Genomic DNA, 46,451 nt, shown 5'->3' with positions numbered 1-46,451 from the left:
CGGAGGCAGGAGTTCGGGCGGAGGCAGGAGTTCGGGCGGAGGCAGGAGTTCGGGCCGAGGTACAAGTCCGGGCGGAGGCAGGAGTTCGGGCGGAGGCAGGAGTTCGGGCGGAGGCAGGAGTTCGGGCGGAGGCAGGAGTTCGGGCCGAGGTACAAGTCCGGGCGGAGGCAGGAGTTCGGGCGGAGGCAGGAGTTCGGGCGGAGGCAGGAGTTCGGGCAGAGGCAGGAGTCGGCTGCGGTAGGAGTTGGCCGCGATGAGAGGCGGCCGAGGGAGAAGCCGGTCGCGGTAGGAGCGGTCGCGAGGGGGGCGGGCGGTCGCGAGGGGAGGCGACCAGGGGAGGAGGCGGCTGCGATGGGCGGCAGAGTCGGCTGAGGTAGTTCGCCCGCAGACCGCCGACCGCCGACCGCCGACCGACATGCGATGCCCGACACGCGGCCCTCAACGGCCGACACGCGACACGCGATGTACGACGCCCGGCGTGACGCCCGGCGTGACGCCCGGCACGTGACGCCCGACACCGGCGATCGACTCCGCCGCCCGATGCGCCACCTAAAGCTCCGGCCCGTTAGGGCCGGTTATTCACCATGTCCCAAGGAGAACGAAATGACCGTTTCGACGACCCTGCGTAACGTCATCGGCTTGGACGGCGTCCTGCCGTCCCTGTCCACCAGCACCCTGATCCTGATCGACTTCCAGAACACCTACCGCACCGGCGTCATGGCCCTGCCCGACGCCGAGCGCGCCCTGACCGCCGCCGCCGACCTCCTGGCGCGCGCTCGCAGCGCCGGGACGCCGGTGATCCACGTCATCAACGACGGCGGCGAGGGCACTCCGTACGACATCCGCGCCGAGATCGGCCAGATCGCACCCCACGTCGCCCCCCAGGACGGCGAGCCGGTTGTGGTGAAGGGCTTTCCGAACTCCTTCCATGAGACCGGCCTCCTGGAGACGCTGCGCGGTCTGGAGGCCGGCCCTGACCTGGTGCTGGCGGGGTTCATGACCCACATGTGCGTCCAGTTCACCGCCCAGGGGGCGTTCAATCTCGGTTACCGTCCCACGGTGGTGGCGGAGGCGTGCGCGACTCGTCCGCTGGCGGGCCCGGACGGGGCGCCGATCCCAGCGGATCTCCTGCACGCTGCCGCGCTGACCACGATCGGTGATTTGTTCGGTACGGTGGCCGCCCGGGTGGCAGATCTCCCTGCCTGACGCAGCCCAAGAGCGGTTCAGGGGGAGAAGGCCGCTCCAGGACGAAGCCAGCTACTCCAGAAGGCCTGTTACTCCAGGAGGAAGCTGGCGCTGGCGCGGAAGGGGCTGGAACCGTCGTCCCGTTCCACCCACACCTGCCCCGCCCGATGCCGCACGTAATACCCGGGAAAGTTCACCGACTCGAACGACACGGTCCCGCTCCCCGCGAGCCCTGCGCGCCGCACGAAGCTGGCGTCGGCGGCGAACAGGGCGGAGCCGTCGCGCTGCTCCACCCAGGCCTCGTGGTTGCGGTGGCGCAGGTAGTACCCGGGGAAGTTGGCCGACTCCAGTGACACGGTTCCGCTGCCCGAGAGCCCGGTGGTGAGCCGGAACTGGGAGTCGGCCAGCGGGGTGACGTTGGCTTCGAGCCGCGCCCGGTAGTTCCAGTGCCGCACCGCCGAGCCGGGCGTGTCGTACGACATGAGCCGCACCGGCGTGACCCCGTCGGCGACCGGGATGCCGAAGTCGGGTGTGCCGTCCGCGCGCCAGTAGACCTTCTGGACGCGCGTGCGGCGGTTCGGGTCGTTGAGGGGGTCGCCGGAGATGTCCCGGTAGCTGCGGTCGTGGTAGACGAGCAGGTCGCTCTGCCCGTCCTCGGAGGTGGTGAAGGAGTTGTGGCCGGGGCCGTACTGGCTGGTGGCGGCGTTGGTGGCGAAGACCGGGCTCTGGCTCTTGGTCCAGGACGCGGCCTGGAGGGGGTCGGCGGAGGCGGAGGCGGTCAGCAGGCCGACGCAGTAGTTGGCGTCCGTGGCGCTGGCCGAGTACGTCAGGAAGAGGCGGCCGTTGCGTTGCAGCACGGCGGGGCCTTCGGCGACCTTGTAGCCGCGCGTCTCCCAGGCCAGCGTGGGGATGGTGAGGCGGGTGGTGGCGCCGGTGATCGTCCACGGGTTGGCGCCCATGCGGGCGAGGTAGAGGTTGGAGTTGGTGGCGATGCCGGGCTCCTGCTGGGCCCACAGCAGGTAGCGGACGCCGCCGGTGACGAACGTGGTGGCGTCGAGGGAGAAGGTGTCCCAGGGGGTGGTGATGCGGCCGCGTTCGGTCCAGGCGCCGGTCAGGGGGTTGGCGGCGGCGTTCTCCAGGACGTACATGCGGATGCGCCAGACGTCGTCGGCGCGGCCGGCGGCGAAGTAGACGTACCACTTGCCGTTGATGAAGTGGATCTCGGGCGCCCAGATGTGGGCGCCCATCTCGCCGGTGGTGTGGCGGCGCCAGATGACGCTTTCCGGCGCGGTGGCCAGCCCCTGGACGGTGGTGGCGCGGCGCAGCACGATGCGGTCGTACTCGGGGGCGGTGGCGGTGAAGTAGTAGTAGCCGTCCGTGTGGCGGAAGATGTGCGGGTCGGCGCGCTGGGCGGCCAGCGGGTTGGTGTACTGCACCGCCGGCGAGGCGTGCGCGGCGCCGGGCGTCAGGAGGTTGGCGGTCACGGTGAGCAGCGTAGCCAGGACGAGGAGCACGGCCTTCGCGCGAGTGGGGCGCATGGGGGGTGTCCTTTACGAGAGGGGAGAGGTGACCGTGTACGAGGCGTCGCCGGCGAATGTCGTGCCGGACGCCCACAGGTCCAGCCGCAGCTCGTAGTTGTAGTGCCGCAGGTAGCGGCCGGGCAGGTTGTACGACTCGAACGACGTGGTGCCCCCGCCCGCGAGCCCGGCGCGCCCGCAGAAGGTGGCGTCGCCCTTGAAGATGGCGGTGCCGTCGTCGCGTTGCAGGGCGAGCCGCATGTTGTAGTGCCGCAGGTAGTAGCCGGGCTGGGTGGCCGACTGGAAGGAGTAACAGCCGGACTGGGCCAGGCCCGCGGCGACGGTGAACGTGGCGGACTGCCGGTCGGCCGGCGCGCTGGCGGAGGTCAGCGGGTCGAGGTAGGCCAGGCCGCCGCGGTGGCGTACGTACCGGTCGGGGAAGTTGGCGGAGCGCAGCGAGCGGTTGCCGGTGGGGACGGCGGTGGTGTCGCCGGAGTCCTCGCGCAGCACGGTGAAGTGCCTGGCCGTCCCGGACAGGCCCGGCAGCTCCACCTTGGCGCCGAACGAGGAGAGGTTGGAGCTGTCGGCGTAGTAGTAGCGCCCGCCGGTGTAGTTGTCGAAGTAGATCCGCCACCTGCCGTCCGGCAGCCGGGTCAGCGCGGGTCCTTCCAGGCCGGAGCCCCAGCCGGCCCAGTTGCCTGTGCCGGTGAACGTCCACGGGCCGGTGAGTGAGGTGGCGGTGGCGTGCTCGATGTACTTGGTCGTCTCGTTCTTCAGGAAGTTGTGGTACGTCGAGCCGGACTTGACCACGAAGCTGTCGATGTAGTTGGCCGGGATGCCCAGCGCGACGGGGGCGCTCCAGGTGGACAGCGCGCTGTTGGTGGCGGTGATCCGGTACGGCCTGAACTGCCCGGCGGTGCCCGTCGTGGACGCGGAGAAGATCACGTGCACGCTGCCGTCGGAGTCCTTGAACCATTCGGGCGCCCAGGTGCTGCCGGTGGCGCCGTTCAGCCCGACGGTGAGGTTGCGCAGGAAGGTCCAGGTCACGGTGTCGGCGCTGCGGGCGAAGCCGATGGTGTCGCCGGTCCAGTTCGTGGTGTGGACGAGGTAGTAGTAGCCGTCGGTGTGCCGCATCACGCTGGGGTCGCGGATCAGGCCGGACGGCGGCGTGTAGGCGTTGGCTCTGACGAGGTTGAAGGTGCCGGCGTTGGAGGAGTCGTAGACGTACATGTTGGACTGGCTGACGTTGGTGAAGGCCGTCATCAGGTAGTGCGGCGCTGGTCCGGCGGCGTGTGCGGCCGTGGCGGGCGTCAGGACACCTATCAGCAGCAGCACCAGGCATAACCAGGGCAAACGCGTACGCATCGAGCGGCCCTCCAGGATGTTAGCGTTAACATCTCACCACGCCAGGCTGGGTCGTGGTGAGATGCATTCGTATCCCGGCAGGCGAGCGCCGTCAATATCAGCGCGCCCGGTACAGCTCGTGCGCCGCCGTGATCGCCTGGTCCGCGAAGCCCAGCACGTCCCGCCTGCGCTCGAACGGCGAGCCGTACAGCGACCGCCGCGGCGTCCCGAAGTGATCGCCGAGCCCCGCGACGACGCTCGCCACGGACGGCAGCGCGCTGTCCTCCTCCCGCAGCCGCAGCGCCTCGTCCACCACCCGGTGCCAGCACTCGGGGAAGACCTCGCGCGCGTGCCGCCCCGCTCCGGTCTTGGAGGTGATGTCGCCGGTGGCCAGCGTGTAGTGCAGCCGGGCGACGCCGGTGACGACCCACACGGCGCCGTACCCGCCGAGGCAGGTCAGCCCCCACGGGGTGAACGGGCGGGAGGCGCGGATCACCAGGCGACGCCAGTAGAGGTCGAGGTTGCGATCGGTCCAGGCGGCCAGGGCCGCGGGATCGTTCCAGATCTTGAGATCGTGCGACTCGGGGCCCCGGCAGGTCAGCCCGTGGCGGGCCAGCGTGTGCCAGGTGACGGGGTTGACCGAGCCGCGCCGGCTGAACCGGCCTGCCTGCGAGCGGGGCCGCTCCCCCAGCTCGGCGGGGTCGCGGCCGAGGTCGTCCCAGGTGAGGTAGACGCCGTCGAAGGGGTGGGCGCCGAGTTTGGTGTGGATGCGTTCCAGCACTCCGGGGGGCGGTGGTTCTGACGTCACCGCGATGAAGTCGACGTCGCTCGCGCCTGGCCGGTAGTCGCCGAGCGCCGCGGAGCCCTCCAGATACAGCCCCTCCACCAGCCCGGGAGCCTCCGCGTCGGCCAAGGTCAGGTACGTCTCGACGATCGCGTCGATCTTCGGGTGGGGCGTCATGGCCGCCCAGCCTGCCATACTCCGCGCCACCGCCTCATCACATTCAAGAATCCTAGAATGGCCGAGTGAATGACGCATATACCCCTTTAAACCTTAAATCCACTCATGATGGGCTCAAGTGGGCGGCGGTGGAGCCGGGGGTGATCCCCGCCTGGGTGGCCGACATGGACCTGCCCACCGCGCCGGCGGTCGCCGACGTGCTGCGCCGCCGGGCCGACGGCGACCTGGGCTACCCGACCTGGCTGCTCGACCAGAACGCCGGCCCGCTGGCCGAGGCGTTCGCCGAGCGCATGGCGGGCAGGTTCGGCTGGCAGGCCGACCCGGGGCTGGTGCGTCCGTTCAACGACCTCAACCAGGCGCTCCAGGTTCTCCTGCAGATCTGGACGAAGCCGGGCGACGGAGTGGCCGTGCACGTCCCGGCGTACCACCCGTTCCTGGACACGCTCAGCGTCATGCAGCGCCCGCTGTGCCCCATCCGGATGGAGCCGGACGGCGACACGTGGCGCTTCGAGGTGCCCGACCTGTCGGGCTGCCGGGTGCTCCTGCTGGTCAACCCGCACAACCCGACCGGCCGCGCGTTCACCGAACGGGAGCTGCACGAGCTGGCCGAGCACGCCGAGCGGCACGACCTGCTGGTGATCGCCGACGAGATCCACGCCGACCTGGTGTACGAGCCGCACCGGCACATCCCGTTCGCCACGATCCTGCCGGGGCGCACGGTCACGCTGACGTCGGCCACGAAGGCGTTCAACCTGGGCGGCATCCGCTGCTCGGTCGCCCACTTCGGCCACGAGGGCGCCCGCGAGGCGCTGGAGGCGCAGCCCCCGTTCGTGTACGGCTCCCCCAGCGTCTTCGGCGTCGAGGCGACCGTCGCGGCCTGGCGGCACGGGGACGACTGGCTGGCGCGGACCGTGGCGCTGCTCGACCGCAACCGGCGCACGATCGCCTCCCGCCTGCCCGCCGCGTTCCGCTACCGGGTTCCGGAGGCGACCTACCTGGCCTGGCTGGACGTGGGCAGGCCGGGCATGGCGGAGGTGTTCGAGCGGGAGGCGAGGGTGCGGCTGAACGACGGCGCGGCCTTCGGCCCCGGTGGTGAGAACTTCGTCCGGCTCAACTTCGCCACCACCGAGGCCATCCTCGCCGAGATCCTCAGTCGCCTGGCTGGTTGAGCGGGGGCAGGTCGGGGGGCGTGGCGGCGGGATGCTCGTCGAGGGCGGCCAGCGCCAGCTCGATCGCCTTGTCGAGCTGCGGGTCGCGCCCCGCCACCCGGTCCTGCGGGGTGATCACCACCTCGATGTCGGGATCGACGCCGTGGTTCTCCACGCCCCATCCGGGCCCGTCGAGCCAGAAGGAGTACCGGGGCTGGGTGACGCGGGTGCCGTCCACGAGGTGGTAGCGCGAGTCGATCCCGATCACCCCGCCCCACGTCCGCGTGCCGACCAGCGGCCCGATGCCGCGCGCCTTGATGCCCGCGCTCACGATGTCGCCGTCGGAGCCCGCGAACTCGTCCGTGACCGTCACCACCGGCCCGCGCGGCGAGTCGTCGGGGTAGCGCCTCGGCTGGTACCAGCGGGCCCGCGCCCAGCCGGTCACCTTGCGCGACAGCTTCTCCAGCACCAGCTCCGACAGGTGGCCGCCGCCGTTCTCCCGCACGTCCACGACCAGCCCCTCGTGGGCCATCTCGGTACGCAGGTCGCGGTGGAACTGCGCCCACCCGGAGGCCACCATGTCGGGCACGTGCAGGTAGCCCAGCCTGCCTCCCGACGCCTGCCTGACGTAGTCGCGGCGGTCCTCCACCCAGTCGTGGTAGCGCAGTTGCGTCTCGTCGGCGATCGGGCTGACCACGACCCTGCGCACGTCGCCGCCGGAGCCGTGCCGGACGGTCAGCTCGATGGGCTGGTTCGCGGTGCCGGCCAGCAGCGGGAACGGCCCGCGTACCGGATCGACGGGCCGGCCGCCCACGGCGAGGATGGCGTCGCCGGCGCGGACCGCGACGCCGGGCGCGAGCAGCGGCGAGCGGGCGGCGTGGTCGGACGACTCGCCGGGCAGGATGCGCTCCACCCGCCAGACGCCGTCGCCGTCCCTGGCCAGGTCGGCGCCGAGCAGGCCCTGGCGGCGCCTGGGGTCGACGCCGGAGCCGTTCGGCACGGCGTAGGCGTGGGAGGTGCCCAGCTCGCCCTGCGTCTCCCAGAGCAGGTCGATCAGCTCGGAGTGGGACCCGATCCGGTCGACCAGCGGCTCGTAGCGGTCGAGCACGCCCTGCCAGTCGACGCCGTTCATGTCCTCGCGCCAGAAGTGGTCGCGCATGAGGCGGCCGGCCTCGCGGAAGCCCTGCCGCCACTCGGCGACCGGGTCGAGCTGGACGGTGATCCGGTCGAGCTCGATGGTGACGACGTCGTCGCCCTCGCTCGCGGCGCGGGTCTGCAGGCCGTTCTTGCCGTTGGTGACGAGCCTGGAGCCGTCGCCGCTGACCTCGAACGCGCGGATCTCCTTGCCCAGCTCGGCCTTGGCGCGCTTCTTGAGGTCGTAGCGCTCCAGCACGGTCTCGGTGCTCTGCTCGCTGCCGTCGCCGAGCACCCCGCTGAGCGGGTAGCGCAGCCAGAGCAGCGCGTCCTTCGCCGTACGCAGGTTGCCGTAGCTTCCGGCGGGCACCGGGACGGGCACCACGCGGGAGGCCAGCCCGTCGGGGTCGACGTCGGTGCGCGGCGGCATGTCGTCCTTCTTGTCGTCCTTGGACGGCTTGTCGTCCTCGCCGTTGAAGCCGCGTCCCTGCAGCGAGGGGTCGAACGGCGACGGCGTGGCGGCCTTCAGCGGCACGATGTACGGCTTGCACCCGTTGGGGAAGGACAGGTCGAAGACGTGCGCGTCGTAGACGGGGTCGAAGGTGCGTACCGACAGGAAGGCCAGGTGCTTGCCGTCCCTGGTGAACGCCGGGTCGTAGTCCACGAACCGGGGCGGCGTCACCTCGATCACGGACGTGCCGTCCAGCCGCCCCATCTTGATCTGCGTCAGCCGCCGGTGGTGCGGGTGCTCCCACGCCAGCCAGGTGGAGTCGGGCGAGAACGTCAGCCCGCTCACGTCGCCCTGGTCGGTGCGGTCCAGCTCGCGTACGCTCTCGCTCTCCAGGTCGATGACCAGCAGCCGCCCGTCGTGCGTGGCCACGCCCACGTGCTTGCCGTCGGGCGCGGCGGCCAGCTCCAGCACCCGGCCGAGCTGCCCGGAGGCCAGTGTCCTGACCTCGCCGCCGGGGGTGCCGATCTCCAGCCCGTCCTCGCCGCTCGTGTCGGAGACCCACACGGCCTTGCCGTCGGCGTCGAGCACCTGCGGCAGGCGGACGCGCACGCCCGGCTCGGCCCGCAGCACGCCGGCGGGCCCGTCGCGGTGCGTCACCCAGTGCGCGGTGCCGCGGATCTCGACCGCGCTGGCCCGCCCGGTGGCGTCGGGCGAGAACGCGCCCGCCCTCAGGGGTGCGGGCCGCCTGGCCCGCCCCGGCCGTGGCCCGCCGAGCCGCACGTCCAGCTTGTACGGCTCCGCGTCCAGGCTCTCCAGCAGCCACAGGTCCCCGGCATGGCTGTAGATCACCCGCTCCCCGTCGCTCGTGGCGTGGCGGGCGTAGAACTCCTCGTGCGTGCTGTGCCTGCGCAGGTCGGAGCCGTCGGGCAGGGCGGAGTAGAGGTTCCCGGCGCCGTCGGTGTCGGACAGGAACACGATCCGGTCGCCGACCCAGCTCACCGACCAGTACTGCGCGGCGCTGTCGGCGAACAGCCTGGCGAACTCGCCGTTCCCCTCGGCGTCCACCCAGATCTTGGCCGCCGTGCCGCCCCGGTAGCGCTTCCACTGTGACGGCTCGCGCCACACCACCGACACGGTGGCGACCTTCCCGTCGCTGACGGCCGCCTCGCCGACCCAGCCGTACGGCAGGCGCGTGGCCGGCCCGCCGTCGAGCGGCACCGCGTACGCCCAGCGCCGGTTGTCGGAGCCCTGCCCCGCGGAGGTGACCGCGAGGACGTCGCCGCCGGGGGTCCAGCCGCGGACGGAGGTGGAGTATTCACCCCAGTGGGTCAGCCGTTCACCTTCGGCGCCGTCGAGCTCGGCCGTGAACGCCTCGGGAGCGCCCTCCTTCGTGCTGGTCCACGCGATCCGGCCGCCGTCGGGCGAGAAGCGCGGGTGCGCCACGGGGACGCGGTCGGCGGTGAACCGCCAGGCTCTTCCGCCGCTGAGCGGAGCGATCCAGACGTCGTCGTCGGCGACGAAGGTGACCAGGTCACCGTGCAGGTGCGGGTATCTCAGGTATGCGCCATATGCCACCCCTGCACACTAAACCGAGGCCTCAAGAGCGGCTCAAGAATTCCTCTACCAGTGGACAGTCCGATTTGTGGGGGAAGGGGACTTAAGGCCCGTTTCGAGACTTGCGAGGAAGCATGAAGATCTTCGTCCGCGCGCATCAGCTCCCGCCCCGCCTGGCCGCCGCCTCCGTCATCCTGAACTCGGGCGTGGACATGGTCGACGCCGACGAGCAGCGCGCCGCGGCCACGCACGCCATGGCGGCGGACGCCTACCCCTTCCTGCGCCGCATGGACCCGGGCCTGTTCACCCGGCTGCTGGCGCGCAGCGAGGTCGCCCTCGGCGCGGCCCTGCTGGCGCCGTTCGTGCCGTCGCTGCTGGCCGGGGCGGCGCTGACGGGCTTCGCCGCAGGGCTGATCGGCCTGTACCTGCGCACGCCCGCCATGCACCACGAGGGCAGCGTGCGGCCGACGCAGCAGGGCATCGGCGTCGTCAAGGACGTCTGGCTGCTGGGCATCGGGCTCGGCCTGGTGGTCGAGGAGCTGCGCGCCCGCCGCCAACATTGATCTCCGGTCCTTGGCCGCTAATGTGGGCAAAGTCGGGTAGCCGGGGCGCATGGTACAAATCGGCTACACCTTGATGTCCGAACAGACTCCGGCCCGCGAGCTGGTCGACTACGCCGCCGCGGCCGAACGGATCGGCTTCGACTACGCCGTCATCTCCGACCACTACTTCCCCTGGGTCGAGGAGATGGGGCACTCGCCCTACTGCTGGTCGGTGCTCGGCGCCGCGGCCCAGGTGACCGAGCGGCTGCCGCTGATGACGTACGTGACCTGCCCCATCATGCGCTACCACCCGGCGGTCGTGGCGCAGAAGGCGGCCACCATGGGCGTGCTGAGCCAGGGCAGGTTCACCCTCGGCCTGGGCAGCGGCGAGAACCTCAACGAGCACGTCATCGGCGAGGGCTGGCCCCCCGTGGACACCAGGCACCGGATGTTCGCCGAGGCCGTCCAGATCATCAGGAAGCTGTTCAGCGGCGAGTACGTCACCCACCAGGGCGAGTTCTTCGACGTGGACTCGGCCAAGCTGTACGACCTGCCGGAGCGGCCCGTCCCCATCGGCATCGCCGCCTCGGGCGGCCAGTCGGCTGAGCTGGCCGCGGAGTACGGCGACGTGCTGGTCATCAACGACCCGATGCCCGAGGTGGTGCAGCAGTTCAACGCCGCGGGCGGCGACGGCAAGCCGGTCTACGGCCAGCTCGCCCTGGCCTACGACACCGACGCCGAGGCCGCCAAGCAGCGCGCCCACGAGCTGTGGCGCTGGTCCAGCGTCGGCGGCTGGAAGGTGATGGCCGAGCTGCCGGGGCCGGTGAACTTCGCCGCCGCGGCCGGCACGGTGCGCCCCGACGACGTGGCGCAGAGCGTGCCGTGCGGCAACGACGTGGACGCCGTCGTGCAGAGCGTCAAGAAGTTCGCCGACGCCGGGTACACGCACGTGGCGCTCGTGCAGATCGGGCACGACCAGCAGCAGCCGTTCTTCGACTGGGCGGAGAAGGAGCTGCTGCCGGCCCTGCGCAACCTGTGACTACGGGACGATGTTGACCAGCTTCGGCGCCCGGACGATCACCTTGCGGGGCATGCCCTGCACGTAGGGGGCGATCTTCTCGGAGGCCAGCGCCAGCGCGCGCAGCTCGTCCTCGCTGATGTCGGGCGAGACCTCCAGGCGGTCGCGCACCTTGCCCGCCACCTGCACCACGCACGTGACCGACTCCTGCACCAGCAGCGCGGGGTCGGCCACCGGCCACCCGGCGAACGAGACGGACCCGGTGCGGCCCAGCCGCTCCCAGCCCTCCTCCGCGGTGTAGGGGGCCACCAGCGACAGCAGCACGGCCAGCGTCTCGGCGGCCTCGCGCACCGCCGGATCGGCGGCGCCCGCGCCCGAGTCGATGGTCTTGCGGGCGGCGGAGGTCAGCTCCATCATGCGCGCCACCGCCACGTTGAAGCGCTGCGACTCGACCAGCTTGGTGGCCTCGTCGATCGTGTGGTGCGTCACCTTGCGCAGCCCGGCGTCGCCGCCCTCGAACGGCACGCCCGGCTCGCTGGTCACCTCGGACATCACGCGCAGCGCGCGGGCCAGGAACTTCTGCGAGGCGGCCGGCGAGACGTCGGCCCAGTCGATGTCGTCTTCGGGCGGGCCGGCGAACACCATGGTCAGGCGGACGGCGTCGACGCCGAAGTCGTCGATCTGCCGGCCCAGGTCCACGCCGTTGCCCAGAGACTTCGACATGGCCTTGCCGCCGTTGATCACCTGCCCCTGGTTCAGCATGCGCATGAACGGCTCGGTGAAGTCGACCATGCCCATGTCGTGCAGGACCTTGGTGAAGAAGCGGGAGTACAGCAGATGCAGGACCGCGTGCTCGATGCCGCCGACGTACTGGTCGATCGGGCCCCACTTGCGCACCTGCTCGGGGTCGAACGGGCCGTCGGTGTAGCCCGGCGAGCAGTAACGCAGGAAGTACCACGACGAGTCGACGAACGTGTCCATCGTGTCGGTGTCGCGCTGCGCGGGGCCGCCGCACTTCGGGCACTCGACGTTGACCCAGTCGGTGGCGCTGGCCAGCGGTGAGACGCCCTTGGGCGCCAGCGCCTCGCCGCGCAGGTCGGGCAGCGTGACCGGCAGCTGGTCGTCGGGGACGGGCACCTCGCCGCAGTCGGCGCAGTGGATGATCGGGATCGGCGTGCCCCAGTAGCGCTGGCGGGACAGCAGCCAGTCGCGCAGCCGGAAGTTGACCGCCCCGGTGCCCCTGCCCTGCGTCTCCAGGATCTCGATGATCTTGGCGATGGCCTCGACCTTGGTCAGGCCGTCCAGCGGGCCCGAGTTGACCAGGGTGCCCTCGCCGGGCGTGGCCTCGCCGGTCTCGCCCGGGTCGGCCAGGCCGGTGTGCACGACGACCTTCACCGGCAGGTCGAACTTGCGGGCGAAGTCCAGGTCGCGCTGGTCGTGGGCGGGCACGGCCATGATGGCGCCGTGGCCGTAGTCGGACAGCACGTAGTCGGCCGCCCAGACCGGGATGCGCTCGCCGTTGACCGGGTTGATCGCGTGACGGCCCAGGAAGACGCCGGTCTTCTCCTTGTCGGTGGCCAGCCGCTCGATGTCGCTCAGCTTGGCGACCTCGGCGCGGTAGGCCTCGAAGGCCGGGCGCTGCTCCTCGGTGACGATCTCCTCGGCCAGCGCGGCGTCGGCGGCGACGACGAAGAACGTGGCACCGTACAGCGTGTCGGGGCGCGTGGTGTAGACGTGGACCGGCTCGTCGCGGCCCTCGATCTCGAACAGCACGTCGGCGCCCTCGGAGCGGCCGATCCAGTTGCGCTGCATGGTCAGCAGCCGCTCGGGCCAGCCAGTGAGCTGCTCCATGTCGTCCAGCAGGCGCTGCGCGTAGTCAGTGATCTTGAAGTACCACTGCGTCAGCTCGCGGCGGACGACGTCGGCGCCACAGCGCTCGCACTTGCCGGCCACGACCTGCTCGTTGGCCAGCACCGTCTGGTCGTTGGGGCACCAGTTGACCAGGCCGCCCTTCCGGTAGGCCAGGCCGCGCTCGAAGAAGCGGTTGAACAGCCACTGGTTCCAGCGGAAGTAGTCGGGGTCGCTGGTGTGCAGGCGGCGCGACCAGTCGAAGGAGATGCCGTAGCGGCGGAACGAGTTGGCCTGCGTCTCGATGTTGGCGTACGTCCACTCCGCCGGGTGGGCGTTGCGCTTGATCGCGGCGTTCTCGGCGGGCAGGCCGAAGGAGTCCCAGCCGATCGGGTGCAGGACGTTGTAACCCTTCTGCATCCAGTAGCGCGCGACGACGTCGCCCAGGGCGAACACCTCGCCGTGGCCCATGTGCAGGTCGCCGGAAGGGTAGGGGAACATGTCGAGCATGTAGCGGCGCTCGCGTGGGTCTGCCGGGTCTTCGCTCGCCCGGTAGGTCTCTTGCTCCTCCCATCGCTGCTGCCACTTGGCCTGCAGCGCCTGCGGATCGTACTCACTCACGGCTACTGTCCTTCTGGCTTGATTCGGACCCATAAGAAAACCCCTCGTGCACACAACGAGGGGTGGAGCCGCGACGGCGGAGATCTCTTAGGGCCGTCGCGGCCCGCTAAGAAGCAGGGTCGCGGAACGCATGTGTCAAGCCTAGCGCACCTCTTCGGCTGAATGCAGGCACTGGATCGAGGTCCGCGGGCACAATGGAGGCTTCGGGTCCGGCGAGACCTGATGGTGATGTATCCGTTGTGACCTCATTCGTCCCAGAAGAATAGCCTTGTCGCCGTGGTATACCCAGCTGAGCCCGAAAGACCGGAGGGGGACCTGCCTCTGCAGGATCCGCCCACCGATCCGCATGGCTTCCCTCGTTTCGCTGCGGAACCACCTGCGTCTCCTGGAAAATCCCATGAGATCATGCGTCAGACGTCAAATCCGGATATAACGGGACATCCGGACACAACCTCGGGAGGGCCGGCAGCAATGGCAACGGAGAATTCCGGACCTCACCTGCCATCCTCCTGGCCGGACCCGCCCCGCCGCGACGCGTCCTCGCCCTCCGGGGAGGTCCCCACGTCCTGGCCCAGCGCGGCCGCCGCCGAGGTGCCCACGTCCTGGCCGGAGAGCCCGCGTCCCGGCCATCCCGAGCCGTCCTGGCCTGAGCCGCCGCGCAAGGACCCGTCGTGGCCGGAACCGCCCGGCGCGCCCCGGCCCGGCGCCGCCCGCCAGGACCCGTCCGGCGGCTGGCCGGACAACGCCTCCTCGCCCGACGTCCGCAACCCGTGGCCGGACAACGCCTCGTCACCCAACGTGCGCGCCGCCTGGCCGGAGAACGCCTCCTCGCCCGACGTGCGCGCGGCCTGGCCCGAGAACGCCTCTTCGCCCGACGTCCGGGCAGCCTGGCCTGAGCACGCGTCTTCGCCCGACGTCCGGGCAGCGTGGCCCGAGAACGCCTCCTCCCCCGATGTGCGGGCCGCCTGGCAGGACAGCGCCTCCTCACCTGACGTGCGGGCCGCCTGGCAGGACGCGCCGCCGCCGCAGAGCACCGCGGGTCCCGCCGCGTGGCCGGACGTGTCCTCCAAGGGCGCCCCGCCCCCTTCTCCGCAGGGCCCGCGCCCCGGACAGCCCGCCGACCCGGTCCCCGCCTGGTCGCAGCCGCCCACGCCGTCCCCCGGCGCCTGGTCCAACCTGTCCAGCCCGGCCCCCTGGCCGCCGGCCGACCGCGCGGCGCCCGCCGAGTCCGGAGCCGAGCGCACCACGATCTACAACAACGCGGGCGGCCCGCCGCCCGCCCCCCATCCGGCCGACGAACGCACGGTCACCTACAACCAGCACACCCAGAACCTCCTCAACGAACGCGCGGTCCCCTCATCCCCCATGGACGCTGCCCAGCCCCACACCGACACGCCTCCCGGCCCCCCTCCGGGCGCGCCCCACCCCGACGACCACCCCGGCCGCCCCGGCTCCAACCTGAGCCGCGACCCCTCCGACCCGGAGAACCGTTTCGTCACGGCCGGCCAGATCAGCGGCTCCCGCACCCCGCCGCCCGAGCGCCAGCAGGAGCTCTGGAACACCGTCTTCGGCGACGACTACCAGGCCATGGGCGACCAGGACGGCCTGGAGGACGAGGAGCAGGGCAAGCCCATCTGGATCTACGCGCTCGGCGGCTCCGTGGCGATCGCGCTGGTGGCCGCGCTGCTGTGGGCGTTCCTGTGGGGCCCGCTGGCGGGCGAGGAGCCGTCGTCCGGCGCCAGCCTCGCCGCAGAGGAGTCGGCCGCGGCCACGCCCAAGGCGAGCGCCACCAAGTCGTCCACCTCGATCGGGCCGCTGCGCAAGTACACCGGCAAGGCCTCGCCCGTCATCGGCCGGGTGCCCGACGCCGCCGCCGGCATCTCCATGCCGCGCCTGGGCGGCACCTGGCAGCTCGACCAGCGGGCCACGGTGAAGGGCACCTACGGCTTCGACACCCGCCAGTACGTGCAGGTGGCGCCCGAGAAGTACGCCACGGTCATGTCGGGGCCGCTGTCGCAGCGGCTGTCGTCGTACTACGAGCCGGACAACCTGGAGCCGGTGATCAAGCAGGTCGTGCTGAGCGCGCGCCGCAGCTTCTTCCCGCAGGGCAACAAGGTCCGCAAGATCGCCCAGCAGCCGATCAAGGTGGGCGACCAGACGGGGCGGCTGATCGCGTACGAGCTGACCTCCGACACCGAGAACGCCACGATCGCCACCATGGCCATCAACACCGGCGGCCAGGTCCCGGCGATCGTCTACATCTCGATCCCGGCGGAGAGCAAGGAGCTCCTGCCCGACATCCGTACGGTGATGAACCAGATCCGCCTCGCCGGCCAGTCCTGACCCGGAAGGCCCGCCGGCCGATCAGAAGGTGCACTCCATGTGCTTGATCCCGTTGATGAAGCTGGAGTGCAGCCGGTCCGGCTTGCCCACCTCGACGTTCGGGACGCGGCGCAGCAGCTCGCGGAACATCACCGTGATCTCCCTGCGCGCCAGGTGAGCGCCCAGGCAGAAGTGCGGGCCAGGACCGCCGTAGCCGACGTGCGGGTTGGGGTGGCGGGTGATGTCGAAGCGGCGCGGGTCGTCGAACACGGCCGCGTCCCTGTTGGCGGCCCAGTAGAACAGCACGACCTTCTGCCCCGCGCGGTACAGGTGGCCGTTCATCTCGAAGTCCCTGGTGGCCTTGCGGCGCATGAAGTTCACCGGTGAGGCCAGCCGGACGATCTCCTCGACCGCGCCGGGGGCGCGGCCGTCGATGTCCTCCAGCCAGAGCGCGCGCTGGTCGGGGTTCTTGGTGAGCAGGCGCATGCCGTACGAGATGGCGTTGCGGGTGGTCTCGTTGCCGGCCACCACCAGCAGGATGAAGAACGAGCCCAGCTCCTGCATGGTCAGCCGCTCGCCGTCGATGTTGGCGTTGACCAGGGACGAGGTGAGGTCGCCCGTCGGGTTGTCGGCCCGGTGCGCGGCCAGGTCCTGGACGAGCTGCTGCAGCTCCATGCCGGCGTTGAGCAGCCGTTCGGCGAGCTGGTTGAGGTCGTCGCCGGTGTACTCGGGGTCGAAGCCGCCCAGGATGATGTTCGAGCGGTCGAAGACGAACTGGTAGTCGCGCTCAGGGATGCCCATCATGTCGCAGATGATCTTCAGGGGCAGCCGCGCGGCCACCTCGGTCACGAAGTCGCAGCCGGACCCCTTGGCGAGGAGGTCGTCCACGATGCCGACCGCCGCCGCCTCCACGTCCGACTCGAACTGTTTGATCATCTTGGGGGTGAAGGCCCGCGAGACGATCCTGCGCAGCCGGGCGTGGCGCGGGTCGTCCATATTGATCATCGAGCCGAAGTACTCGGCGAACTCCGCCGGCATGTCGGGGATGTTCGTCGCGCCTCCGTCGCCCGAGCAGAAGACCTCAGGGTTGCGGCTGGCCTCCAGGATGTCGGCATGCTTGACCAGCGCGTAGTAGCCCGGCCCCTTGGGCATGTAGGTCATCTCCGATTCCTCGAAGAAGGCCGGGGTGTCGAGCGAACGCAGCCGCTCGAACGCCTCCTCGCGCTCGCTCATGGGCTTGGCCCAGAAGTCGCGGTCCGACAGGTCGAAGTCCAGGACGCTCATGAGGCCATCATTCGGAAAGCGGCCACTTACGTCAATGGGTCTGACGTACACCGTACGTACGTCGGCGGAAAACCTGTGGCCCCCCGCGCGGCGCCCGCCTAAGGTGACCCCCGTGTACTTCTTCCGACGTTAGCGATCCGCCGGCGGGTCGCGGACGACCCACCGCCGGTGATGCGGGACGGCTCGACGAGCGCCGCCCCGGGTCGCTACGTGGGAGAAACACAGTTGCATACCTTTGCCGTGGCCAGGGCCGTGCGTGGCATCGAGCCCCTGGTGGCCAATGAGATCCGGCATTCCAGGACAGGCGTGGTGCGCGGGGTGCGCCACCGCGAGGTCTGGTTCGAAGCCCGGCCCGACGCCGACCTGCTCGCGCTCCGCACGGCCGACGACGTCCTGCTCGCTGCGGCCGTCGTCGACGGCGTCGGCCCCGGCCGCTCCGCCCTGCTCCGGCTGGCGCGGGCGGCGCGCGAGATCGACGCCCGGCTCCTGGGCTCTCCCGGGAGCGGGGTGGAGGTGTCGGCGTCGTTCGTGGGGCGGCGCAACTACACCCGGTTCGAGATCGAGGACGCGGTGGGGGCCGAGCTGGCGCGGCCGTTGCGCGTGCCCTACCACTCGCGCCGGGACGGGCGGCGGCCGCCGGGCGGGGCGATGGCCTGGCGGGTCACCATCGAAGGGGAGCAGGCGGTCATCGCGGTGCGGGTGGCGGGGCGGCCGTTGCATCGGCGGGCCTACAAGACTGTCTCCGTCCGGGGCACGTTGCATCCGCCGGTGGCCGCCGCGATGGCTCGGCTGGCGCGGCTCGACGACGGTCTTACGGTGGTCGATCCGTGCTGTGGTGCGGGCACGACGCTGATCGAGGCGGCCGCTTCGGGCTGGGCTGGGGCGGGGCTGCGGCTGCTGGGCTTCGACCACGACCCCGCCGCCGTCACTGCCGCCACCGCCAACGCCCGCGCCGCCGCCGCCGCGTCCAACGCGCCAGGGCCGCGCGACGCGTCCAGCGCCGCACGCGCAGACAGCACCGCACACACAGGCAGCGCAGCAGGCCCGCCCAGCGTCACACAAGCGGGCAGCGCCCCACGAGCGGGCAGCGCCGCACGCGCAGGCAGCGCCGCACGCGCAGGCAGCGCCGCACGCGCGGGCGGTGCGGCGGGTGGGGTGCCCCAAGACCAGCCTTTGCGCCTGGCGTGGGCGATCGCCGACGGTGGGCGGATCCCGCTGGGGGACGGTGCCGCGGACCGGGTGCTGGTGAACCCGCCCTGGGGCCGCCAGGTCCCCCCGGCGGGCCTGCTCTCCCAGGACCCGGCCACCCTGTGGCGCGAGGTCAGGCGGGTGATGGCCCCGGACGGCCTGGCGGTGGCGCTGGTGCACGACGGCGTCCCGCGGGGTTTCGCGGTGGAGGAGGTCCTGGAGGTGAGCCTGTCAGGCCAGCACCCCCTGATCACGGTCCTCAGCCGGAGGCGGGCCCGAGCCAGTCGAGGATGAGCCGGTTGACCTCGGCGGGCCGTTCCAGGTGGAGGAAGTGCCCCGCGCCCGCCACCTGCTCGGCCCGCGACCCTCCCGGCAGGTGGTCGAGCGCCCCCTTGACGAGGTCGGGGCCCAGGCATCCGTCCTGCGCCCCGTGCAGGTAGAGGACGGGCCCGGTGACGGGGCGTTCGACGGCCGGGTAGCGGCCGGAGTGCGGGGTGGTGCCGAGCATGGCGCGGTAGTAGCCGATGGCGGCGGCGAGGTTGGCGGGGTCGCGCAGGCTGCGGTGCACGAACTCGAGGTCTTCGCTCGCGTCGTAGCCGGGCGACCAGTCGCGCCAGAGGTTGTCGATGAAGCCGGGCGTGGCGGCGGCGGTCTCGGCGAGCGCGGTCTGGAAGAGGAAGATGTAGAAGGAGCGCTTGAGCTGCTCGTAGTCGAGGAAGAGGCCGGCGAGGGAGCCGGGCGGCGGCACGGCGAGCGTGACGGCGCGGCGGAAGCGGCCGGCGGTGGCGTAGGCGGGGAAGGCGCCCCAGTCGTGCCCGATGACGACGGCGTCGTCGCCGCCGCCGAGTTCCTCGTGCAGCGCGCGTACGTCCGCGACGAGCGCCGCGTCCTCGTACGCGCCGTCGGCCGGGACCTCTGTGGGCGCGTAGCCGCGCATGAAGGGCGCTACCGCGCGGTAGCCGCGCTCGGCCAGCGCGGGCATCAGGTGCCGCCAGGTGTGCGCGGTGTCGGGGAAGCCGTGCAGGAGCAGCGCCAGCGGCCCCTCTCCCAACGATAGATACGCGAACTCCACCCCATTGGCGTGGATAGTCCTGATCTCCATGACTGCGAAACCTAGCACGCCGGATCTTCCATCACCGGACATCTCAGAACGCCCACCTCAGATGCTTGACGCCGTTGATGAAGTTGGACAGGAGGAAGTCGGGCTCCCCCACCGCCCTGATGTCCGGCAGCCGGGTGAACAGCTCGCGGAACATCACGGTCATCTCCCTGCGCGCCAGGTGCGCGCCCAGGCAGTAGTGCGGGCCAGGACCGCCGAAGCCGACGTGCGGGTTGGGGTCGCGGGTGATGTCGAACGCGTCGGGGTCGCGGAAGACCGACTCGTCGCGGTTGGCCGAGTTGTAGAAGAGCAGCACCTTGTCGCCCTTCCGGTACGTCATGCCGTTCATCTCGTGATCCCGCGTCAGCGTGCGGCGGAACTGGATGACCGGCGTGGCGTAGCGGACGATCTCGTCGCAGGCGCCCACGACGCGCTCGTCGAAGTCGGCCAGCAGCAGCTCGCGCTGCTCCGGGTGGTCGGTGAAGAGCTTGAGCCCGTACGCGATGGCGTTGCGCGTGGTCTCGCTGCCCGCCACCACCAGCAGGATGAAGAACGAGCCGAGCTGCTGCGAGGTGAGCCGTTCCTCCCCGTTGACCAGCAGGCTGACGAGGTCGCCCGTGGGCCGCTTGCGCCGCTCGTCGCCGAGGCGGGCGGCCAGCCGGTTGAGCGAGTAGCCGGCGTGCAGCAGCTTGACCAGGCCGCGGGCGACGTTGGCGCGGCTGAAGTCGGGTGAGATGCCGGTGTACTCGGTGTCGGCGTTGCCGAGGATGACGTTCGTCCGCCGCAACACCATGTCATGAAATTTCGCGGGGACGCCCATCATGTCGCAGATGACGCGTACGGGAAGCCTGGCGGCCACCTGGGTGACGAAGTCGCCCGGCCCCTCCTCGATCGCCTGATCGACGATCTCGGCGGCGGCCCGCGCCAGGTCCTCCTCCATCTTCGACAGGATGCGCGGCGTGAACGCCCGCGACACGATGCGTCTCAGCCGCGCGTGCCGGGGATCGTCCATGTTGATCATGGAGCCGAAGTAGACGCTCAGCCAGCGCGGCATGTCGGGGATGCTGTTGGAGCACGGCTCGCTGCTGAACACGGCCGCGTTCCTGCTGGCCTCGGTCACGTCGGCGTGGCGCACCAGCGCGTGGTAGCCGGGGCCGTGACCGATGAACGGCACGGCCTGTTCCGGCACGAACACCGGGCGTTCCAGCTCGCGCAGCTTGCGGAACGCCGCCATGCGCTCGTCCTGCGACCGTCCCCAGAACGGGATCTGCGACAGGTCGAGGTCCGCGGACAGGGTCATATCGACGAGACTACGCAAGTGACCACTTACGTCAAGCCTTGCTCGCCCTGATCAGGTCGGCCCCCTTCTCGCCGATCATGATGGCGGGGGCGTGCGTGTGGCCGCGGTTGAGCGTCGGCATGACCGACACGTCCACGACCCTGAGCCCCTCGACGCCGCGCACGCGCAGCTCCGGATCCACGACCGACGCCTCGTCGGCGCCCATGCGGCAGCTCCCGACGGGGTGGTAGAGGGTCTCGCCGCGCTCGCGTACCCACTGGGCCAGCTCCTCGTCGCTCTCCGGCCCCCAGTACGGCGCCATCGGCCCGCCCGCGTAGGCCTTCATCGCGGTCGTGGCGAACACGTGCTTGGCCGCCTTCAGCCCCTCGACCAGGCGTTTGACGTCGGCCTCCGCCGTGAGGTAGCCGGGGTCGATCACCACGTCCCTGCCGTTGAGGGCGATCCTGCCGCGGCTCTCCGGCTGCAGCAGCACGACGCCGACGGTGAGCCCGTGGCCGGTGGGCGGGGTGAAGCCGTGGTCCACGAACGGCACCGGCGCGAAGATCAGCTCGATGTCGGGCGCGGGCTCCTCGGGCGAGGTCTTGATGAACGCGACGGCCTCGCCGACGTTCGTGGTGAGCATGCCGGAGCGCAGCACGATGTAACGCAGCAGGTTCACGATCGACTCGGCCTTGGTCAGCGTCACCGGCTGCCTGCACTCGACGAACACGCCGCTCGACAGGTGGTCCTGGAGGTTCTTGCCGACCTCGGGCAGCTCGTGCACGATCGGCACGCCCGCGTCGCGCAGCTCGTCGGCCGCGCCCACGCCGGAGCGCATGAGCAGGTACGGCGAGCCGATCGCGCCGCCCGCCAGGACGACCTCCAGCCTGGCCTTGATCGGGGCGCCGCCGCTGTGCTCGATGCCCGTCGCGCGCCTGCCGTCGAACGTGACCCGGTCGACGGTGGTGTTCGTGATCACGTGCAGGTTGGGCCGGGAGAGCGCCGGGCGCAGGTACGCGTCGGCGGAGCTCCACCGCCTGCCGCGGTTCTGGGTGACGGGGGTGGGGCAGTAGCCCTCGTTGCTGCGGCCGTTCAGCTCGGTCAGCCGGGTGTAGCCGAGCTCCTCGCACGCCTTCAGGAAGACGCCGGTGGTGACGTTGGGGCTGCGCAGCTCGGAGATGTAGAGCGGGCCGTCGGTGCCGTAGACGCCGCCGTGGTTGCTGCCGACGCGGCGCTCGGCCTTGGTGAAGTAGGGCAGGACGTCGTCGTACGCCCAGCCGGGGATCCCCCACTGGTCGTAGTCCTGCTGGCAGCCGCGTACCCACATCTGGGCGTTGAGCGAGGAGGAGCCGCCCAGCACCCGCCCGCGCGGCCAGTACAGCTCGCGCCCGGACATCTCGCTCTGTTTGGCCGTCAGGTAGGCCCAGTCGTACTCGGTCTTGAACAGTTTGGCGAAGCCGGCCGGCATGCGGATCTCGAGCCTGTCGTCCTTGCCGCCCGCCTCGACCAACGCCACCGTTACGCCGGGATCCTCCGTCAACCTGCTGGCCAGCACGCATCCGGCCGAGCCTGCCCCGACGATCACGTAGTCGTACTCCATGACACCCCTCCAAGGGGTAAGTAACTTCCTACTTGCTTACTTCACGCGGGGCCGACGCGTCCATATGCACTTGTGACCTGAGTTACCTACCAGTCGGTATGCCGGTACTGCGAAGATGGCGCCGAAGCCGTTCTAGAGGGAGGAAGGCGTCATGCTCAACCTGTCGATCGTCCTGGAGGACAGCGCCAGGAACACCCCGGATGGCACCGCGATCGTCTTCGGCGACATGCGGCTGCCGTTCTCCATGATCGACACCGTAGCGAACCAGGTCGCGAACCTGTTGGTGACACGCGGCATCGGCAAGGGTGACAAGGTCGCGCTGGCCTGCCCCAATCTGCCGTACTTCCCGTTCGTCTATTACGGCATTCTGAAGGCCGGGGCGACGGTGGTGCCGCTCAACGTCCTCCTGCAGTCGCGTGAGATCGCCTACCACCTCGACGACAGCGACGCCAAGGCGCTGTTCTGCTTCGAAGGCTCGCCTGAGCTGCCGCTCGGCGAGCGCGGCAAGGCCGGCTTCGAGGCCGCGGAAGGCTGCGAGCACTTCTTCGTGCTGCCCGCCACGCCGCTGGCGACCGAGTCGGAGTACGGCGAGTCGTTCTGGGCGGCGCTCGGCGGGATGGCCGGCGAGTTCGAGACCGTGCAGACCGCGCCCGACGACACCGCGGTGATCCTCTACACCTCGGGCACCACCGGCCAGCCCAAGGGCGCCGAGCTGACCCACCAGAACATGCTGATGAACGCCATCATCAGCGACCGCATGTTCCCCCGCACCGAGGGCGGCGACACCTACCTGGCGGTCCTGCCGCTGTTCCACTCCTTCGGCCAGACCACCGTCATGAACACCGGCTTCCTGCGCGGCTCCACGGTCGTGCTGATGCCGCGCTTCGAGCCCGGCGAGGCGCTCGCGCTCATGGCGAAGGAGGGCGTCACGTACTTCGCGGGCGTGCCCACCATGTACTGGGCCATGCTCACCAAGATCCACGCCGAGGGCGCGGAGGTGCCGCGCTCGCTGAAGGTGGCCGTCGCGGGCGGCGCGTCCTCGCCGGTCGAGGTGCTCAAGGACTTCGAGCAGACGTTCGGCGTCGGCATCCTGGAGGGGTACGGGCTGTCCGAGACCTCCCCTGTGGCCTGCTTCAACCAGATCGGCCGGCCCGCCAAGCCCGGCACCATCGGCACCCCCATCTGGGGCGTGGAGATGAAGCTGGTCGACGGCGACTGGAAGACCATCGAGGGCGAGGGCCCCGGCGAGATCGCCATCCGCGGCCACAACGTCATGAAGGGCTACTACGGCCGGGCCGAGGCCACGGCCGAGGTGATGAAGGACGGCTGGTTCCGCACCGGCGACATCGCCACCCGGGACGCCGACGGCTACTACGCCATCATCGACCGGGCCAAGGACATGGTCATCCGGGGCGGGTTCAACGTCTACCCGCGCGAGGTCGAAGAGGTCCTCATGACCCACGAGGCCGTGTCGCTGGCCGCCGTCGTCGGCGTCCCGCACGACTCGCACGGCGAGGAGGTCAAGGCGTACGTCATCCGCACGCCCGGCGCGACGATCAGCGAGTCGGAGCTGATCGCGTGGGCCAAGGAGAACCTGGCGGGCTACAAGTACCCGAGGATCGTCGAGTTCCGCGACGCCCTGCCGATGACGGCCACGGGCAAGATCCTCAAGCGCGAGCTGCGCTGACCCGGTCGTCGCCGAAGGCGCGGGCACCCCACCCGCGCCTTCGCCGTCCCCCGGGACGTCTTGCGCTCGCCCGCGCTCCCGCCCCGCTCCCGGAGGCCCGCTGTAAGCCCCGCGCGTCCGCCCCGCCCGCGGAGGTCCGGCGTAAGCCCCGCGCGTCCGTCCTGGGTCGTGACCAACGTCGTCGCGGCCCTGGATTTCCTCGCCGACCTGCGGTGACCCCCGCGAGACGATTTCGAGCTGCACGCTTGCCCGCCCTCGGGGTAGCTTGCCGATCATGCGAGATCGACCGGACGACTTCGACGAAGAGCTCCTGCGCCCCGCCCTGCGCGCCTGGGGCATCGAGGCCACGGGCCTGGACTACGCGCCGGTCGGTTTCGGCGACTTCCACTGGACGGCGACCGGCGAGGGCGGGCGGCGCTGGTTCGTGACGGTGGCGGACGTGCGGCGGCAGACGTACGAGGGGCTGCGGCTGGCCATGGAGACGGCGGCGGCGCTGCGCGAGGAGGCGGGCCTGGCCTTCGTGCTGGCCCCGCTGCGCGCCACCGACGGCACCACGCTGCGCCGCCTCGACGGCCACCGGTACGCCATGAGCGTGTTCCCGTACGAGGAGGCCACGGGCGGCGACTTCGGCGACGAGCTGTCGCCCGCCGAGCGCGGCCACGTCATCGACCTGCTGGCGGAGTTGCACGCCACCCCGCCGCCGCTGTCCACGCCGGGCCGTCCGGTGGCGCTGACCGGCCGGGCGGGGCTGGAGCAGGCGCTCGGCGACACGACGCTGCCCTGGCTGGGCGGCCCCTACTCGGAGGCCGCCCAGGACCTGATCGTGCAGTACGCCGGGGCGTTGCGGCGCAGGCTGGCGGAGTTCGACCGGCTGGCGGGCAAGCCGGGCGAGCCGGTGCTGACGCACGGCGAGCCGCACCCGGGCAACCTCCTGCGCGACGGGGAGCGCCGGCTGCTGATCGACTGGGACACGGTCGGGATGGCCGTGCCGGAGCGGGACCTGTGGCTGGTGGTCAGGGACGAGGAGGACCTGGCCCGCTACGCGAAGGCGACGGGACGGGCGGTGGACCAGGACCTGCTGGCGCTGTACCGGCTGCGGTGGGCGCTGGACGACGTGGCGCAGTACGTGGAGTGGTTCCGCTCGCCGCACGGGCGCACGGCCGACGCCGAGCTGTCGTGGGACTCGCTCACCGGCACGCTGGAGGAGCTGGCGGTCTGATCCGAAACTTTCATCGACGCGAGTCCTTCCTTCTCGCCTCTGAGCAGCTCAACGCCCTCCGCCATATCCGCACGCACCTGCCATATTGCGATGCCGAAATTTTCTGTAGACACTCGCAATATTTCGGCTGGAGAGCGAGAGGAACTCGATGAAGCTGAAAGCTCGCATGGCAAGCGCCATCATCGCCGCCGCGGCCCTCGTGACAGTCGGCCTGATCACCGCGCCGCCGGCCGCGTCCGCCCAGCTCACCGAGGTGACCGGGTTCGGCACGAACCCGACGAACCTGCGCATGCACCTGTACGTCCCCGACGGCGTCGCCGCCAGGCCCGCCCTGCTCGTGGCCGTGCACTACTGCACCGGCTCGGGCCCGGCGTTCTACTCGGGCACCGAGTTCGCCTCGCTGGCCGACCGGCACAAGTTCATCGTCGTCTACCCGTCGGCGACCAGGAGCGGCTCCTGCTTCGACGTCTCCTCGCCGCAGTCGCTCACGCACAACGGCGGCAGCGACCCGGTGGGCATCGTCTCCATGGTCAGGTACGTGCAGCAGCGCTACAACGCCGACCCCGAGCGCACGTACGTGACCGGCGCCTCCTCCGGCGGCATGATGACGAACGTGCTGATCGGCGCGTACCCGGACGTGTTCAAGGCGGGCGCGTCGTTCATGGGCGTGCCGTTCGGCTGCTTCGCCACCACCGACGGGTCGAGCTGGAACAGCACCTGCGCCAACGGCCAGCTCATCAAGACCGCTCAGCAGTGGGGCGACCAGGTACGCGCGGCGTACCCGGGCTACAGCGGGGCGCGCCCGCGCATGCAGATCTGGCACGGCACCGAGGACGCCACGCTGCGCTACCCGAACTTCCAGGAGCAGATCAAGCAGTGGACCAACGTCCACGGCCTGAGCCAGACGCCCAGCCTCACCGACCAGCCGCGCTCCGGCTGGACCAGGACCCGCTACGGCGGCACGGGCACGAAGGCGCCGGTGGAGGCGATCAGTCTGCAGGGCGTGGGCCACAGCCTGCCTCAGGGTGGGATGGCGGCCATGGTGATCGACTTCTTCGGCCTGTCGGAGGGCGGCACCGACCCGACCCCCACGATCACGCCGACGGTGACTCCTCCGGCCGGGGCCTGCCAGGTCACGTACCAGATGAACACCTGGAACACCGGCTTCACGGCCGCGGTGACGATCGCGAACACGAGCACGACCGCGCTCTCCTCGTGGAGCCTGGCCTTCACCCTGCCCGCCGGCCAGAGCGTCACCTCCGCCTGGAACGCCTCGATCTCGCCCAGCAGCGGCCAGGTGACGGCCAGGAACGTCTCCTACAACGGCGCCATCGCGCCGGGAGCGTCGGCCTCGTTCGGCTTCCAGGCCACGCACGGCGGCAACACCGGCAAGCCGCCCGCCTTCACCCTGAACGGCACGGCCTGCACCTCCTGAGATGCCCGAGCATGGAAGGAGCTTCACCTTTACCGTTCAGCCGCTTGCCCCAAAGCCGACTGTAGCCATACGGTCACTTTAAGCAGTTGTGCGAGGGAGGGAGAGCACACGTGGGCAGGCACGCGAAGCCCCACAACCTCAAGGAACAGGATCCGCAGGAGGATTCCGGCGCCGACGAGCAGCACCCCAGCAAAGGGCGGCACGCCAAGGACCGGCACCTGTGCACCGGGAGATCCGCCGAACAAGCGGCCCCTTAGAGCCGGCGAAATGGGGTGGGCACCGACGGCCCACCCCATGAGCGGCTAGGGCCAGTCGATGCTCGGCCGCAGCGCGACGCCCGCGCGGCCGTTCGCGTCGAGCTTGACGCCGAGCACCTGGTGAAGCTGCACCTTGTTACGCTCGAAGCCCACGATGCAGCCGGCCATGTACAGGGCCCACACGCGGGCGGTGCCCATGCCGACCTCCTGCACCGCGTCCTCCCAGTTGGCGTCGAGGTTGTCGCACCAGTGACGCAGGGTCTTGGCGTAGTGCTCGCGCAGGTTCTCCTCGTGGCGGATCTCGAAGCCGGTGTCCTCCATCTGCCGGATCAGCCAGCCCACCGACTCCAGCTCCCCGTCGGGGAAGACGTAGCGGTTGATGAAACCGCCCTTGTTGAACGTCTTCTCCTTGCCGGTCGGCCGGGTGATGCAGTGGTTCAGGATGCGCCCGCCCGGCTTGAGCTTGCCGTACAGGAACTCGAAGTACGACGGCACGTTGGCTTTGCCGATGTGCTCGGTCAGGCCGATCGAGCTGACCGCGTCGAAGCCTGACTCCTGGACGTCGCGGTAGTCCATGAAGCGGACCTCCGCCAGGTCCTGCAGCCCGGCGTCGGCGATGGCCTTCTGCGCGTACTCGGCCTGCTGGCGGCTGAGCGTGACGCCGAGCGCCTTGACGCCGTACTCCTTGGCCGCGTGCATGACCATGCCGCCCCAGCCGCAGCCGACGTCGAGCAGGCGCATGCCGGGCTTGAGGTCGAGCTTGCGCGCCACCAGGTCGAACTTGGCGTACTGGGCCTCCTCCAGCGTGGACTCCTCCGTCGGATAGCAGGCGCACGTGTAGGCCATGGACGGGCCCAGCACCCACTCGTAGAACCGGTTGGAGACGTCGTAGTGGTGGTGGATGGCCTCCGCGTCACGCTGCTTGGCGTGCCGGGAGCCGAGCCTGGCCAGCGCGCTCTGGCGCATCTCCTGCGGGGGCGGGGGCACCCGCATGAGCAGCGGCTTGACGCCCAGGGCCCGCACGGCGTCGAGCTTCTCGGACGTGGTCAGGTCGTTGGTGGTGATGTTCCACATCCGGTCCAGCAACGTGTACATGTCGCCGTGGACGTCGATGTGGCCGGAGATGTACGCCCTGGCCAGGCCGAGCTCCCCGGGTGCCTGGGCCAGGTAGGCCACGGCGATCGGCGACTTGACCTCGAGGGCCAGGTCGGCGCCGTCCGGCCCGGCCTTGCTGCCGTCGTACGCCATGAACGCGATGTTCGCGTTCGAACCGACGATCTTCTCAAAGATGGATGCGAGAGCCATCTGCTTGCTCACCTTCCCCGTACACACTTTTCGTACAGGTCCAGCAGGCGCCCATTCGGGTCGTATTCCCGCTTGACCGGCCAGTAGGCATCGCCGTTGTACAGCTGCCAGAACTGCTCACGGGCGTAGAAGGAGGTCGAGTAGAGCGACTTGTGACCGTCGAGATCGTGAACGGCACGCTCGATCAGCCGGTTGTAGTAACCGTCGAACTGCCCCCGTGGCAGCGGCACCATTCCCCAGAAACCGAAGTTGACGTAGAGCTTGCCCGGCTCCAGCGGGTAGATCGGCCAGCGGGTGCTCGCCCGCAGCGGACACATCCACACCGGGGTCATGCCCACCTTGTCGTGGAAGAACTCCAGGAACTCGGCGCCGCGCTCGACGGGCGTCTCGACGTCCTGGATGACCGACTCGCTCACGGGCAGGCCGCGCCAGCGGTCGACGCGGGCGGTCACGCCGTGCCTGCGGTCGAGCGCGACCAGGCGGCGGTAGACGTCGGAGCGCATCCAGCGGCGCGGCATGAGCGAGCGGACGACGGGCTGCTGCACGCCGAAGGCGCGCGAGCACCAGAACCAGTCGGTGTCCCAGCGCCACAGGTAGTCGCGGACCGTCAGCCAGTCGCGGGTGCGCTGCCTGATCGACTGGTAGTAGACGCGCATCCCCGTGTAGTCGGAGATGTAGGGCGCGCGGTCGGCGAAGCGGCCCAGCGTGAGGTACATCTCGCCGGGGGCGAAGAACACGCCGTCCACGAAGTCGACGGGGTCGCCGTCGTAGACCATGCTGTCGCAGATCTCCTGCATGGCCAGCATGCACTTGCCCGCGTCGGTGAACTTGACGTGGGTGAGGTGCACGTACGGCTGGACCTTGCGGAGTTTGATCCTGATGCGCAGCGCGTAGCCGAGCGTGCCGTAGGAGTTGGGGAAGGCGCGGAACAGGTCGCGGTGCTCGTTGTCGTCGCGGGCCACGACGATGCGCCCGTCGCCGGTGAGGATCTCCAGCTCCTCGACCGACTCGTGCGGCAGGCCGTCCCTGAAGCTGGTGGACTCGATGCCGAGCCCGGTCACGGCGCCGCCCAGCGTGATGGTCTTGAGCTGCGGCACCACGTACGGCATGAGGCCGTGCGGCAGGGTCGCGTCGACCAGGTGCTCGTACGTGGTCATGCCCTGGACCTCGGCGGTCATGGTCTCGGGATCGACGCTGATGACCTCGTCGAGGTCTCTGGCCGAGAGCTTGGCCGTCTTGCCGCCGTCGCGGAACCGGAAGAGGTTGGACGTGGCCTTGGCCAGCCTGGGCGCGGCGTCGCCGGGGATCTCGGCGTACGACTGCCGGATCTGCTCTACTGCCCGCCGGTGTGTCGACATCGTCGTCGTCACGAAAGCACCCCCTTGAGCTGGTAGAGATCGTCCGTAAGACCGTATCTCCCAAGGGCGACCTCGAACAGACCGGGGTCGTTAAAGACACGAAAACTGTTCATCGTGCCAGGTGAATCCCCTACGCGATAGGCGATTGCGTAAACTTCCTGGAGATCTTGGGCGATATGCCATTGACCACGCCGGTCACCTCGCGGCCCTCGACGGCCGCGGCGAGGTTGTCGAGCACGGCCGTGACCAGGCGTCCGGTGGACTCGGGCGTCACGCCGGCGACGTGCGGGGAGAGCAGCACGTTCGGCAGGTCGCGCAGCGGGTCGGCGGCGGGGAGCGGCTCGGTCTCGAAGACGTCCAGCGCGGCGCCGCCGAGATGGCCGGAGCGCAGCGCCTCGACCAGCGCGTCCTGATCGACCACCCCTCCACGGGCCGCGTTGACGAGCAGGGCGCCCTGCTTCATGCGGCGCGGATCGACGAGGCCGCGCGTCTCGGCGGACAGCGCGATCACCACGACCACGACGTCGCTGCCGGACACGAGCGCGTCGAGGTCCTGGTAGCCGGGGTCCTCGCGGGGCGTGCGGGTCCAGTAGGCGACCTCGCAGCCGAGCGCGCGCAGCAGGTCCGCGCACATGACGCCGATGGGGCCGTAGCCGATCACGCCCGCGCGCTTGCCGCGCAGCTCGTGCGGGAGCAGGCCCTGCTGGGGCCACTTGCCGGCGCGTACGGCGGCGTCGGCCTCGGCCAGCTTGCGCGACAGCGACAGGGTGGCGGCCAGGCACCACTCGGAGACGGCGGCGGCGCTGACGCCCGGCGTGTTGGCCAGCGGCACCCCGGCGGCGGCCAGGGCGGCGAGGTCGTGGCCGTCCACGCCGACGGACGGCTGCTGGACGAACGCCAGCCGGGGCGCCGCCGCGACCGCTTCGGCGTCCATGACGAGGGCGCCCGTCCAGTCGCCGAGCACGATCTCCGCGCCGGGCAGCGCCGCGAGCAGCGCGTCCCTGTCGCGGGAGGCGGGCACGCGCAGCGTCACCCGGTCGCCGAGCGGGGCGAGCAGGCCGCGCATGGCCTGCTCGGGAAGCGGCGGGAGGGCGAGCAGGTTCCAGGGGCTCATGCCCCCACAGTAAAGCTGTTGATCACCTGCCGCATCAGTGCCCTGTTGCGCTGCCACTGCTCCTCGGTGACGGTCCACGACAGCACGTACGCGGTGTCGCCGACCGTCAGGGCGCGGCGGATCTCGTGGTAGCGGGTGCCCGGCCGGACCCAGCGGGCGTCGTTCACCTCGCCGGCCGTCCAGGTGAACTCCCACTGCACGGCCTTGACGCCCTGGTGGGTGACCACCCTGCGGCCCCGGTTGACCACGCCGGCCGCGCTCTGCTGGAGCGCCTCCTGGCCGTCGCGGATGATCTGGCTCGGGTCGAGGTTGGAGTAGACGGCCTCGACGCCGAGGTGGGCGTTGCCGTCCCTGCGGGTCCACTCGGTGGACGCCTCGCCGAGCGCGCCGCGCCAGCCGGTGGGCCGCAGGATCGACCAGCCGTCCCGCGACTTCCAGGCCCGCACGACCGGCGCCCTCCTGGTGACGCTGGGCGTCGGCGTGGCCGATTCCGTGGTGCCGGGCGTCGGCGCCGTGCTGGGCGTGATGGGCTGGGTCGCGGCGGCCGGCTGCGTGGTGGCGCGCGGCGCGCCCTCGGCGGGCGTGGCGGTCCTGAAGTACGCGACCGCGCCGCCCGTCAGCACCAGCACCACCGTGGCGGCGGCGGCGAGCAGCGCCCGCCCCGGGCCCTGGCCCTTGCCCTTCTTCTTCTCCGGGACGTCGAGGTCCTGGGCGGGCGGCCGGGTGGCGATGATGGCCGCGAGCAGCCGGTCGGCCTCCTCGGCGTCCACGCGGTCCTGGGGCTCCTTCTTGAGCAGGCCCTTCAGTACCGGATGCATGGCAGGCGGGATCCTGCGGTAGTCCGGCTCCTCGGTGAGCAGCGCGTTGAGCGTGGCCATGGGGTCGCCGCGCTCGAACGGCGAGCGGCCGACCATGCACGCGTACAGGGTGGCGCCCAGCGACCACAGGTCGGAGGGCGGCCCCGCGGTCTCGGCGCGGACCCGCTCGGGCGCCAGGAAGCTGGGCGAGCCGGTCACCATGCCGGTCCTGGTCAGCGAGGCGTCACCTTCGACGGTGGCGATGCCGAAGTCCATGAGCACGGCCCTGCCGTCCTCCGACAGCAGGATGTTGCTCGGCTTCACGTCGCGGTGCAGGATGCCCGCGGCGTGCGCGGTGCGCAGCGCGGACAGCACCTGCCTGCCGACGTCCGCCGCCTCGCGCACCGGGAGCGCGCCCGTGGTGAGCACGACCTGCTCGACCGTCGGATGGCTGACCAGCTCCATCACGATCCACGGCCGGCCGTCCTCCTCGATCACGTCGTACACGGCGACGACCGATGGATGGTTGAGCTTGGCCGCCGTACGAGCCTCGCGGGCGGTTCTCAAGAGCTGGCGCTCCTGATCTCCCGGAGACAGCGTGTCCGGCAGCAGCACCTCCTTGATGGCCACCTGCCGGTTCAGCAGTGTGTCGTGGCCTTGCCAGACCACGCCCATCCCCCCGCGGCCCAGTTCGCGCAGTAACTGGTAGCGCCCTGCCACGAGCCGGTTGCTATCCGAAACCATTTCCTACCCCTGTTGACCACCCGACAGTGGGCAAGTTTCCCATACCTCCCAGTTCTTCGCCGGAAGGTCGGAAAGGCCGCTTGCACCAGATCACCGAATGTTGTTCTACTGGGGCAGGGTCCACAGCAAGGAGAGGTCGATGACTGAGGTTCGCCGGGGTCCGCTGTCCGGAGTGCGCGTGCTGGAGCTCGCCGGGCTCGCCCCTGGGCCGTTCGCGGGGATGATGCTAGCCGATCACGGCGCGGAAGTCCTGCGTATCGACCGGGTGAAGGCGGTCTCCGACCGCCCGCGCACCGACGTCATGGACCGCGGCAAGCAGACGATCGGGCTCGACCTGAAGGCGCCGGAAGGCGTGGCCGCGTTCAAGGAGCTGGTCCGGCACGCCGACGTCGTGATCGAGGTGTTCCGCCCGGGCGTGGCCGAGCGGCTCGGCATCGGCCCCGAGGACCTGCACGCGATCAACGAGCGGCTCGTCTACGGCCGCATGACGGGCTGGGGGCAGGACGGGCCGCTGGCGCCGACCGCCGGGCACGACATCGACTACATCGCCGTCTCCGGCGTGCTGTCGATGCTGGGCCGCGAGGGCGGCAAGCCGACGCCGCCGATCAACATCCTGGGCGACTTCGCCGGCGGCGGGCTGATGCTCGCGTACGGGGTGCTGCTGGCGCTGTTCGAGCGGGAGCGCACCGGCCTGGGCCGGGTGATCGACGCGGCCATGGTGGACGGGGCCGCGGTCCTGTTCTCGATGTTCTACCAGGGCGTGCAGAGCGGATTCTGGGGACCTCGCGGGACGAACCTGCTCGACACCGGCGCCCCGCAGTACGACACCTACGAGACGGCCGACGGCGAGCACATGGCCGTCGGCTCGCTGGAGCCGCAGTTCTGGGAGGCCATGGTCACCCTGATGGGCCTGACCGACCTGCCCGACAGGAACGACAGGGCCCAGTGGCCGGCGCTCAGGGCGCGCCTGGCCGAGGAGTTCAGGAAGAAGACCCGCGCCGAGTGGGAGGCCCTCTTCGACGGGTCCGACGCCTGCGTCTCGCCCGTGCTGTCGATGGCCGAGGCGCCCGAGCACCCGCACAACGTCGCCCGTGGCTCCTTCGTCAAGGTCGGCGGCGTCACCCATCCCGCTCCGGCGCCGCGCCTGCTCGGCGTGCCGGCGCAGGACCTCTCCCCCGCCACCCGCCTGGCCGACCTGTCCGGCTGGGGTCTGAACCAGGAGGAGGCGGACAAGCTACGTAGCCAAGGGGTACTCGCATGATCGACTTACTCGACGGCGCCTTGTACGCCGGTGATCCCTCCCCCGTCTACGCCTGGCTCCGCGAGCACGCGCCCGTCTACCGCGACGAGCCCAACGGCCTGTGGGGCGTCTCCCGCCACGCCGACATCTCGGCCATCGAACGCGATCCGCGCCTGTGGACCAGCACCGTCGGCTACCGCCCCCAGCTCCCCTCCGAACCGTCCATGATCGGTCTGGACGACCCCGAGCACGCCGAGCGCCGCCGCCTCGTCTACCGCCGCTTCACCCCCCGCCACGTGCACGCCCGCTACGCCGCCCGGGTCCGCGAGGTCGTCGTCGAGCTGATCACCTCCGCGCTGGAGCGGGGCACGGTGGACGCGGTGAGCGAGCTGGCCGCGCCGCTGCCCGCCCGCATGATCGGCTGGCTGCTCGGCTTCCCCGACGAGGACTGGCCGCGGCTCAAGCACTGGTCCGAGACCACGATCGTGGCCGGCGGCGGGCTGCGTTACGTCACCCACGAGGCCGCCGTGGCGGCGGGCGAGTACGGCCAGGCCGTGCTGGAGCTGGCCGCCGAGCGGCGCGCCAGCCCGCGCGACGACCTGCTGTCCCTGTGGTGCGCCACCCCCGGCTACGACGACGAATGCCTGGCCAACGACGCGCTGCTGCTGCTCGACGGCGGCGCCGAGACCACCAGGACGGTCATCGCCACCGCCATCGACGCGCTCATCCGCCACCCCGGCCAGTGGCGGCTGCTGCGCGCGGACCGGGAGCTGATGGAAGGGGCCGTCGAGGAGTTCATCCGGTGGACCACGCCGATCCTCAACATGTGCAGGGCCGCCACCCGCGACACCACGCTGCACGGGCAGGAGATCGGCGCCGGCCAGCAGGTGCTGCTCATGTACGGGTCGGCGAACCGGGACCCTGAGGTGTTCACCGACCCCGACGTCTTCGACGTGACCAGGAAGCCCGGCGGGCACATCGCGTTCGGCCTGGGCACGCACTTCTGCCTGGGCGCGGCGCTGGCCAGGCTGGAGCTGCGGATCTTCTTCGAGGAGTGGCTGGACCGGGTGGGGTCGGCCGAGTGGGCCGACGCCGACGGGCCGCGCATCCTGCCCAACGCCTTCGTCAGGGGTGTGACGTCGTTTCCCGTGGTGCTGCGTAGTCCTTGAGCGCGACCGAGTCGTGCAGCCGCGCCCCGTTGCCGCCCGCCTTCAGCACGGCCCTGGTCAGGCCGACGGGCAGCCGGTTCACCAGCCGCACGCCCTGCTTCAGCGCCCACAGGTCGAAGCGGCTGCCCGGCACGATCCGCCTGGCCGCGCCGATCGCGAACGTGCGGCTGCGGCGCACGTACGCGCCGATCTCCGCCTCGTAGGCGGGGAAGGCGCGCGTGTGGTCGCCGCCGTGCGCGGCCAGCTCGCCCGCCAGCACGTACGCGCCCACGACCGCCAGGCTCGTGCTGCCCCCGACGGCCGGCCCCGGGCAGTGGCCCGCGTCGCCCACGAGCGTCACCCGGCCGCGTGACCAGGTGTCGAGGCGGAGCTGGGTGATCGAGTCGAAGTAGAACGCCGGCGTGCGCTCCAGCTCCGCCAGGATCCTCGGCACCAGCCCGCCGACGCCGGCGAAGCGCTCGCGCAGCAGCTCCTTCTGCCGGGCGACGTCCCTGTGGTGGTAGTCGAGCGGCTCCGGCGTCCTGAAGAAGAACCCGGCGCGGGCGTCGCCCAGGTGCGCCGCCCCGTACATGGCGGCCATCCAGCCGACGCCCGCGACGCCCTCCATGTGGTTGTCCAGCTCCAGGAAGTTGGGCACCGACAGGACCGCGAGGTAGGCGCCGATCCAGTGCGTGAACCGCGACTCGGGCCCGAAGACCAGGCGGCGCACGTTGGAGTGCAGGCCGTCGGCCCCGATCACCAGGTCGTACCGGCCCGGCTCGCCGCGCTCGAACGTGACCTCGCCGTCCGCGGAGATCGAGGTGATCGAGTCGTCGAAGACGTACTCGGCGTCGTGGCGGGTGGCCTCGTAGAGGATCTCGCTCAGGTCGTCGCGCATGATCTCGACGTGCCGGTCGGAGATGGCGCCGAGGACGCGCCGCAGCTCCAGGTCCACGCGGGCGCCGTCCTCTGTGTGCAGGGTGAGGTGCTCGGTGCCGGTCTTGCGCGCCACGACCTGATCGACCACGCCCATCCGCTCGGCGATGTCCATGGCGGGCCTGAACAGGTCGACGGCGTGGCCGCCCGCCTTACGCAGCGCGGGGGCCCGCTCGACGACGGTGACGGTGAAGCCGTACCTGGTCAGCCAGTACGCCAGCACCGGCCCCGCGATGCTCGCACCCGAGATGAGAACCCGCATGACGCCCTCCTTACCTATCGTTAAGTAAGTACGCTAGCACGCCGTCTTACTTAACGGTAGGTAAGGGCTATTCTCGGATCATGCCCAGTGACACCAGAACCCGCATCCAGGCGGTGGCCCGCGAGCTGTTCGTGCAGCAGGGCATCCAGAACACCAGCCTGCGGCAGATCTCCGAGCGGCTGGGCATCACCAAGCCCGCGCTCTACTACCACTTCTCCTCACGCGACGACCTGGTGCGCAGCATCGTGGAGCCGCTGGTGGAGGACATCGAGAGGTTCCTGCGCGGCCGGGCACCCGGAGGCGAGCCGCGTGTGCTGCTCGACGACTATTTCGAGCTGATCTGGCGGCACCGCGAAGTGATCGTGATGATGGTGCGCGATCTGACCACGCTCGGCCATCTCGACCTGGGCACGCGCATGTTCGAGTGGCGGCGGGAGCTGATCGCCAGGCTGCTGGGGCCGGACCTCACCACGGCACAGCAGATCAGGGCGACGGTGGCGCTCGGCGGCATGTCCGACTGCGCGGTGGAGTTCGCGCACCTGCCGCTGGAGGAGGTCAAGCCGACGGCCGTCGAGGCGGCGGCCGTCGTGCTCGGACTCTGACTAGACCGCGATGTACAGGTCCACCCCGTCGGGGTGGTGCACCTCGAGATCCGTCGTGAAGGCACGCGGTGGCGTGCCGCCCGACTCGGTGTGCTTCCACACCGTCTGCCACGACTCGACCAGCGACTGCGGCAGCGGCCCCCGGGCCTCCAGCCGTAGCGCCTGACCGGCCGGAACGCGTACGGCCACCATGCCCTCCGGCAGTCGCGGCACCGTGCGCACACCCGTGCCGACGATCTGCGTGAAGGCCCCGTGATGGTCGCTCTCGTAGTCGGTGAGCACCGCGTACAGGTTCTCGTCCACGCGGCCGGGCACGTGCGCGAAGGCGCCGGGCGCCCCCGCCCGCTGCCACAGAGCGGGCAGTTTGGCCCGCGCCGGATCCATCTCGTCGGCGTTCGTGGTGCGTACGGCGAAACCGACGACCACCAGTTCGGCCCGTTCGGTGACGTTCACAGACCCTCCCTCCCCCAAAAGTGTCCCGGCCGATCATAAGGCCCCCAGAAACGGGGAAATGCCTTGTTGACCTGTCAGCACATAAGATGGATGAACGTGAGATTTCTCAACGACCTCGAGCCACATTACGACCTGACCTATAGCGACGTGTTCATGGTCCCGTCGCGTTCCGCGGTCGGCTCCCGGCTCGCCGTCGATCTTTCGACGAACGACGGCACGGGCACCACCATCCCGATCGTCGTGGCCAACATGACAGCCGTCGCCGGGCGGCGCATGGCCGAGACCGTCGCGCGGCGGGGCGGCATCACCGTGATCCCGCAGGACATTCCGCTCGACGTCGTGGCGGAGGTCGTCGACTGGGTCAAGAAGCGCGACCTCGTCCACGACACGCCCCTCACCCTGACCCCGCACGACACCGTCGGCGAAGCCCTGCAACTGCTGCCCAAGCGGGCGCACAACGCGATCATCGTGGTCGACTGGGAGAACCGCCCCGTCGGCGTCGTCACCGAGGCCGACTGCCGCGACGTGGACATGTTCACGCAACTCTCCCACGTCATGTCGAGCGAGCTGCTCACGCTGCCCGCCGGGCTCGACCCGCGCACCGCCTTCGACCGCCTGCACGAGGGCCGGCACCGGCTCGCGCCCATCGTGGACGACGAGGGACGGCTCGTCGGCATCCTCACCCGCACGGGCGCCCTGCGCGCCACCCTCTACCAGCCCGCCGTGGACGCCGGAGGCAGGCTGCGCATCGCCGCCGCCGTCGGCGTGAACGGCGACGTCGCCGCCAAGGCCAAGGAGCTGCTGGAGGCCGGGATCGACTGCCTGGTCGTCGACACCGCGCACGGCCACCAGGACAAGATGGTCGCCGCGCTGCGCGCCGTCAGGGCCCTCGACCCCGGCGTGCCCGTCGCCGCCGGCAACGTCGTCACCGCCGACGGCGTGCGCGACCTGGTGGACGCCGGAGCCGACATCCTCAAGGTCGGCGTCGGGCCAGGCGCCATGTGCACCACCCGGATGATGACCGGCGTCGGCCGGCCGCAGTTCTCCGCCGTGCTCGAGTGCGCCGCCGAGGCCCGCCGCCTGGGGCGGCACGTGTGGGCCGACGGCGGCGTGCGCCACCCGCGTGACGTGGCGCTCGCCCTGGCCGCCGGGGCGTCGAACGTGATGATCGGGTCGTGGTTCGCGGGGACGTACGAGTCGCCCGGCGACACCCACCATGACGCGAACGGGCGGGCGTACAAGGAGAACTACGGCATGGCCTCCGCGCGGGCCGTGCGGCTGCGGACGGCCGAGGACTCCGCGTTCGAGCGGGCCAGGAAGGCGCTGTTCGAGGAGGGCATCTCGACGTCCAGGATGTACCTCGACCCGAAGCGGCCCAGCGTGGAGGACCAGATCGACGCCATCGTGGCCGGGTTGCGGTCGTCGTGCACCTATGCGGGGGCCTCCACCCTGGAGGAGTTCCACGCCAAGGCCGTCGTGGGGATCCAGAGCGGGTCGGGGTACGCGGAGGGCATGCCGCTGCACCAGAGCTGGTAAATCGTTCATGTGCTGCGCCGATCGTTATGTCCTGTTTCGATCGTTATGTTCTGCGCCAGCCGCCCGCCGCGTTGATGCCGCCGTCCACGTGCAGCGTCGTGCCGGTCACGAACCTGGCCAGGTCACCGGCCAGGAACACGGCCGCCGCGGCGGCGTCGCGGGGCTCGCCCAGGTGGCCCAGCGGCGGCACGCGTACCGGCTCGTAGGGCAGCGGGCGGGCCGGCATGCGCTCGCGCACGCCCGCCTCGCCCTCGGTCGGGATCGCGTCGGGGGCGATGGCGTTCACCCTGACGCCCCTGGGCGCCAGCTCCAGCGCCAGCGACTTCGTCAGGCTCTCCACGGCCGCCTTCATGGCCGCGTACACGGCGAAACCGGGCGCGGCCTGGTGCGCCTCGCTCGACGTCACGTTGATGATCGACCCGCCCGCGGACATCATCGGCAGCAGACACCGGATCATGCCGGTGACCTGCGTGAAGTTCTCCTCGATGAGGACCTGCTCGCCGCGCGCCGAGGTGTCGGCGAACCCGGCGTGGAAGGTGCCGCCCGCGTTGTTCACCAGCACGTCCACGCGGCCCCACCGCTCGCGTACGGCCTGCGCGAAGACCTCCACCGCCACGTGGTCGCGCACGTCGAGCGTCATCGCCAGCTCGCCCTCCGGCTTGTCGCGGTCGCCCTCCGGCTTGTCGCGGTCGCCCTCCGGCTTGTCGCGGTCGCCCTCTGGCTTGTCGCGGTCGCAGACCGCCACGTGCGCGCCGAACGCGGCGAACGCCTGCGCGATGGCCAGGCCGAGGCCCCTGGCCGCCCCGGTGACGACGGCCACGCGGCCGGTGAGCAGGAACGCGTCGGGAGAAAGGGCGGCCATGAACGTTGACGATATCCCGACCGCATAGAGTCGTCGGGTCCATTCTCTTCGAGAACAACCGTCAACAGGAGCACTTTCGTGGCACTCCAGAAGCCCGAGATCGATTTTCCGGGCGGCGAACCGCCCAAGGACCTCGAGATCGAGGACCTGACCGTCGGCGACGGCGACGAGGCCAAGCCCGGCCAGAACGTACGCGTCCACTACGTGGGCGTGTCGTTCTCGACCGGCGAGGAGTTCGACGCGTCGTGGAACCGTGGCCAGCCGTTCGAGTTCCCGCTGGGCGCCGGGCGCGTCATCGGGGGCTGGGACCAGGGCGTGGCGGGCATGAAGGTCGGCGGCCGGCGCAAGCTGGTCATCCCGCCGCACCTCGGCTACGGCACCCGTGGCGCCCCTCCGCGCATCAAGCCGAACGAGACGCTCATCTTCGTCGTCGACCTGCTCGGCGTGAGCTGACGCTCTCGCGGTGAGGCGCCGGCGCCTTGGCGGCCCGGCGCCTTCCCGCGCCCCCCGCATCCTTCCCGCATCATTCGTGCGCCCCTCGCGTCCCCTCGCGTCCCCCCGCGTCTCCCCTCGTCCTTCGCGCGTCCCTCGCGCGTCCCTCGCGCCTTCCCGCGTCCTTCGTGCGCCTTCCCGCGCCTCCGCGCCCCTCCCGCGGCCTTCCCGCGCCCCTCCCGCGGCCTTCCCGCGCGCCTCCCGCGTCCTTCCCGCCCCCCTTCGCGTGCCCCTCGTGCGCCTCGCCGCGTCCCTCGCGCGCCCCTCGCACCCCCGGCACCCCCGCCCCCTCGCGCACCTGCCACCCCTCCGGCACCTCGCGCACCTCCAGCACCGCAGGCGGCCCCTTACGCACCTCGTGCGCCCCTCGCGCCTTCCTCGCGCACCCCTCGAGCACCTCGCATCCCCGTACCCCTCGCGCCTCGCCCCTCACGCCCCTCGCGCACCTCCCGCACCTCGCGCGCCACCCCGCACCCTCCCACCCCCTTCGCGTGCCCTTCCTGCGCGTGCTTGGCGTCCTTCCCCCGCGCCTTGCAGCCTCCCTCGGCACACGGGCGGATATCGGTCTTCTTCCGCTCATCGACACACGGGTCAATTTCAAGTGGGGAAATGTCGTCGGCTTGAGGCACGATAGGCGTGTGCTTCTGATCGACGTGGTCCGGGTGTCCGAGGCGGTGACGCGCACGTCCGCGAGGCTCGGCAAGGTGGGTCACCTGGCGGAGCTGCTGGGCCGGGTCGGTCCCGGCGAGGCGGAGATCGCGATCGCCTACTTGTCGGGCGAGCTGCCGCAGCGCCAGGTCGGCGTGGGCTGGCGCACGCTGGAGGACATGCCGCAGCCCAAGCTCGCCGCCACCGCCACGCTCACCGACGTCGACCTGCTGCTGAGCCGGATCAAGGCCGTGTCGGGCCAGGGCTCGCAGGCGGCGCGCAAGGCGCTGGTGGCCGAGCTGTTCGCGGGGCTGACCAGCCAGGAGCAGCAGTTCATGCGGCGGCTGCTGCACGGCGAGCTGCGCCAGGGCGCGCTCGACGGCGTCATGATCGAGGCCGTCGCCAAGGCCTCCGGCGCGCCGTCGGTCGACGTGCGCCGCGCGCTCACGCTGCGCGGCTGGCTTCCGGCCGTGGGCGCCGCCGCGCTGAGCGGCGGGGTGCCGGCGCTGCACGCGTTCCGGCTGGAGGTCGGGCGGGCGGTCGCGCCCATGCTGGCGGGCAGCGCGCCGAACGTGGCCGCCGCCCTGGAGAAGGCGGGCGCGCCTGCGGCGCTGGAGTGGAAGCTCGACGGCGTACGCGTGCAGGCCCACCGATCGGGCACCGAGGTGCGCGTCTTCACCCGCACGCTCGACGACATCACGCCGCAGGTGCCTGAGCTGGTCGAGGCGGTGCTGGAGATGCCGTCCGCCGACCTCGTCCTCGACGGCGAGGTGATCGCGTTGCGCCCCGACGGGCGGCCGCACCCGTTCCAGGTGACCGCCAGCCGCGTCTCCAGCAAGACGAACGTGGCCGCGCTGCGCGAGCAGACGCCGCTGAGCGTGTTCTTCTTCGACGCCCTGCGCGTGGACGGCGCCGACCTGCTCGACCTGCCCTACGCCCAGCGCCAGGAGGCGCTGTCCCGCACGGTGCCGCAGGGCCTGCTGACGCCGCGGCTGGTGAGCGGTGACGTCGCCGAGGCGGAGAAGTTCTTCATCGACGTCGTCAAGGCCGGGCACGAGGGCCTGGTGGTCAAGTCGCTGGTCTCCCCGTACGCGGCGGGGCGGCGCGGGGCGGGCTGGATCAAGGTGAAGCCCCGTCACACGCTCGACCTGGTGGTCCTGGCGGCCGAGTGGGGTCACGGCAGGCGCGAGGGCAAGCTGTCCAACCTGCACCTGGGCGCGCGTGACCCGGAGGGCGGGTTCGTGATGCTGGGCAAGACGTTCAAGGGGCTGACGGACGAGCTGCTGGCCTGGCAGACGCAGCGCTTCCTGGAGCTGGCCGAGGGGCCGACCGACGAGTGGACGGTGCGGCTGCGGCCCGAGCTGGTCGTGGAGATCGCCTTCGACGGGGTGCAGCGCTCGCCGCGTTACCCGGGGGGCATGGCGCTGCGCTTCGCCCGGGTGCTGCGGTACCGGCCGGACAAGCGGGTCGAGGACGCCGACACCGTCGAGACCGTTCGTTCCCTGATGCTCTGATCCTTTCGGTGTTCTCCGGAAACCTGAAGATCCACGGCGTACGCTCGGCTTGGTGGCACCCTTTGCGGCTTAAGTGAGATATTTCACTGGACGTCCCATTAAGTTGCCTTTGCCTGCTCTTTGTCGCATATGTTCGTGCCCATCGCGCGGAATCCCCCACCCCGCGCCAGGATCGGCCGCCGCATGCCCCCACTCCCCACGGATCCGGCCTTTCCCCGTCCTTTCCCCTATCTAGGACCGTGGTTTACCTTGGGCCAGCACACCCGCAAGCCGTCTCCCCAGGACCCTCGCGAGCCGTCCGGCTCGCAGCGCAAGGCCACCTCGAACCGGCGCCGCTGGACCACCGTCGCCGCCGGCGCGGCCGTCGTCGCCGCCGCCTCCACCACCGCCTGGGCCGCCATCGGCAACGACTCCCCCGCCCGGACGACGGCCTCCACCCCGAAGCCCTCCTCGTCCCCCGCTTCTGAGGCTCCCCCGGCCCCTGCCGCGGCGGCGGCCCGGCCGAAGACCGCCCAGTCTTCCCCGCAGCTCAGCCCGTCCACCACGAAGCAGCCCAAATCCCCGGAGCCCTCCCCCACCACCTCCCGGCCCTCCTCCCCGTCCCCGAAGGAGCCTCCCCGCCAGACTTCGGAGGCGGCTTCCCCTCAGCCCTCGCATCAGGCCTCGAACCAGCCCTCGCATCAGGCCGAGTCCGAGATCCGGACGGAGGCCGCCAAGACGAAGGCCACAAAGGCCACAAAGGTGCCGAAGTTCCGCGTCCTGTCCTCCGGAAGCTGCGGCGCCTCCTACTACGGCGAGCCCCAGATGACCGCCAGCGGCGAACGCTTCAACCCCGCCGCCATGACCGCCGCCCACAAGACCCTCCCCCTGGGCAGCAAGGTCCGCGTCACCAACCCGAACAACGGCGAGTCCGTCACGGTCCGCATCAACGACCGCGGCCCCTACATCGGCGGACGCTGCCTCGACCTGTCCAAAGCCGCCTTCGCCGCCATCGGGAACATCAACTCCGGAGTGATGCGGGTCAAGTACGAGGTGCTCGGCCGCCGCTAGCGGAAAGCGCCCGCGAATTACCCCTCTCCGGCCCGCCGGTCACTTCACCAGGCGAATTGTCATCGGGTAACGGAAATCGCTCTCCGACAACGCCGAGACGCCGCCGACGATCGACAGGATTAGGGCCGCGACCCAGATGAACGGCACCAGCACGATCCCGACGACGGTCAGCGGCAGCAATATCGAAGCGCCGACGACCGTGATCTGGAAGTTCAGCGCCTCCAGCGCGTGCTTGCGAATGTAAGGCGAGGTCTTCCCGCCGGTGAGCAGCAGGAGCAGCGGGCCGAGGATCGGGAAACCGACGATCGGCAGCGCGTGCGCGAGAGCTCCGCCGAGGCGCTCGTTGCTCTCCGCCATCCCCGCCGGAGCCGCCGAATGCGACAGCGCGGCGGCCCGGGGCACGGCCTGCTGGCCGTACAGCTCGTTCATGATGGGGACGAGGTCGCCGTGCGTGCGCGCCGTCATGGCACGCTCCAGGCGGTCGTCGAATTCGAGCTTGTCGAAGCGGCCTTCCGCGTATGCGGCTTTGACGTGCTCGACCACGTTCTCTCGGTCCTGGTTGGTGACGCGCAGATGAGCTGGCGGCACCTGTCCCGGCCCAGGGGTTTTCGGTACCCCAGCCATAATCGCCATGCCTCTCCTCAGAGAATCGAACGGTCTCCTCACATACTGCGTCCTGCTTGCCCGGGGTGCCATCGGGAGAATCCCGGATTCGTCCCCTAGATCATCCCCGACGCGGCGGCTCCAGACGGTATAAAAAGGATTCATGAGATGGCGAGACCGCTACGGCATTCGTCGACTGCGCGGCAGAAAGATCGCGAAGTTCGACCGCGAGGCGACTGACGCCGACATCGAGGCGCTCATCGCCTTCGCCCGTTCGCGGCGCGGTGTCGAGTTCTACGTCGAGCCGGAGACGTTCGCCACCGACACGACCGCCGTGGCGGTGGCCGACGACGGCGAGTGGACCAGGCGAAGGGTCGGCTCGCCGGCCGTGATCCACAAGGTCGCCCGCGATCTTGCCCTGCCTGTGTACGACGTTCAGCTCACCGGGTACCCGCAGCGGATGCGTGCTTACAACGAGCGTCGCAGGAAAGAAGAAGGCAACCTCTGACCCCCTCCCCTGGCCCGCGCGCCCTTTCTGCGCTCGGGCCAGGGTGATCGCCTTCTTGTCACATCAGGGTGCGGGCGTACGCGGCGTTGGTGTGGTCGCGCCACTCGACGATCCGGCGGCCGTCGTGCAGCCGGTAGACCGCCATGTTCCTGATCGGGGCTCGCGGGCGGCCCGGCAGGCGAGCCCGTGGACCTGTTCCGCGATGACGGCGTCGCCGCTCACGGCCTGGTTGGAGGCCGCTGTACTTGACGCGTTCCATGGCGGAGAAGACCCCGGCCCACATGCTGATCACCCGGTCGCGGCCCCTGATCTCGGGGTTTGCCGTAGTTCTCGGAACACGACGTCCGGGTCTAGGTAGGGGGCGAGCCTGGTGGCGTTCATGGCGACGAAGAGGCTCACGAACTCCCCAGCGTCGACATCAGCAGCGTCGGCGTCAGCAGCATGAGCGAGAGCGTCGGCAGCAGCAGCGTGAGCGAGAGCGTCGGCAACGCTGGCGTCAGTGTCGGCGGGGGTCAGGGGCAAGGGCCGCAGCGTCGGCAGCGGCCAGGATCAGTGTCGGAGGCGGGGGCGGGGGCGGCGTCCAAAGGCGGCGTCGGAGGCGGCGGCGTTGGGGGCGGCATCGGCGTCGGAGGCGGCGTTGGCGGCGGCGTCGTCGGCGGCAGCGGCAGCGTTGGCGGCGTCGGAGGCGGCGTCGTCGTCGGCGGCGTCGTCGTCGGCGTTGGCGTCGTCGTCGGCGTTGGCGTCGGCGTTGGCGTTGGCGTCGGCGTTGGCGTTGGCGGCGTCGGAGGTGAGCTGGCCAAGGCGTGCTGACAACGGGGCGTGGGTTGTGGCATGGCGGCGCCTTTGGTGAGGGGGCCGAGGGCGGGAGGTCGGCCCGCTCGCCTCGGCTCCGGAGCCGGCCCGCTCGTCCGGCCGTCACTCAAGGGGTGGGGGCGGGTCCTCCTCGTCGAGAAGGTCGATCAAGGGGAGTAGCCAGGCGGCGCAGGCCGGGCCCATGGTTTCGTCCAGCTCGGCCGGGGTGGGGAGGCGGCCCTGGAGGATGGTGGGGTTGAGCAGGTTCTGGAGGGCGTGCATGAGGAGGTTGGCCATCGAGTAGCCGGGGTCGGCCGTAAGGGCGCGTTCGAGGGCGATGGTGGCCTGGACGCTGTTGCCTGCCCGCCAGGCCGCCATCGCCAGCAGGGACGCGACCGGCGGCGTGAAGCGGGGCTCCAGTCTGCGGGTCAGGTCTTTCCAGAGGAGGGAGTGGGAGTCGTTCATCAGGGTCCAGGCCTCGTCGCGGACTCTCATGATCGTCAGGTCCAGGCCGAGTCTTGCCGCCTCCGCGTCGTTGAGGCGGCCGCCGTCGGTGTGGGTCTGGAGCGCCGACTGGACTCTGATCAGGGCCTCGGACACGTACTGTTCAGCGAAGGTGTGCAGGTCGGGGGCGGCCATGAGGCGGGCCTGGAAGTCCGCGATGGCCGCTGACGTGGCTCGGCGCATCGCCATCCGCACGGGGCCGGTGATCGGGGCCAGTGTGCGCTCCAGGGCCTCGCGGTTGGGGAGGGCTACGAGGCCGCGTACCGTGGCCTCGGCCGCTATCTGGCTGGAGGACAGGTCGTACGGGGTGCCGTCCGCTGGGCAGCAGGCGGGTAGGTCGCAGACGTACGACCAGTAGCGGCCCTCGTGGGCGCGCAGGGCCTCGCCTACGTGGACGCCGTCCATGCGTGCCAGCCTTCTGGCCTCGTCGACCGCCGGGGTTACCAGGTCGCCCGGGCCGTAGCCGATGATAACGATCTCCGTGATGCCCTCGCGGCCGAACAGGGGGGACATCGGGTCGAGGGTGCCCGGCGGGAAGGGGAGGCCCCATCTGGCCACCATCGTCGCCTGGCCTCGCGACAGGCCTATGACGATGAGGCTGGTGGTGGGGTGGAAGCCGACCAGGTAGGGGACGGCGGCCAGGACGTCGGTGGGGCTGGACAGAGTCAGGCAGGGCTCCGGGGTGAAGGAGGGAGCCGGGTCGGTGAGGGTCGAGTCGGTGAGGACCGGGTCTGTGGGGGTCGGGCGGGTCGGGCGGGTGGAGGTCGGGTCGGTGGCGGGGGGGTGCTGGGGTGGCAAGTTCCTGCTGGTCCTGCTGGCCCAGGTGGGAGGGGGAGGGGGTGGGGCGGTTGCTCGTCATGGGTCCACAGGGTGCCTGGTTTTGAGGGCGCGAAATGGGGCTCGGTCCGGTTCTGTGGATAAGGGTGAGGTGAGGGGTGAGTGGCTGTGGATAACCAGCTCAGAGTGGCTGGGCCAGCGGGTGACCGGGCTGCCGGGGGCCGAGGGCGGGGGGCCGGGGGCCGGGCTGCCGGAGGCGGGGCTGCCGGAGGCGGGGCTGCCGGAGGGCTCGGCAGGCGGAGGGCTCGGCAGGCGGAGGGCTGGGAGCATGCGGGCGCCGGGTGACACACCAATACTGGCGTCCGCAGGAAATGGCCAAGTGGCGGCCGAGCTGGCGGGACGGCCAGGGAGGCGGGGTGGCGAGGAGCGGGGCCGACGGGAGCGGGGCAGGCCGGGGGGCGAGCAGACCAGGCGGGGGTAGGCCGGGCGGGGGGGGGCAGGCCGAGCGGGAGG

The 46,451-nt window shown here is 70.8% G+C and carries 38 protein-coding genes; 18 read left to right on the top strand and 20 right to left on the bottom strand.

Going from position 1 to position 46,451, the window contains the following annotated elements; all coding sequences use genetic code 11:
• Nucleotides 1-372, top strand: a 372-nt coding sequence (locus ABD331_RS56705) for a hypothetical protein (protein ID WP_344495198.1), incomplete at its 5' end; no start/stop codon positions are given.
• Nucleotides 373-603: 231 nt separating this feature from the next.
• Entirely contained in the window at nucleotides 604-1,206 is a 603-nt protein-coding gene (locus tag ABD331_RS56700; RefSeq protein ID WP_344495196.1) for an isochorismatase family protein, read from the top strand.
• A 68-nt stretch (nucleotides 1,207-1,274) separates the two neighbouring features.
• Here ABD331_RS56700 and ABD331_RS56695 read toward each other — a convergent pair whose 3' ends face one another.
• The 3 genes from ABD331_RS56695 to ABD331_RS56685 form a co-directional block, all read right to left on the bottom strand.
• Nucleotides 1,275-2,723 carry a family 43 glycosylhydrolase gene (locus ABD331_RS56695; RefSeq protein WP_344495194.1) on the bottom strand — a complete coding sequence of 483 codons (1,449 nt, stop codon included), beginning with the start codon at nucleotides 2,721-2,723 and terminating at the stop codon, nucleotides 1,275-1,277.
• Nucleotides 2,724-2,735: 12 nt separating this feature from the next.
• Nucleotides 2,736-4,067 carry a glycoside hydrolase family 43 protein gene (locus ABD331_RS56690; RefSeq protein ID WP_344495192.1) on the bottom strand — a complete coding sequence of 444 codons (1,332 nt, stop codon included), beginning with the start codon at nucleotides 4,065-4,067 and terminating at the stop codon, nucleotides 2,736-2,738.
• Between the two features lie 97 nt (nucleotides 4,068-4,164).
• The gene (locus ABD331_RS56685; protein WP_344495190.1) at nucleotides 4,165-5,007 is read right to left on the bottom strand and encodes a nucleotidyltransferase domain-containing protein; all 843 of its coding nucleotides are present in this window, start codon (nucleotides 5,005-5,007) and stop codon (nucleotides 4,165-4,167) included.
• Nucleotides 5,008-5,147: 140 nt separating this feature from the next.
• On the opposite strand from ABD331_RS56685, the gene ABD331_RS56680 reads away from it, so the two are divergent.
• The gene (locus tag ABD331_RS56680) at nucleotides 5,148-6,176 is read left to right on the top strand and encodes a MalY/PatB family protein (RefSeq protein ID WP_344495188.1); all 1,029 of its coding nucleotides are present in this window, start codon (nucleotides 5,148-5,150) and stop codon (nucleotides 6,174-6,176) included.
• Here ABD331_RS56680 and ABD331_RS56675 read toward each other — a convergent pair.
• Entirely contained in the window at nucleotides 6,157-9,315 is a 3,159-nt protein-coding gene (locus ABD331_RS56675) for a S41 family peptidase (protein WP_344495186.1), read from the bottom strand. The two genes, ABD331_RS56680 and ABD331_RS56675, sit on opposite strands and share 20 nt — an antisense overlap.
• Nucleotides 9,316-9,428: 113 nt before the next feature.
• Between ABD331_RS56675 and ABD331_RS56670 the strand changes: the two genes are divergently transcribed.
• Both ABD331_RS56670 and ABD331_RS56665 read left to right on the top strand, forming a co-directional pair.
• On the top strand, nucleotides 9,429-9,857 hold the full coding sequence (locus tag ABD331_RS56670; protein ID WP_344495184.1) for a hypothetical protein: 429 nt from the start codon (nucleotides 9,429-9,431) through the stop codon (nucleotides 9,855-9,857).
• Between the two features lie 49 nt (nucleotides 9,858-9,906).
• Nucleotides 9,907-10,875 (top strand): TIGR03557 family F420-dependent LLM class oxidoreductase, encoded by a 969-nt coding sequence (locus ABD331_RS56665; RefSeq protein WP_344495182.1) that lies wholly within the window; start codon nucleotides 9,907-9,909, stop codon nucleotides 10,873-10,875.
• On the opposite strand, the gene leuS is transcribed toward ABD331_RS56665, so the two are convergent.
• A complete protein-coding gene (gene leuS / locus ABD331_RS56660) occupies nucleotides 10,876-13,356 on the bottom strand; it encodes a leucine--tRNA ligase (protein WP_344495180.1) in 2,481 nt (826 codons plus the stop codon).
• 438 nt (nucleotides 13,357-13,794) lie between these two features.
• On the opposite strand from leuS, the gene ABD331_RS56655 reads away from it, so the two are divergent.
• Nucleotides 13,795-15,666, top strand: coding sequence for a hypothetical protein (locus ABD331_RS56655; RefSeq protein ID WP_344495178.1), 1,872 nt, complete (start codon nucleotides 13,795-13,797; stop codon nucleotides 15,664-15,666).
• A 21-nt stretch (nucleotides 15,667-15,687) separates the two neighbouring features.
• On the opposite strand, the gene ABD331_RS56650 is transcribed toward ABD331_RS56655, so the two are convergent.
• Nucleotides 15,688-16,929, bottom strand: a complete 1,242-nt coding sequence (locus ABD331_RS56650; protein WP_344495176.1) for a cytochrome P450 — start codon at nucleotides 16,927-16,929, stop codon at nucleotides 15,688-15,690.
• A 225-nt stretch (nucleotides 16,930-17,154) separates the two neighbouring features.
• Here ABD331_RS56650 and ABD331_RS56645 point away from each other — a divergent pair, with 225 nt between their 5' ends.
• Complete coding sequence (locus ABD331_RS56645) at nucleotides 17,155-18,411, top strand: hypothetical protein (RefSeq protein ID WP_344495174.1); 1,257 nt, start codon at nucleotides 17,155-17,157, stop codon at nucleotides 18,409-18,411.
• Here ABD331_RS56645 and ABD331_RS56640 read toward each other — a convergent pair.
• The 3 genes from ABD331_RS56640 to ABD331_RS56630 are packed head-to-tail and all read right to left on the bottom strand — an operon-like array spanning nucleotide 18,377 to nucleotide 22,095.
• Nucleotides 18,377-19,219, bottom strand: coding sequence for an alpha/beta fold hydrolase (locus tag ABD331_RS56640; RefSeq protein WP_344495172.1), 843 nt, complete (start codon nucleotides 19,217-19,219; stop codon nucleotides 18,377-18,379). The genes ABD331_RS56645 and ABD331_RS56640 overlap by 35 nt on opposite strands.
• Before the next feature lie 43 nt (nucleotides 19,220-19,262).
• On the bottom strand, nucleotides 19,263-20,516 hold the full coding sequence (locus ABD331_RS56635) for a cytochrome P450 (protein ID WP_344495170.1): 1,254 nt from the start codon (nucleotides 20,514-20,516) through the stop codon (nucleotides 19,263-19,265).
• Between the two features lie 31 nt (nucleotides 20,517-20,547).
• Entirely contained in the window at nucleotides 20,548-22,095 is a 1,548-nt protein-coding gene (locus tag ABD331_RS56630) for a GMC family oxidoreductase (protein WP_344495168.1), read from the bottom strand.
• 151 nt (nucleotides 22,096-22,246) lie between these two features.
• Between ABD331_RS56630 and ABD331_RS56625 the strand changes: the two genes are divergently transcribed.
• The 3 genes from ABD331_RS56625 (at nucleotide 22,247) to ABD331_RS56615 (ending at nucleotide 26,436) form a co-directional block, all read left to right on the top strand.
• Nucleotides 22,247-23,782: a long-chain-fatty-acid--CoA ligase gene (locus ABD331_RS56625; RefSeq protein WP_344495166.1), complete on the top strand. Its 1,536-nt coding sequence runs from the start codon at nucleotides 22,247-22,249 to the stop codon at nucleotides 23,780-23,782.
• 274 nt (nucleotides 23,783-24,056) lie between these two features.
• A complete protein-coding gene (locus tag ABD331_RS56620; RefSeq protein WP_344495164.1) occupies nucleotides 24,057-25,001 on the top strand; it encodes a phosphotransferase enzyme family protein in 945 nt (314 codons plus the stop codon).
• A 166-nt stretch (nucleotides 25,002-25,167) separates the two neighbouring features.
• Complete coding sequence (locus ABD331_RS56615) at nucleotides 25,168-26,436, top strand: extracellular catalytic domain type 1 short-chain-length polyhydroxyalkanoate depolymerase (protein WP_344495162.1); 1,269 nt, start codon at nucleotides 25,168-25,170, stop codon at nucleotides 26,434-26,436.
• Between the two features lie 302 nt (nucleotides 26,437-26,738).
• On the opposite strand, the gene ABD331_RS56610 is transcribed toward ABD331_RS56615, so the two are convergent.
• From ABD331_RS56610 to ABD331_RS56595, 4 genes are all read right to left on the bottom strand, one after another.
• A complete protein-coding gene (locus ABD331_RS56610) occupies nucleotides 26,739-27,998 on the bottom strand; it encodes a class I SAM-dependent methyltransferase (RefSeq protein WP_344495160.1) in 1,260 nt (419 codons plus the stop codon).
• 8 nt (nucleotides 27,999-28,006) lie between these two features.
• Nucleotides 28,007-29,356 (bottom strand): FAD-binding oxidoreductase, encoded by a 1,350-nt coding sequence (locus tag ABD331_RS56605; protein ID WP_344495209.1) that lies wholly within the window; start codon nucleotides 29,354-29,356, stop codon nucleotides 28,007-28,009.
• A gap of 130 nt (nucleotides 29,357-29,486) precedes the next feature.
• Nucleotides 29,487-30,470, bottom strand: a complete 984-nt coding sequence (locus ABD331_RS56600; RefSeq protein WP_344495158.1) for an NAD(P)-dependent oxidoreductase — start codon at nucleotides 30,468-30,470, stop codon at nucleotides 29,487-29,489.
• Nucleotides 30,467-31,987 carry a serine/threonine-protein kinase gene (locus ABD331_RS56595; RefSeq protein WP_344495156.1) on the bottom strand — a complete coding sequence of 507 codons (1,521 nt, stop codon included), beginning with the start codon at nucleotides 31,985-31,987 and terminating at the stop codon, nucleotides 30,467-30,469. Before ABD331_RS56595 ends, ABD331_RS56600 begins: the two co-directional genes overlap by 4 nt.
• Nucleotides 31,988-32,150: 163 nt before the next feature.
• On the opposite strand from ABD331_RS56595, the gene ABD331_RS56590 reads away from it, so the two are divergent.
• A complete protein-coding gene (locus tag ABD331_RS56590) occupies nucleotides 32,151-33,272 on the top strand; it encodes a CaiB/BaiF CoA transferase family protein (RefSeq protein WP_344495154.1) in 1,122 nt (373 codons plus the stop codon).
• The gene (locus ABD331_RS56585) at nucleotides 33,269-34,420 is read left to right on the top strand and encodes a cytochrome P450 (RefSeq protein ID WP_344495152.1); all 1,152 of its coding nucleotides are present in this window, start codon (nucleotides 33,269-33,271) and stop codon (nucleotides 34,418-34,420) included. Before ABD331_RS56590 ends, ABD331_RS56585 begins: the two co-directional genes overlap by 4 nt.
• Here ABD331_RS56585 and ABD331_RS56580 read toward each other — a convergent pair.
• Nucleotides 34,377-35,597, bottom strand: coding sequence for an FAD-dependent monooxygenase (locus ABD331_RS56580; RefSeq protein ID WP_344495150.1), 1,221 nt, complete (start codon nucleotides 35,595-35,597; stop codon nucleotides 34,377-34,379). The genes ABD331_RS56585 and ABD331_RS56580 overlap by 44 nt on opposite strands.
• A gap of 80 nt (nucleotides 35,598-35,677) precedes the next feature.
• Here ABD331_RS56580 and ABD331_RS56575 point away from each other — a divergent pair, with 80 nt between their 5' ends.
• Nucleotides 35,678-36,199, top strand: a complete 522-nt coding sequence (locus ABD331_RS56575; protein WP_344495148.1) for a TetR/AcrR family transcriptional regulator — start codon at nucleotides 35,678-35,680, stop codon at nucleotides 36,197-36,199.
• On the opposite strand, the gene ABD331_RS56570 is transcribed toward ABD331_RS56575, so the two are convergent.
• The gene (locus tag ABD331_RS56570) at nucleotides 36,200-36,652 is read right to left on the bottom strand and encodes a GyrI-like domain-containing protein (protein ID WP_344495146.1); all 453 of its coding nucleotides are present in this window, start codon (nucleotides 36,650-36,652) and stop codon (nucleotides 36,200-36,202) included.
• A 96-nt stretch (nucleotides 36,653-36,748) separates the two neighbouring features.
• Here ABD331_RS56570 and ABD331_RS56565 point away from each other — a divergent pair, with 96 nt between their 5' ends.
• Nucleotides 36,749-38,188, top strand: a complete 1,440-nt coding sequence (locus ABD331_RS56565) for a GuaB1 family IMP dehydrogenase-related protein (protein WP_344495144.1) — start codon at nucleotides 36,749-36,751, stop codon at nucleotides 38,186-38,188.
• 43 nt (nucleotides 38,189-38,231) lie between these two features.
• Here ABD331_RS56565 and ABD331_RS56560 read toward each other — a convergent pair whose 3' ends face one another.
• A complete protein-coding gene (locus tag ABD331_RS56560) occupies nucleotides 38,232-39,050 on the bottom strand; it encodes an SDR family NAD(P)-dependent oxidoreductase (protein WP_344495142.1) in 819 nt (272 codons plus the stop codon).
• A 78-nt stretch (nucleotides 39,051-39,128) separates the two neighbouring features.
• Here ABD331_RS56560 and ABD331_RS56555 point away from each other — a divergent pair, with 78 nt between their 5' ends.
• From ABD331_RS56555 to ABD331_RS56545, 3 genes are all read left to right on the top strand, one after another.
• The gene (locus tag ABD331_RS56555; protein ID WP_148441408.1) at nucleotides 39,129-39,503 is read left to right on the top strand and encodes an FKBP-type peptidyl-prolyl cis-trans isomerase; all 375 of its coding nucleotides are present in this window, start codon (nucleotides 39,129-39,131) and stop codon (nucleotides 39,501-39,503) included.
• Between the two features lie 677 nt (nucleotides 39,504-40,180).
• The gene (locus ABD331_RS56550; protein ID WP_344495140.1) at nucleotides 40,181-41,704 is read left to right on the top strand and encodes an ATP-dependent DNA ligase; all 1,524 of its coding nucleotides are present in this window, start codon (nucleotides 40,181-40,183) and stop codon (nucleotides 41,702-41,704) included.
• A 249-nt stretch (nucleotides 41,705-41,953) separates the two neighbouring features.
• Nucleotides 41,954-42,754, top strand: coding sequence for a septal ring lytic transglycosylase RlpA family protein (locus ABD331_RS56545; RefSeq protein WP_344495138.1), 801 nt, complete (start codon nucleotides 41,954-41,956; stop codon nucleotides 42,752-42,754).
• A 39-nt stretch (nucleotides 42,755-42,793) separates the two neighbouring features.
• Here ABD331_RS56545 and ABD331_RS56540 read toward each other — a convergent pair whose 3' ends face one another.
• Nucleotides 42,794-43,387: a DUF1707 and DUF4870 domain-containing protein gene (locus ABD331_RS56540; RefSeq protein WP_344495136.1), complete on the bottom strand. Its 594-nt coding sequence runs from the start codon at nucleotides 43,385-43,387 to the stop codon at nucleotides 42,794-42,796.
• 133 nt (nucleotides 43,388-43,520) lie between these two features.
• Here ABD331_RS56540 and ABD331_RS56535 point away from each other — a divergent pair, with 133 nt between their 5' ends.
• On the top strand, nucleotides 43,521-43,865 hold the full coding sequence (locus tag ABD331_RS56535; RefSeq protein ID WP_148441410.1) for a hypothetical protein: 345 nt from the start codon (nucleotides 43,521-43,523) through the stop codon (nucleotides 43,863-43,865).
• Nucleotides 43,866-43,923: 58 nt separating this feature from the next.
• On the opposite strand, the gene ABD331_RS56530 is transcribed toward ABD331_RS56535, so the two are convergent.
• The 3 genes from ABD331_RS56530 to ABD331_RS56520 form a co-directional block, all read right to left on the bottom strand.
• On the bottom strand, nucleotides 43,924-44,157 hold the full coding sequence (locus ABD331_RS56530) for a hypothetical protein (protein ID WP_344495133.1): 234 nt from the start codon (nucleotides 44,155-44,157) through the stop codon (nucleotides 43,924-43,926).
• 257 nt (nucleotides 44,158-44,414) lie between these two features.
• Nucleotides 44,415-44,678 (bottom strand): hypothetical protein, encoded by a 264-nt coding sequence (locus tag ABD331_RS56525; protein ID WP_344495131.1) that lies wholly within the window; start codon nucleotides 44,676-44,678, stop codon nucleotides 44,415-44,417.
• Between the two features lie 102 nt (nucleotides 44,679-44,780).
• Complete coding sequence (locus ABD331_RS56520; RefSeq protein WP_344495129.1) at nucleotides 44,781-45,959, bottom strand: DUF4192 domain-containing protein; 1,179 nt, start codon at nucleotides 45,957-45,959, stop codon at nucleotides 44,781-44,783.
• Nucleotides 45,960-46,451 lie beyond the last annotated feature (492 nt).

The organism is Nonomuraea monospora, from assembly GCF_039531895.1.
GTDB classification, from domain to species: domain Bacteria; phylum Actinomycetota; class Actinomycetes; order Streptosporangiales; family Streptosporangiaceae; genus Nonomuraea; species Nonomuraea monospora.
The sequence above is the reverse complement of the archived record's forward strand: the minus strand, read 5'-3'. Positions and strand labels throughout refer to the sequence as shown.

Excerpts from the sequence above, each read along its gene's own strand:
- ABD331_RS56575 (WP_344495148.1), top strand. The coding sequence starts at position 35,678 with ATGCCCAGTGACACCAGAACCCGCATCCAGGCGGTGGCCCGCGAGCTG.
- ABD331_RS56600 (WP_344495158.1), bottom strand. The coding sequence starts at position 30,470 with ATGAGCCCCTGGAACCTGCTCGCCCTCCCGCCGCTTCCCGAGCAGGCC.
- ABD331_RS56700 (WP_344495196.1), top strand. The coding sequence starts at position 604 with ATGACCGTTTCGACGACCCTGCGTAACGTCATCGGCTTGGACGGCGTC.
- ABD331_RS56685 (WP_344495190.1), bottom strand. The coding sequence starts at position 5,007 with ATGACGCCCCACCCGAAGATCGACGCGATCGTCGAGACGTACCTGACC.
- ABD331_RS56635 (WP_344495170.1), bottom strand. The coding sequence starts at position 20,516 with ATGACCCTGTCCGCGGACCTCGACCTGTCGCAGATCCCGTTCTGGGGA.
- ABD331_RS56665 (WP_344495182.1), top strand. The coding sequence starts at position 9,907 with ATGGTACAAATCGGCTACACCTTGATGTCCGAACAGACTCCGGCCCGC.
- ABD331_RS56615 (WP_344495162.1), top strand. The coding sequence starts at position 25,168 with ATGGCAAGCGCCATCATCGCCGCCGCGGCCCTCGTGACAGTCGGCCTG.
- ABD331_RS56655 (WP_344495178.1), top strand. The coding sequence starts at position 13,795 with ATGGCAACGGAGAATTCCGGACCTCACCTGCCATCCTCCTGGCCGGAC.
- leuS (WP_344495180.1), bottom strand. The coding sequence starts at position 13,356 with ATGGGTCCGAATCAAGCCAGAAGGACAGTAGCCGTGAGTGAGTACGAT.
- ABD331_RS56640 (WP_344495172.1), bottom strand. The coding sequence starts at position 19,219 with ATGGAGATCAGGACTATCCACGCCAATGGGGTGGAGTTCGCGTATCTA.
- ABD331_RS56630 (WP_344495168.1), bottom strand. The coding sequence starts at position 22,095 with ATGGAGTACGACTACGTGATCGTCGGGGCAGGCTCGGCCGGATGCGTG.
- ABD331_RS56535 (WP_148441410.1), top strand. The coding sequence starts at position 43,521 with ATGAGATGGCGAGACCGCTACGGCATTCGTCGACTGCGCGGCAGAAAG.
- ABD331_RS56670 (WP_344495184.1), top strand. The coding sequence starts at position 9,429 with ATGAAGATCTTCGTCCGCGCGCATCAGCTCCCGCCCCGCCTGGCCGCC.
- ABD331_RS56580 (WP_344495150.1), bottom strand. The coding sequence starts at position 35,597 with ATGCGGGTTCTCATCTCGGGTGCGAGCATCGCGGGGCCGGTGCTGGCG.
- ABD331_RS56620 (WP_344495164.1), top strand. The coding sequence starts at position 24,057 with ATGCGAGATCGACCGGACGACTTCGACGAAGAGCTCCTGCGCCCCGCC.
- ABD331_RS56605 (WP_344495209.1), bottom strand. The coding sequence starts at position 29,356 with ATGTCGACACACCGGCGGGCAGTAGAGCAGATCCGGCAGTCGTACGCC.
- ABD331_RS56610 (WP_344495160.1), bottom strand. The coding sequence starts at position 27,998 with ATGGCTCTCGCATCCATCTTTGAGAAGATCGTCGGTTCGAACGCGAAC.
- ABD331_RS56585 (WP_344495152.1), top strand. The coding sequence starts at position 33,269 with ATGATCGACTTACTCGACGGCGCCTTGTACGCCGGTGATCCCTCCCCC.
- ABD331_RS56625 (WP_344495166.1), top strand. The coding sequence starts at position 22,247 with ATGCTCAACCTGTCGATCGTCCTGGAGGACAGCGCCAGGAACACCCCG.
- ABD331_RS56695 (WP_344495194.1), bottom strand. The coding sequence starts at position 2,723 with ATGCGCCCCACTCGCGCGAAGGCCGTGCTCCTCGTCCTGGCTACGCTG.
- ABD331_RS56690 (WP_344495192.1), bottom strand. The coding sequence starts at position 4,067 with ATGCGTACGCGTTTGCCCTGGTTATGCCTGGTGCTGCTGCTGATAGGT.
- ABD331_RS56590 (WP_344495154.1), top strand. The coding sequence starts at position 32,151 with ATGACTGAGGTTCGCCGGGGTCCGCTGTCCGGAGTGCGCGTGCTGGAG.
- ABD331_RS56540 (WP_344495136.1), bottom strand. The coding sequence starts at position 43,387 with ATGGCGATTATGGCTGGGGTACCGAAAACCCCTGGGCCGGGACAGGTG.
- ABD331_RS56560 (WP_344495142.1), bottom strand. The coding sequence starts at position 39,050 with ATGGCCGCCCTTTCTCCCGACGCGTTCCTGCTCACCGGCCGCGTGGCC.
- ABD331_RS56650 (WP_344495176.1), bottom strand. The coding sequence starts at position 16,929 with ATGAGCGTCCTGGACTTCGACCTGTCGGACCGCGACTTCTGGGCCAAG.